The organism is Neomicrococcus lactis, assembly GCF_014200305.1.
In the GTDB taxonomy this organism is placed as follows: domain Bacteria; phylum Actinomycetota; class Actinomycetes; order Actinomycetales; family Micrococcaceae; genus Neomicrococcus; species Neomicrococcus lactis.
Genome location: NZ_JACHBL010000002.1, coordinates 1 through 47,125 on the forward strand (window position 1 = coordinate 1; position 47,125 = coordinate 47,125).

Consider the following 47,125-nt stretch of genomic DNA (forward strand, 5'->3'; position numbering starts at 1 on the left):
AGAATTTTCGTTCACGTCTTATCGGTCATCACGTATGCACGTAAGACTCGCACGATAATGTGCGCGATGAAGGTGCCATAACTGCAACAATGAGTGCATGACCGGACTTCTTATCGGGTACGCGCGGGTCTCTACCGCTGAACAAGACCTAGCAACACAACAAGCAGCCCTCACGCAGTTGGGCGTAGTGCCGGAAAACTTATATGTAGACCATGGTCTGACAGGAACGAATCGGGAACGGCCAGGGTTGGGCAAAGCCCTCGCCGCCGTCCGCTCCGGCGACACCCTCGTCGTCACCAAACTCGACCGACTGGCACGCTCACTGCCCGATGCCAGAGACATCGCGGACGAACTCAGTAAGAAGGGGGTAGCTCTCAGTCTCGGTGGCAGCGTTTACGATCCGAACGACCCAGTCGGCCGATTACTCTTCAACGTCCTCGGAATGGTCGCCGAATTCGAAGCTGATCTCATCCGAGCTCGCACTAAAGAAGGCATGGCCATCGCCAAAGCCAAGGGAAAACTCAAAGGTAAACAGCCCAAGCTCTCAGCGACGCAGCGGAAACATCTCCTATCCATCGCCTCCCAGGGTGAGCACACACAGAGTGAGCTGGCTGAGTTGTTCAGTGTCTCGAGGACAACGATTTATCGCGAGCTCAAAAGAAGCTCATCCAATCCTCGTACATGAAGGTTCTGAAGATCCTCTCTTCCCACTCGGGGAACTGCGTCTGCCGGATCTTGCCTTCGTTCTTAAGGACTGGGTCGGCTTTGGCGCTCAGGTGCTGGGTGTCCCGAGCCGTGCTGAAACGCGAGCCGCGGCATTGATCACGGACGTCACTAAGGTTTCTGCAGCTTTCTGTTTATGGACGCGTGATCGTGGTGCGCTCACGGTGATGCAGCCTACGATTGTTCCACGGAAATCTCGAACTGGAGCGGAAACGCCGAATTCTTCGTCTGTGGTGTAGCCGTCGTTAATGGCTACACCTGCTTCTCGGACCTCTCCCAGATGTTTTAAGGGCTCACCGGAAAAAAATGCGTGGTCGCTTTGAGTGATGACACCGTTCTCCAGCAATTCGGAGATCTTGTCTTCGGGGAGTTCGGATAGGAAAACGCGCACGGAGGAACTGTCGAGTTTCGAGTATCTGGTTCCGATGGGTGCTGAATGTTTGACTTGGTGCGTGCTGGGTACTTGCTCGACGACTATGGCGGAGGATCCGTTCCATACCGAGATGGCGGAGGTTTCTTGTGTTTGCTCGGAGAGTTCTTCTAGGTATGGCAGGGCCGCTCGGCGGACATCTAGGTCGGCAAGCAAAGGACCGGAGAGTGCAATCACGCCAAGTCCTAAGCGATAGCGTCCGGTCTCGAAGTCGCGTTGAACGTAGCCGGCTTCTGTTAGACCGGTGAGGATCCGGGAGACGGTGCTCTTGTGGAGGTTGATTTTGTTTGCGATCTCTGTAACTCCCAAGACAGGGGTTTCGATACTGAAGGCTTCCAAGGCGCGTAGCCCATTGAATAATGCCGCAGCGGCGCCCTGCGGCTGTTCCCCCTTGGGGCGAGGTTTCTCACTCATGGAATGTCCTCTCAAATGGGCTGATCAAGGCGTAGAAACCGAATCAACGAAGAGTAAAAATCAGTGCTCGTCATACATGAAGTCGGTTGGGCTACGAAGCTTTGCGTGTTCAGACGAAACGCTGCGATGGAATAGCCATCGTACGACGTCACACAAGTCAGCATCATTTTACGGTCACCTAATCCGACGACAGCCGGCACCCGAGAAGTGGGTACCGGCTGTCGTAACGGCGTAGGACGATGTTAGTGCTGTTCGGCGAAGACTGGGTCTGCTGGGGCTTCCACCTCAGGCTGAGGATCTGAGAGGGTCTTCGGGACAGTGTCCTCGAACATTGGAAGCGCGTTCAGGTACTCCACCACTGAGTCCGTGGACTCCACATCACCGAACTTGTTGTCAATGTCGTAGAGGTTCCACTGCACAACGCCTGGGACTCGGTCGCCAATGGTCTCGCGTGGGATGATCGGGCGGAAGCCCTTAGCGATCGCGTCCTCAACGGTATGGCGCACGCAACCGGCTGCGGTCGCACCGGTGACAATCAGTGTATCGATGCGGTTCGAGGTCAAGAAAAGCTCGAGGTTCGTGCCCGGGAATGCCGAAGCGCGGTTCTTCTCGATCACCACCTCGCCTTCCGCTGGAGCGATGCGATCATCGATCTCCGCCCAGTAGGAATCCGCTGGAAGAGTCTCCGTGGGGATCTTCGAGTACCACAGGCCCATGTCATTGGTGCCGGAAGAGGCGTCGCGGTTGCGGTACACGTTGGTGGTGTAGAAAACCGGCACGCCCTTGGCGCGAGCAGCCTCGTTAATCCGCTGCACATTCGGGATGATCGTCTCCATACCCGGGCAGCTGAACGGGTGTCCCGGACGGGTCCACGCGTTCGCAAGGTCAATATGGATAACGGCCGGGCGGTTGCCATAGCCGATCCGGCGCTTAAAACCGCGCTCGTTGTAAATGCTCGTTCCGGCTTCGAACGCTTCTTCCAGCACTGCTGCAAGGCGGGCTTCGATGTCGTTGAACTTCCCTGTCTCGTCAGTCATTTTGTTCTCCCCACTCTCATCCATTGATAGGTTGCTGACAGAGCAACAATGTTGCACTGGTAACTACTGTAACCCATGTCTCAGTCCAGCGCTAGACCCCAGATTTCGCATGTTGATTCGGCACGCCGCTCGATAGGACAAGTGTCGGTGAGTGCCCCACTGGAGCAGTCCGCCGATGGCGCAGTGCGCGGCCATACTGGCATCAACGTCCACGAGCAGATGCAGTCAACTGCGCCCACTTAGTACTGCCCGTCGGACAGCAATGCACTGAGTGGGCATGGAGTGGAGGGTCTTGTTTGTTGCTTAGTTAGCGTCTATATTGCTAAAGAAGCAACAATTTTGTGAGTCCAGTCACCTTTTTGCCTAGGGCTCTTGTGTCGCCCACGCTCCGTACCGACTGAAACGAGGAACCCATGCCCTCCACCGCGGACCACCCATCCACGTCCATTAGCCCACCGATTGACCACGATCAGGTGCCAGATCTCCATAAGGTAAGTCCCGAGCATCTCAGGAAGGTGGTGGGAGCGTCTTTCGCTGGCACTGTTGTTGAGTGGTTCGACTTCGCGATCTATGGCTTCATGGCCACCCACATTGCGGCTACTTTCTTTGCCTCTAATGACCCGGTGACCGGGCTGTTGGAGACCTTCGCCATCTTCGCTGTCGCCTTCGCCATGCGTCCGCTAGGTGGGATCATCTTCGGCAGACTGGGTGACCGGCTCGGCCGCAAGAAGATCCTGATCCTCACTGTCCTTCTCATGTCCGGCTCGACTGCGGCGATCGGCCTCATCCCGAGCCAAGAGTCCATCGGAGTCTGGGCCGCAGTGCTGTTGGCCATCGCCCGGTGTGTCCAGGGCCTGTCTGCCGGCGGCGAGTATGCCGGTGCCACCATATATACCGTTGAGCACAGCCCGGATCACCAGCGCAACCGCTACTCCAGCGCGATGTCCATGGCAACGTTCGCTTCCTTCGCTTTGGCCGCCGGCCTCGGAGCCCTGTTCAGCCTCACCCTCCCAGCAGAAGCCATGAGCGAGTGGGGGTGGCGCATACTGTTCCTACTATCCGTCCCCATGGGCTTAGTTGCGTTCTACATCCGTTCCAAGCTGCATGAATCACCTGAGTTTGAGGCCATGGTTAACGACTCGGCGAACCGCCCGAAACTGAGCCTTGGCGATGTCATTAAGAGCCAGTGGTCTCAAATGCTCAAGCTCGGCGGCTTCGTCATGCTCACAGCCCTGTCCTTCTACATCTTCTCCACCTACATGTCCACGTTCCTCACCCGGGTCGTCGGACTCGACTCTGGCCAAGCGCTGCTCTCCAGCTTGGTCGCACTGCTATTCGCCACGGGACTCGCCCCAGTCATGGGCAGGCTTTCCGACCGGATCGGCCGACGCCGGATGATGCAGATGTCCGCCGTGCTACTCACGGTGCTCACCATCCCCGCGTACATGATGGCCGAGCTTGGCACCCTGGGCAGCGCCATTGCCAGCCAGCTGCTGATAGCCCTCGGCGCAGTCTCCGCCAACGTCGTGACCTCGGTACTTATCTCCGAAATGTTCTCAACGGACGTGCGCTACACCGCCTCCGGCCTGAGCTACAACATCACCTACGCGATCTTCGGCGGCACCGCCCCTTACCTGGCAACCTGGCTGGTAATGACCACCGGCAACTCGCTGGCTCCGGCCATCTACGTGACGATCGTGGCCGTCATCGCCCTCGTGGTCGCCTCCGTCTTCATCCACGAGACCGCAGGTACGCCCCTGCGCCGCTTCCACGACGACCCCATGGAGCTCTAGCCTGATCCCGGTCCACCGGGACGGCAACACCAATGCATGACGATGCCCCCGCAACACCCGCGGGGGCATCGTCATGCGATGACAGATTGGAATGAACTACCACGCCCCCCTGAGAATCACTGCGAAGCTACATAGCAACTTATGAATTTCAGAAGTCGCCTGCGCAGTCGGGCGCGGGTTTCCAAGGTTGCGCAGGCGAGTAGTGAAAATTGTGTAGACGACTCGTGAAAACAACAAAGGTTCTATCTGTTGGATAGAACCATACAATTCAAGATACGTACGTGTGTGATCAATAAGAGCTGCACGGCAACGGGGATGCCGCCCGCGGCAACCGGATTTCCGGCTCTCCCTTGTTGCTTGTGGCGAGGGAAGTAGGAATGAGTGGCCGCGAATAACAACGCGAACCTGGTGTGGAGCATTGCGAATATTCTGCGAGGCACCTTCAAACCAGCACAATACGGATCAGTGATCCTCCCATTCACCATCCTCCGCCGTCTCGACTGCGTGCTCGCAGAAACAAAAGATGCCGTTCTCAAAGAAGCAGAAGCCAAGAAAAACCTGAACATCCCTCTTGATGCTTTCCTCCAGAAGGCATCAGGGCACAACTTCTTCAACACCTCACTGTTCAACTTCGCCAAGCTTCTGGATGACCCCACGAATATCAAGGCGAACATCCTCAACTATGTTCAAGGGTTCTCAGAGAACACCCGTGACATCTTCGAACGCTTCGATTTCTATAAGACGCTCGAGAAGCTGGATAACTCGGACCTGCTCTACCACGTCACTAAAGACTTCGCCGGAATAGATCTGCACCCGAACACCATTAGCAACATTGAGATGGGTCTGATGTTCGAGGAGTTGATCCGCCGCTTCGCTGAAGCCTCCAACGAGACCGCCGGTGAGCACTTCACCCCGCGCGAAGTCATCCAGCTCATGGTGCAGCTGCTGCTGAATTACGACGACGATGTACTCACCAAAGAGGGCATCGTCCGGTCTATCTACGACCCGACTGCCGGAACGGGCGGCATGCTCACTGTCGCTCAGGAACACCTGCACGCTCTGAACCCCAGCGCATCTCTCGTCGCATATGGTCAGGAGATCAATGACGAGTCCTACGCCATCTGTAAGTCGGACTTACTGATCAAGGGCCAGGACATCTCCAAGATCTCTGTCGGCGATACACTCGCTAATGATCAGAACATCGGCCAGCAGTTCGACTTCATGCTCTCCAACCCGCCCTTCGGTGTGGAGTGGAAGAAAATCCAGCCGCAAATCCAAAAGGAACACGAGCTCCACGGTTTCGAGGGCCGCTTCGGCCCCGGACTGCCCCGCGTTAGCGATGGTTCCCTGCTATTCCTGCTGCATTTGATCCGTAAGATGCGTCCCGCGCACGAGGGCGGCTCCCGCATCGGCATCGTCCTCAACGGCTCACCACTGTTCACCGGTAGCGCCGGCTCTGGTGAATCCGAGATCCGCAAATACCTGATCGAGAACGACTTCGTCGAAGCGATCATCGCGCTACCCACGGACATGTTCTACAACACCGGGATCGCCACCTACATTTGGATCCTCTCCAACAGCAAGAAGCAAAAACACCCCGACCGTGTCGGCAAGATCCAGCTCATCAACGGGGTGGACTTCTTCCAGAAAATGCGGAAAAGCCTCGGCTCCAAACGCAAAGAACTCGGCCCCAACGACATTGCAAACATCGTCCAGCTGTACGGTGCCTTCGAAGACAACGGCGAGACCTCGAAGATCTTCAACAACCAAGACTTCGGCTACTCCACCATCACAGTCGAGCGTCCACTCAAACTCAACTTCGCCTGCACCCCAGAACGCATCAAGGCCGTCCTCGCCCAGAAACCCGTCGAGAAACTCTCCGACCACGATAAGCAGCTGCTCGAGAAGACGCTCACTAAGCTCGGTGACCACGCCACAAAACTCTGGAAAAACCGAGACGCCTTCTCAAAAGTACTCAAACCAGCCCTCACCGGTGCCGGCTTGAAGCTCGGCGTACCAGTTATGAAAGCAGTCCTCGCAGGCCTATCTGAACGAGACGAAACCGCCGACACCTGCAAAGGGCCAAAAGGAACACCCGAGCCCGACACTGACCTGCGCGACACCGAAAACGTGCCGCTCGGCGAAAACATCCAAGAGTACTTCGCCCGCGAAGTCCTCCCCCACGTCCCCGACGCCTGGATTGACGAAACCAAAACCAAAACCGGCTACGAAATCCCCTTCACCCGACACTTCTACACATACGTCGCACCCAGAGCACTAGAGGAAATCGACGCAGACCTCAACAAGCTCATTTCCGAAATCACGGAACTGCTATCCGAGGTCGAGAAATGACCATTATTGCTTCACCAAATACTGAATGGCTGGGGCCTCTCCCCACCAGCTGGAGCGTGACCACGGTTCGTGCGCTAGTGGAAGACATCAATATTCGCAATTTCGGAGGGAAGAACGAAAACTATCTTTCCTTGATGGCCAATATCGGGGTCATTCTTTATGCAGACAAGGGTGATGTTGGAAACAAGAAACCCGAAGATCTTAGTAAATGTAAGATCGTAAAAATCGGTGATCTAGTGATTAACAGCATGAACTATGGAATCGGCTCCTACGGTATCTCCCGATACGAAGGAATTTGCAGTCCCGTCTACCTCGTTTTGCGGACCAAATCTGACGTTGGTGATCAGAACTTTGTGAGACGCATATTTGAAATACCACAGTTCCAACGGTTAGCCCAATCGTTTGGCAATGGAATCCTCGAGCATCGGCGAGCGATTGGTTGGGACTCAATCAAAAACTTACCGGTTCCCATGCCACCATTGGACACTCAGCAGAAGATTGCCGCTTTTCTCGACCGCGAGACCGCCCAGATTGACGAGTTGATCGGTAAGCAGGAGCGGCTCATTGAGCTCCTGGCCGAGAAGCGCCAAGCCATCATCACCCACGCAGTCACCAAAGGCCTCGACCCCAACGCCCCCACCAAACCCTCCGGCATCCCGTGGCTTGGCGACATTCCGTCGATTTGGGAGACCAAACGGCTGAAACACATCGTTGCAATGAGGAGCGGCGAGTCAATAACAGCAGAGGACATTGAGTCGATAGGAGACTACCCTGTGTACGGTGGTAACGGTCTCCGCGGCTACACCAGCGCCTATACGCACGAGGGCGAGTACGCCCTGATTGGCAGACAGGGAGCGCTCTGTGGGAACGTTAATTTGGCCCGTGGCCAATTTTGGGCGTCGGAACATGCGATCGTGCCTACGCCGCGAATCCAAATTTCCGTGCATTGGCTGTTCCACGTACTCAAATGGATGAACCTAGGTCAATACTCTATGACAGCCGCACAGCCCGGCATATCAGCTGATGCCATCGGCGGCTTACCCGTACCGTTTCCAAGCTTTGACGAGCAACAAAAAATTGCTGATTACGTAGAGCGTCAGACCCGCACTCTTGACAGACTGACAGTCGCGGCATCCTCGGCAATTCAGCTACTACGGGAACGCCGCTCCGCTCTCATATCAGCAGCCGTGACCGGCAAGATTGACGTTCGAGAAGGAGTTGCCTAGGTATGGCTTTGCCTCAGTGGCATGGGTTTGTTGATCCGGTTCTGCGGGTGATGTCTGATGGTCTTGTTCGTCGGAATGCGGAGATCAGGGCGGTTGTTGCTGAGCGTACACAGCTGACGGATGAGGATATGGCTGAGATTATGTCTTCTGGTGAGGCGCGTTGGGCTAACCGGATTAATTGGGCTGTTTTCGATTCCATGAAGGCTGGTCTGCTTGTTCGTGAGGCGCGTGGGCAGTACAAGATCAGTGATGAGGGTCTTCGCCGAGTTTCTTCGACTTCGGAGATTACGTATCAGACGTTGTTGGAGTACGAGTCTTATCGTGAATACCAGAACTCATCGAAGGCACCCAAAAAGCCGGCTTTGCCTGGCGTAGTCCCGGCTGCTGCTCTCCCTGGTGCTGTTGCTGACGCGGATCCTTCTGAGGCTCTTGAGCAGTCCGCGGATCAACTCAACCGGGTCGTCATCGACGAGATTTACCGCAATCTGCATGAGCTCTCAGACATCGCCTTCGAGCGACTCGTACCATTCGTGGTGAAGGCCCTCGGCTACGGTACAGATCGTGAAGACAACCTGAAGCCAACACAGCGCTCCGGCGACAAGGGAATCGACGGAATTGTTTGGCAAGACGCGCTCGGGTTTGATCGGGTTTATCTGCAGGCTAAACGCTATGCGGAGGGCAACAATGTTGGTTCACCGGAGGTTCAAGCGTTCAGTGGTGCGTTGGGTCAGTTTCGTGCCACGAAGGGTATTTTCATCACTACCTCGACGTTTACGTCGGGTGCCCGAGCTGTCGCCCGCGATACTGCGCACTACACGTTGATTCTCATTGATGGGCAGCGGTTAGCGTCGCTCATGTTTGAGTATGGCGTCGGTGTACAGGTCGACCGCACGGTGGTCGTGAAAAAGTTGGATCAGGACTTTTTCGACAGTTTCTAGGGGAGGAACCGTATGGCACAGCACAATGAAGTGATCTTCGAGGACGAGATCTGCCAGGCCTTGGCAGCGCAGGGTTGGATTTACGAGCCGGAGCGCAAGGCCAGCGATCTGTACGATGCGAGTCGTGCACTGGTGCCAGAGGACATCTTCGCGTGGCTAGCTGACACACAGCCGGAGGAGCTGGCTAAGGTTCTCAAGCCCACGGATTCACCGGTTGAGCTTGAGCTCGCTAAAGGGCGTCTGCTTGATCGGTTGTGCAAGGTGTTGGATAAGCCGGCAACCAAGGAATCCGGCATGCTGTCAGTGTTGCGCACGGGGTTTAAGGATGTGGGCGCGAAGTTTGAGATGTGCCAGTTCAAACCCGCCACGGGGCTCAACCCGGAGACGCTTGAGCGATATAACAAGGTGCGGTTGCGGGTGCTCCGTCAGGTGCACTATTCCACGGTCGATACCAAGAAGAGCATCGACCTGGTCCTGTTCGTAAACGGTCTGCCGGTAGCAACGATCGAGCTGAAGACTGATTTCACCCAGAACATTAACGACGCCCTCGAGCAGTATCGTCATGACCGGAACCCCCGTAATAGTAGGAACAAGGACGAGCCGCTGCTGTCTTTCGGGCGTCGCGCGTTGGTGCATTTCGCAGTCAGTAACGACGAAATCAAAATGACCACCGAACTCAAGGGCAAAGACACCTCCTTCCTGCCCTTCAATCTCGGTAATGACGGCCATGCCGGCAACCCGGTAAACCCCCACGGCTCGGCTACCAGTTATCTCTGGGAGCGGGTATTACAGCCAGATTCTTGGTTAAACATCATCGGCAAATTCCTGCACTTACAGGTCAGCGACAAAACCAACCCTGTGACTGGGGAGCGCGAAGTGCGCAAGTCGCTCCTGTTTCCGCGGTATCACCAGTGGGACGTGGTCAACCAACTCATTCAGACTGCCCGCGTTGAGGGGCCCGGTCACCGGTACCTGATTCAGCACTCCGCTGGCTCCGGTAAAACTAATTCCATTGCCTGGACCGCACACCAACTCTCCTCCCTCCACGATGCCGAGAATGAGAAGATTTTTGATTCCGTGATCGTGGTGACAGACCGGACCGTGTTGGATGCCCAGCTGCAGGATGCGATCTATCAGATCGAGCACAAGTCCGGTGTCGTTGTCCCTATCCGAGGCAACGCCGGATCCAAATCCGCGGAACTGACCACCGCACTAGCGGCGCGGACCCCGATCATCATCGTGACGATCCAGACCTTCCCTTTCGCGTTGAAGGCTATTGCCGAGTCCCATGCGTTGAAGGGCCGGAACTTCGCGATCATCGCGGACGAAGCGCACTCATCACAGACCGGATCGACTGCGAACCAGCTCAAGAAAGTCCTCTCCGCCGAAGAAATCGCGGACGTCAATGACGGTGGCGAGTTCGATGTCGAAGCCTACCTCGCAGCAGAGATGACCGAACGGGCTGACGCGAAGAACATTAGCTACTTCGCGTTCACCGCCACACCCAAAGCCAAAACACTAGAGTTGTTTGGCCGGAAGGGCCCTGACGGGTTGCCGCAACCATTCCACCTGTACTCCATGCAGCAAGCCATCGAGGAAAACTTCATCCTCGACGTGCTGCAAAACTACACCAGCTACAAGGTCGCCTTCCAGCTCACCCATAACGGCCAGGACTACGACTCAGACGATACGCAGGTTGAAAAGTCCACGGCTCTGAAAGCGCTCATGGGTTGGGTGAAACTGCACCCGCACAACATCAGCCAGAAAGTCCACGTCATCGTGGAACACTTCCGCGAAAACATCGCCTGGCGCCTGAACGGCAAAGCTAAAGCCATGGTCGTCACCGGATCCCGCAAAGAAGCCGTACGATACAAACTCGCCATCGATAAATACATCCAAGAAGCCGGCTACACCGACCTCGCCACCATGGTCGCGTTCTCCGGTGAAGTTAACGACGCGGACTCCGGTCCCGAACCGTTCACCGAGATCAACATGAACCCCGGCCTCAAAGGCCGCACCCTGCCAGAAGCCTTTTCCACCGACGAATACAAAATCATGCTGGTGGCCAATAAGTACCAGACCGGCTTCGATCAGCCCTTGCTCGTGGCCATGTACGTGGACAAGAAACTCTCCGGCGTTTCCGCCGTGCAAACCCTGTCCCGCCTCAACCGCAAAGCCGTCGGCAAAGACAAAACCTTCGTCCTGGACTTCGTGAACGACCCACAAGAGATCCTAGCTGCCTTCCAGCCTTACTTCCGTGACGCCACCTTGGAGAGTGTTTCGGACCCTAACGTAGTCCACGACCTCCAAGCCAAACTCGACGCAGCCCAGATCTATCTTGAATCCGAAGTAGACGGACTCGTCAAAGCCTACGTACTTGAAGAAGGCAACAATGCCCTCTCCAGTTGGGTGTCACCGGCTAAATCACGCTTCAACACCCGATACAACGCTGCCGTCGCAGCCGAAGACAAAACCACCCAAGACGAACTGGACCTCTTCCGCAAAGACCTCGGATCCTTCGTGCGCGCCTACGACTTCCTGTCCCAAATCTTCGACTTCGCCGACACCGACCTCGAAAAACGCTCCATCTACTACAAGCACCTCCTGCCCGTACTCCGGGTCAACGACGCCAGAATCGCACTAGACCTTTCAGACGTCGTGCTCGCGAAATACGCCCTCAAAGACAAAGGCAAAGCGCAACTCACGCTCACCGGGGAAGACGCCCCAATGAATCCATCAACACACGTCGGTACGGGACAGACCAAAGATCCTGAGATGGCAACGTGGGAAGAAATCATCCGGCAGGCCAACCTGCCTTTCGAAGGCGAAGACATGGACGCTGTCGCCCACTTCGTCGAAGGAGTTCGCAGGGAACTCGTCAAAAACGAGACACTACAGAAACAAGCACGTAACAACTCTCGCAACCACTTCGGAAGTAGCCCAGATCTAGCCAGGGCCCTCACGGACGCCGTCTCCAACGCCATGGACAGCCACTACAACCTGAGCCTGCAAGCACTCGGCGACAAAACAAAAATGAGCGCCCTCCTCAAAGCGCTTATCGGTCCTGTCTACGAAAAACTTCGACAACAAGATGAACCTCAAAACTAAAGACCACCAAACGCACCGAAGTCAGTGCTTACCGTGCCCGTAGCAAGCACTGACGGACGCTTCGGGAAGGTGTAGGTTTCCGGGCTTCTTAAGATGCAGACTTAGTAGCCAAGTTCCGGTGTCTTGGCCTGGACTGTGTTTGTCCTAGTTATTGCAGATTGGTTCCCGCTGACCGGCGATCGTTCTGACGTTGCCGTGGGGAAGCTTTCTAGAACTTTGTGCCGGCCTTGGCTTTCTGAGGATGCCTCGAGCGGGATTGTTCCTTGGTATCCCCATTCTTCGAGTAGGCCTTCTGACCAGAGATCCCCCGCACGCGCCGCAGCGTAGATGACATGTCCGCCTTCTGCGTAGGACTCAGCTGTTGCATATTCTTTAGACAGCGCTACCCAGTCCCCTGGGTTAATCGTGGTTACTCCTTCAGGGACAGCCCGCCAAATACGAACCATTGCATCCGGGTTACCTTGGGTCTCACGGGCAGTTTTTAGTGTGTCCTCATTCTGTAAACCGTAGTTTTGAGGTCGTTTAAACACGTCGGCTGGAAAGACTTCATTGTTGTTGACGATTCGATCGAGACTAGTTGTAGTCCCATCCTCTTCGGGACCCGGCGCCTGATGAGAAAGCCTGTAATGCATTGCGTCCCTTCGGAGAACCATAATCCGTCAATATCAGAATAACCTCGCATATGTGGGTCTAAAAGAACCCAAAGTGGTCATCCTTTTCTATTTGTCTGCAACGCAACCTATCTTGGTTCTACACGCAAACAGGGGGTTTATCTTGGAATACAGCATGGCGGCATTGAAAGTCATACATTGGCTTGTCTCATCGAATAGCGACACTTCTCAGGGTGTGCCTGAGGATATTTGCGACAGAAGCCATCTGGCATCAGTGCGTACAGAACTCATTGATGGAGATTTGATTTGGGCTGAGGACTCCATGAGTCAAGACTCGTCTCTTGTACTTAAAGATGATTCCCGTCTGCAAGCTTCATCGTTGTCACAAAAATATCTCAGCGCAGCACCTCTTGTCTGGATCCTATCGACTCTCCGGGACGAGGGGTCGCTAAGTAGCCTTCATCAAAGCCTCCCCACACAAGTCCCTGCAACCGGCCAACAGATTGACGAGTCTGAGTTCAACGAGATTGTCGAGTTCCTCGAAAACGAAGGACTTCTAAGGGGTACAGTTCGGAGAGCTGATGGAACGCTGATGAACCCCGAAATAACGATTCAGGGAAAATCAGCGCTGGGTTCTGGGAAAGATCCGGCCGACCATAGCAGGGCTACTTCCTCCTCTTTCGTTAGCAACACAAACTACGGAGACAGTTATAGCTCCACAATTAATGGAAACCAAAACGGCGCCGTGCAGCTTGGTCGCAATAACACCATGACATATACCGCCGGATCAGGGGGTGATGAAATTGAATTGCTTCGGCAGACGGTTTCTGATTTTAGGCAGCGACTCAATCAGGTAGAGCTGGACGATCAACTACTCTCTGAGCAGCACCAAGTTCTTGACTTTGCTCAAGATTGCGTGGATCAGGGTAAGGCAAATCTAGCGATACGAATGCTCAGATCGTTTACAGAGCAAATTCCTGCTGCGCTTGTTTCTACATTCATGACTGCTGCCGCAACGAGCCTCGGTATCCTCGGAGGGTGATCGTCTCATAAGGGCGTCCCTAGCCCGTTCGAGATTCCGATGTCAGATAGCCTGCAAATCGGCAATAGGGTTTGATTCCTGCAGTCTCTGCAAGAATCAAAGAACTAAAGTGGTCAGTTAGGTAACCCACTCGCAACGGAGACACAACAGGACAAGATGCGAAACCCTGTCTGGACTCGTGAGGAAATGATCCTCGCTGCTGGCCTCGCACACAGAAACAATTGGAAAGGTGTGCGTGAAACAACCCCTGGGGTGCGGGAGCTTTCTACTCTTCTTCAAAGTGCGTCTTTTCATCCGATGGAACGACGCACTGGCTCTTTCCGGTCGCCCGGTTCAGTTGGAATGAAAGTCAATAACCTCATTGCCAACCATCCTTCATACCTAGGGGTTGGGCTGCGAGTGACAAAGGCCGAACAGGACATTGTCCAAGAGTTCATTGCATACCCTGAACTAATGTCGACACTCGCGTCTTCGATCCAAGATCAAATCCTTGGCGTAGTTTCTGATGGATTCGATTTGCATTTGGACGATGAGCTTGTTGCTGCCGGCATTGAGGGGGACGCGAAGTCGATACTTACCGTGAAACGAGAGCGGGATCCTCGGCTACGTCGAGCCAAGATTGATTCGGTTGTCCTTGCTGGATTGCCAATTGATTGTGAAGTTTGCGGTTTCGATTACGGGAAGAGTTACGGGGCCCGCGGGCAAGGTTATATCGAGGTGCATCACAGATCGCCTTTGCATATCACTGGTGTTGTTGAAACCACTCTTGACGATCTTGCTCTTTTGTGCGCGAACTGTCATCGCATGGTCCACCGCGTGAGCCCTTGGCTGTCGGTTGAAAAGTTGAAAGAAACTATTGTTAGATGACTTGTCTTCCCACTTTGGCCCGAAAAGAGTTGCCTCGTAAACGTCGACCTGAACCGTCCCGGGACGGTTCACTCACCATGGAGTGCGACGAAGACGAGGAACTGGGGTAGGTGGTTCCGAGATTTTCGAGCCCATCCCGGTTGCACCGCTGAGTTGGCGAGATGCCGCGGAAAGCGCGAAGCATAGAAGGCTATCTAAGTGGAGCGTGGTTGGGGAAAGGTGACTGGTGTTTTCTTTGTCACCCGGTGTGTTTTGCGCGGTTCTCTTGCTCGCCGAGTCGTTTATTGAGTCGGCTCTAAGACTTACGGGTTGAAGCTAATGCCCACCATATGAGCACAGGCTGAAAAAATAGGCGTGTTGCCCGTTTGCGGTCGGTGTCTAAACCGAAAGCATTGATGCGCTCTCGATATTGGTGAATGTTTCCTGGAAATACGGCCGCGAAGAAGGATGCTACGACGTTGCCAACCACCTGCTGGTGTTTTGGCAGCACTATGAGCGCTGCGCCTTGAGCGATTTCTGCAACACCTGATGCAAGGACCACGGTGTCTTTGGACCCTGGAACCCATGAAGGAACCTGGGCTTGGAATTCTTGACGTTCTGTAGTCAGGTGTCCGATGCCAGCGCGTAGAAGCGCGACGCCCAGGGTTACACGTGCCAGCGATCTCAATGTGCTCATCGGGTTCTCCGTTAGAAAGTGGTTGACCTCAAAATAGGGCCGCACCCATATTGGTTGGTGCACAAAGTATTTTATGTGGGGGCTGACTTTGTGATGGTTTGACGGGGGGGTGTCCCTATGTTTTTCGTCAAGGCTTTGGAGGGATTTTCTTCAAAGTTTTTTGGGCCACTGTTTTTGGGCAGAGGTAGGTGGCTGGCGGTGCGTGTCCGCCAGCTGACAGCTCGGAACGGTCAGGCGGTTTTCGGGGTTGGGGCTTCGTAGAAGGTGCCGTCCCGGAGCATCGCGAAGAGAACGTCGCAACGCCTGCGCGCTAGGGCGATGAGGGCTTGATTGTGTCGTTTGCCTTCGGCGCGTTTCCGGTCGTAGTAGGCCCGTGAGAGAGGGTCTTTCAGAGCCGCGAACGCGGAGAGAAAGAAAGCCCGCTTGAGGGACTTGTTCCCTTTCTTGGAGGGGTGATCGCCTCGGATCGAGGTTCCGGAGCGCCACGTCACCGGGGCCAGCCCAGCGTAGGAGGCGAGGTGGCCGGAGGTCTGGAATTCCTTACCCGCAACTTCGGTGATGATGCGGGCTTCCGTCCTGACCCCGACCGCCGGCATAGAGGTCAGGACGGCATGAAGAGGGTGATCCTCCACGAGGGTTTCAACCTGAACGAGGAGCTCGTCACGGGCCGTGCGTAGCTGCTTGAGCATGGCAGCGAGCTGCGGCAATACGATGCTCGCGGCACCAGTTCCAGCGACTACCACGGTCTGCTCATCTAGGGCGGTGAAGATCTCGGTAGCCCAGCGTTTCCCAGCCCGCGGCGCATACTTCAAAAGCAAGGCCGTGACTCGGTTCTGGCCGGCCTTGCGGAGCTTATCCGGAGACGGATATTTGATCAGCAATTCGGCCATGGCGGGGTGATCGAGGTGCTTTCCCACCACCCGCTCCAGTGCCGGGTGGATCTGGGTCAACAACCCCCGAATCCGGTTCGAGGTTGCCGTTGCCTGCTTCGCTAGATCGTCATCGAAACCGCAGAGCATCGATAGTTCGGCGGCTTGCTCATCGGCGACGACGATGGAACGCAGGGTGTGTGGCAGGCTTCGGGCGGCTTCAGCAATGATGGCAGCGTCTCGAGCATCTGTCTTGGCTTCTCCGGGATGTAAATCCGCGATGCGGCGCATCGCCAGCCCGGGAATGTAGCCGACCAGTATTCCCTCGGCCTGGGCCACAGCAACGGGCAGGGCGCCGATGGTCGAGGGCTGATCAACGACCAACAACACGGTGCCTTTGCCGGCCACGGCCTTGATGATGGCACGGAGTTTGGCCTCGTCTTGGGGCAGTGCACGGTCGAGGATTTTCTTGCCCGTACGGTCGATCGCGACCGCATGGTGATTGCTCTTACCGACATCGACGCCGATGAAGATATCGACGTCCTCGTGGTTCTTGATCAACGCAAACCTCCCAGAAATAGTGTCATTCATTTCGGTGTTGGCTTGTCCTACGGCGGCAAGGCTCGGCATCCACGTTACGGCTGACCTGCACGGCGGTTCATTGTGCTGGTCCGGTCCCCATTAGCGATCCCCTGGCGCCTATCGAATCCCGGTGACAACACCCCCCGGATCATTGATGACTGGGGGACTTAATCATGCCGGGACCGACAGGCCAACCACCCCAAATCCTACTTATTTATGGGGCTACTAAAAAGGTAACGGGTGGGTGCGTTATGGGGTAACGGTGAGAGGGAATATGCCAACCATGGTGAGTGTCCATGTTGCGTGAACGATGATCGGGGCATAGACGTTTCGGGAGTGTTCTCGTGCGGTTGTTGCGACGAGGCCGAGTATTGGTGCGACGGCGGTCAGGGCTAGGTTGCCGGTTGCGAGCGTGACCAGGGTGTAGAGAAGGTTTGGGATGATCCACACTGATTTACCACTCCACAGCGAGGCGAAACCGACTCGGAAGAAGAGCTCTTCGGCCGCTCCAGTGATAAGAGCTATGAGCAAAGTGATGTGTAGAGGGACTGAACTGGCGACGTTGAGAGCGTGGCTGATCCATGTTGATGTCAGAGGCAGCATGGTTAGGACTAGTCCACCAATGTAGCTTGAGATGGCTAGTCCGAGGCTAAGCATGATGGTGAGGGCCCATTGCGGCTGATTCAGCGGTGGTTTTTGTTGGTTGTGGTTGGATGTGCGCAGCAGTGCAATGCCACCTGTTGCCCATACTGTGGCTAGGGCAATGCTCCAGAGTGGGAGGCTTCCTGGCTCTGCTGAAGCACTGGAAAATGCTCTGTATAGGATGAAGGCAGCTGCCACGACAGTGCCCGTGGCAATGGCAGGAGCGAACCACCGGACCGGATTTTTGGCGGTTTTTTGCATGCTTACAGCTTAGAGAGAGAGTCCATGATGCGTGTTCTAGTTTTAGGTGCCAGCGGGTATGTAGGCAATCGTGTGGTTGCCGCCATTCTTGAGCATGGTGGTGAGGTGGTTGCTGGGGCTCGTGATCCTTTGAGCCTGGACCAGGTGTGGTGGTCTGATCGTGTTGAGCGTGTCAAGGTCGACATGTCGGACGAGAGCTCTGTACGTGCCGCGGTGACTTCGGATGTGGATGCGGTGGTCTATCTGGTCCATGGCATGGGTGATTCAGATTTCTCCCAGAAGGACGCTGATGCTGCTAGATACCTGCGGGATGCTGTAAATAGTGCCGGTGTGAAGCGGGTTGTTTATCTTTCAGGCATCATTCCGCAGGTGCCTGAGGAAGAGTTGTCAGAGCACTTACGATCGCGTTTACAGGTTGAGCGGATTCTTTCTGAAAGCACTGCCCGGGTGATTACCTTGCGTGCTGCGATGATTATTGGTTCCGGTTCGACAAGTTTTGAGTTGATGCGGCAACTTGGTTCTCGGCTTCCTGTGACGATTGTCCCGGAATGGATGGTCAACGATGTTGAACCTATTGCCATTGTTGACGTAGTCAGAGCTATTCTTGGGGCGCTTGAAGCTCAGGTGGAATCAGGTCATTACGACATTGGTGGTGGAGAGGTTATTTCTTATCCCGATTTGATCTCTTTGGTTGGTCAGCTATCGGGTGAAGAGCGTCCGAGTATTTCGGTGCCGTTATTGCCTACTGCTTTAGTCTCTCAGGTGGCGACGTTCATAGCTGATATACCTGCCCCCACGATCAAAGCACTCATGGAGAGTTTGCATGAGCCCATGGTCTCTGGAGAGCATCGTTGGATCTCTGATCTTTGCGCCTCGCAGAAGGATGCTCAAGTGAATTTGCGGCAGTCTATCGAGCGCTCTCTGACTGTGGTGGACCCGTTAGTTCCACCTTCAAAGCGAGATCCGATGGGACCAATGCCGGGAGACCCTGAATGGGCGGAAACACCCCAAAGCTAGAACTTACTGCCCAGTAGAAAACTGTCACTATGGTCACGTCTGCGACCTTCGAACGCCGGGTGAGGCGTTGGAGGGCAATTTCAAACCATCAGGACAGAAGGTATTGATTTCGTTGCGAGGAAAATGCCACGGTGTGCCGTATTCGGTCTTTGAAGGTGGTGGATAGTTCGAGTTGGGGGTTACGAACTATCCACCATGGCGTACGGCTAAGCCGGGCGCTGTGTGTTCTTCAACCGTATCAATCTTACACCGTACGCGTTTACTCGTGCACTAGTCAGTAGTGGTTTTGTGTCGATAAGAGAGACCGAGGCTTCGTGCGAGCTCTTCCTCGGTTGCACCGCTGAGTTCCTGTTTGCGTTCCAGCAGAAGATCGATGGCCAAACGAACGAGGGTGTTATCGGTGATTCTCTCCCCCGCCGTGGTGCCGTCAGATTTCTTTCTCTGGTCATTGAGTCGTCGGGTCAAGGCCGTGAGTTCGTCTGCCTGGTTATCGTAGATTCGGGCTTCACGTCGCTTTAATTGCAGGTACTTAGGGACTCTGTTACTTACAGACTCTGTTAGTTTGTTAGTAACAGAGTCTGTAAGTCTGTTAGTTGCAGACTCTGTTACTTGATCTGCCTTTTCGGGTTCATCGACCATGTGAAGAGACACGGGCGATGCTTGTTCGGCTGCTTCGGTTGGCTCTTGGGGTGATTCCGTGCGGTTCTTTTTCATGAGCATTCCGACACCGGACTTTGACGCTGTGCGGTTGAGTCCTGCGAGGGTACGTGCTGGTTTGGTGTCTTCGCTCATTGCTGCTCCCCTGCCGTTGCGGATGTGCTGGATGTTTGGTTCTCGTGTTCAACGATGCGCTGGATGATTTCTTCGCCGAGTGCTTGGAAGTCCCCGGCTACACCGACGGCGCTCTTGGAGCGTGGGCCGGTGCTTTTCGCGGTTCCGCGGACCACTTCGTACCATTTGGGTGCCGCGAGCACGGCTTCTTCTAGTTCGAAGGCGAGCAGGCCTCGCTCTCGGCTTTCTTGGGCCGCTGCTTCGGCATGGCGGATAGTAGCTTCGAAGACCGGTGCATCGTCTCCTAGGTCCGCTTTGATTCCTTCACGCGCGTTTTCGGAAACGCGTTTCGCGGATCTGTTGACGCCGAATAGAACGATTCCGAGAAGATCGATGTCCGGGTTGATGGGTACGACTGCTTCCAAGCGGCGTGCTACGTCGCGTAGGCCTTTTCGTGAGGATGAGTCGGTTTTGACGGGGATCAGCGCCCATCGTGCTGCCGCGAGGGCTGCTTGTTGGAGCGTTTCTTGGCCGGGTGGGCAGTCAATAATGATCATGTCGTATTCGACTGCGATGCCTTGCAACGGCGTCGAGAGTGCCTTTTTGGCCCCGTCTGGGTCTTTACCGTGCTTCATGGTCAGCCCCGCGGCCGCCATGTCGAGTTGGGAACCGCCGATGAGGACGTCGAGGTTCTCGCGGACGCCGAAAGCTCTTTGAAGTTCCGATCCGAATGCGAGTGTTTGCGCGAGGGCTTTTCCGTCGTCGTTGAATTCTTTAAAGGTGTATCCGAGTTCTTCGGCGAGGTTGCCCTGGGGGTCCATGTCGATCAGGAGCACCTTGTAACCGCTTGCCGCAAGCATTCCTCCGAGGTTGGCGGTGATGGTCGTTTTCCCGACGCCGCCTTTACCGTTGACGACCGCGATGACGCGTTCAAGTCCTTGTGGCATGTTTGTTCCTCTCGTTTGATTCCATTCTCTCGCCGGCCGTGCCATTACCGGTTAAGGCACGCCGGTACTCTGTTAGTTTGTTAGTAACAGACTCTGTTAGTGACAGGCTTTGTGACTAACAGAGTTATATTTCCCTAGCTCACGCGTTTTATAACCAGGAAGAGCCAGCATTAAATCAAGACCTCTGTTACTAACAGACTGACGTACTAACAGACTCTGTGAGTAACAGAGGGACAGAGTCTGTTAGTGCTCAGATCGTCTGAGGGACTGGATGCGCTTACTTCTGTTTGTGTTGTCGACTGGTTTAGGCCGCGGTTGGTATGAGGTGTTCTAGGGCGCCGGCTTTGACGGCTGCTCGTGCTGCACGGTGGTCACCGCGTTGACTCTTTCGTGGGTATGCCGGGTAGCTAGCGAGTCCAGGACCCAGGGGGAGTGCTGCTTGGTTGACGTGTGTGCGGCGTTGTTTGCGTCCGGTCGTGGTCATCCATTGGTGTTCTTGTTGCCACCATCCCCAGAGGATTCTTTCGGCAAGGTAAGTGACGGCGCGTGTGTGGAGGCGTCCTGTGGTCCCTCGTGCGATTGCGGCGGCGTCGAGGTAGTTGCGAGGCGTTTGTTGCCATCCAGAGAGGGTTGGTTGGATCAGTTGCAAGGAGTGCAGTTCGCGGAGGTCTTGCAGGGTTTCAGCCAGGGTTTGTCCGGTGAGCTGTGTGAGCTGGGGGAGGGTCTTTTCTGTTGTGAGGTTCCCGTAGATGTTGCCGAGGTGGAAGCTGAGTGCGCCGTTACCGGTGAAGGCATCGTGCGCACTGGCGTAGAGACGGTGGGTGAGCTCAGTCAGGAGGTAACTACGGTGGGCGGCCCCAGCCCCTTCGGGGCGTGTGTCCGCTTGTGACCGGGTCTGTACTGGATCCTTGTGGATTACATGGTGGGGGTCGATGGTCCAGTGGGCGCCGTGGGGTCCCTCGGCTTCGGCCGTGCGGGTGATCCAGCCGTCGTTCTGGAGGCGGATCAGGCTGGTGCGGGCTGTTTCTCGGCCGATGCCGGCCATGAGTGCTAGGCGTCGGATGTCGGCTTCGATCGCTGGCTGGACGGCTTGGAGCGCGAGGATGCAGAGTGCGTCGAGGACGCGGCGGTCTGCGGGGCCTCCGCCGGTGTTCCATCGTCCTGAGCTGGCGGTAGCACGATCTTGGATGGCTTCGACGTGGAGTGCGATTTGGTAGGCCCGGGGGTCGAAGGTGGGGTCTTCGCCTGTTTGCCGTGGTGTGGTGGCCACATGGGTAATGGCGCGGCGCCATTCGGCGGCGAGGATGTTTTCTGGTGCTTGTGGGCCTCGGGTGGGGCGTGGCCGGCGGGCGCTGGTGTTGGTGCGGCCGCGGAGGGTGCGTGCGTGTTCTAGCCCGCGTGCTGAGGTCAGGTGGGGAAGGAGGTCGTTGTAGTGCCAGCGGGAGGCGACGGCACCGATGAGGACTTTCCACAGGATGGTGGAGGCGTCTTGTGTGGTGTCGATCGGGGTGGTGAGGGCTTCTTGGCTGCCTGCGGGTAGTGCGCGGCGTGGTCCTGGAAGGTAGAGGTGTCCTTGTGGGTCAATGGGTAGTGGTCCGGCTTCTGGGCGGATTTGGGTGCTTCCAGGGGCTGGGAATTCACGGTGGAGCTCTTCAGTGAGCTGAACGAGTTGAGAGACGGTGACCCAGGGGGAGGCGAGGTCCCATTCGTGGCCGCGGATCACAGTGGAGGCTCCACCGTTACGGTGGGGTGCTCCGGGTGGGCGGCAGCAGCCTGTTGCTGGGTTGGTCAGTGGTGTGCGGTCAAGGCTGGGGTAGGCGCGTTTGACGGCGATGGAAAGGGCTTTGACGAGTTCTGGTGTGGCTGGTTCGGCGAGGCTGATCCAGATGTGGCGGCCGCCAGTAGGACCGGAGGCGCAGACGACGTGTTCAATCCCTAGGTGTTCGAGGCGTTCTGAGAGTCCGTCAGCGTCGTGTGCGGCGCGTGCGGGTTCTTGGCCAGCGTCGAAGTCGAAAGCGATCAGGCGGAAGCGTCCGTCCTCGTCTGCGAGGTTCACAGCCCACGAGGAAGTGGGGGGTTCTGCAGCGCACAGATAAGTGTTCGCGTACTCGTTAAGGACGGCCCCGTTATGGTCCGTGGAAGCCACGCGAACGCGATCGCGTGGGCTGATGTGCTGGGTAAGTTGCCACGCCACACCGAATGTGGGTGTTCCATCTACAGCGCTTTTGGGTATACTCAAAAGCACAGACCTCCTTTCGAGGTATGTGAAGGGACCGGCCGTAAGGTCGGTATCTATAAACTGATCTGCTTGCAGTCGCCAAACTTTTCGGCAGATCAGGGACTATATTGAGCTTCGGGCCCCACTGAAATGTGGGGCCTTACTCGTTAAGCGGCGTCCAGGGGGAGCCTCCCATCTTCGTCCAAGTCGATGAAGACGGGACGGCCGTTGTCGTCGAGCGGCATGTGCTCGACGAGGTAGTCGAAGAAGCCACTCGCGGTCATGCCACAGTTACGAGCGATCTCAGCAAATTTCTCTTTGTTTGAGCGCTCGACCAGTAATCCCATGGACATGGAATCTCTACGAGTGCCTCGCGGGAGTTTCTGTGCCGTTGTCATACCGTGAATGTATCTAAATACAAAAGGGTATAGGGGGAGTTCGTGGGGCGTGTCGGAACCTTTAACCGATTGTCTAAGGTTCCGTGGTTTTTAACGCTGACTTGGCTATTCATAGCTGTAGTCCGAAATCTTGTGTGGATTGTTGTCGGTGAGTTGAAAGTAGTAGGTACGTTGCTCGGCGGGTAGATCGAGAATTTTTCCGGCGTGGGTTTTCCATACCCAGGTCACGGTGACCGAGATGATGTCTTTCTCGGTTGCTCGGTTCAGCGTGGCTGTGGGCACGGACGTGGCGTTAGCGGCTGCGGCGGTGAGCCATTGTTCACCGGTGGCAGGTCGCACAGGGGCGAGGACTTTTTTGGCCCGGGATGGGGTCATGAGGTCTCGGGCTCGTAGCTCTGATGCGGTGCGGTTGAAGTCCTTGGCCGGGGTCCAGGTACTCATCACTGTTGCAGCGTGTAGGGCTGCTTTGTCTTTGCTCGACGGGGCTGTTTCTTGGGCTGCTTCACTGGTGGCTGCGGGTGTGGGAGTGCTGGCGGTGCTGATGCTGGGCAGTGTGGTGGTTTCACTGGCTGGTTGTGGGGCAACTATTTTGATGCCGGCGAAGACGAGTAGTGCGATGATCGCGAGGCCGAGCACGCTGATGATGAGGGTGCGACGCATTACTGGAGGACTCCTTTCTGGCGAAGGATCGGTAGTGGGTCGACCGCGTTGAGGCGGGTTGGTTCGGTGTCGCTGGATTTGGGGTCACCGATTTGGAAGTGCAGGTGCGCGCCGGCCGAGTTACCGGTGTTTCCTTCCACGCAGAGGGGTGTTCCCACGGCGACGGTGTCACCGGGGGCGACTTTGAGGGAGCCGTGCACGCAGTGGTGGAACTCGAAGATCAGTCCCGGTTGCTCGGTTTCTCGGGCGATGATGTAGGTGCCGTATCCGGTCTTCCATCCTTGACCTGCTTCGGCAACGGTGATGCGCATGTCTGCTGGGGCGACGACGGTGCCGCCGCCTCCGGTGGAGAAGTCGATGCCACGGTGGTTGGCGATGTCACCGAGGCAGGAGAGCCCTCCGATGCAGCCACGGAACCCGAACGTGCTTGTTAGCTGGCTTCCGGGCAGTGGGTGGGTCCATTGTCCTGAGCCAAGTTCTCCGATGGTCGAGCCACCCAGTGGCGTGCAGTTCGCGGAGTAGTCGAGTTGAGCGCTGGCGTTGATGCGCTTGACGTACGCGACGGTTTCGGGGAACGGTGGAATTCCGCCGGCTTGTTGGACGTTACCGATGCCGGCGTTATAAGCAGCTAGTGCGAGGTCGATGCGTTCTTTGTCGCTGGTCGCGATGGAGGAAACAGCCTCAAGGAGGTCTTTCATGTAGCGGCCTTGGGCGTCGATGGCAGCGTTGCCGTCGAGGATGTCTTTGCCGTTGCCGTATTGAGCCCAGGTATCGGGCATGAATTGGGCTAGGCCGCGTGCACCGACGGGGCTGGTCGCGGTTGGGTTCCAGTTGGATTCTGCTTTGATTTGAGCTGCGAGTAGCTCTGCTGGCAGTCCAGAGGTTTGGGCTGCTGCGGTAATGGCGTTCCGGTATTGCTCTGGAATGCCGGGGCGGGCTTGGCTGGCGGGGGAGCATCCGTTGAGGGGTTGCCCGTTCGCGTCCGTACCGGAGGTGAGGACGAGGATCGGCGTCAGCACCAGGAGCACTAGGGCAGCGAAGGACCCGATAGCGGTTTTGGTGAGCGTGTTGGATTCCATGCTCACTTGGTCCGTTCCGCCCGGTAGAGCACGGTCTGATCGAGCATGGGCGCGACAATGTAGGCCGCATCATCGGTGACCAGATCTGGTGCTGGATCATCAGCAGTGTAGGTGACCCAGCGGGTTGGTGCTTTAAGGGTCTGGAGGTTGATTGATGCCGGCCCTTCGGAGGTTTCTCCGTAGGCGACGCCGTTATGGATCGAAGTGGCCGTGAAACTCTCCAGCGTTTTGATCGCTGGGGATTTCCCGTAGGTGATCACGAAGTTATCGAGCACAGCTGTTTTGCTGTGTGGGTCGCTAAGAATCAGGGTGTTTTCGCGCGCCAGGTTTCTCGCACTGACACTGGCGGTTATTTTGCCGGTCGTGATCTCCACGATGGCCAGGACTGGTTTTGTGCCTGCCCATCCGATGATGACGTGGTTTTCGTCGAGGACCCAAGAGAGTGTCGGCTGCCCGCTGGTGCCTTTAGGCGGGGCGAAAGACAGAGTTTTCGCCACTGATCCATCCGTTGCAACAGTGTGGATCGCGTTTCTGCCGATGACCGTCACATCACCGTTCAAGCCGGCCATAACGGGCAGGGTTCCGGCGGGGATCACGATGTCGCGGACACTGAAATTATCCGCGGGCACGGAAACAACCCAGTCCCCACGGTTGATGAACGGAGTCGGACCGTCGGTCTCCACATGTTGATCATTTGTCACGGGAATGGAATGGGCTGTGGAAATGCCACCACCTGCTGGGGTGCGAAGATCCCAGATTTTAAAGTCTCCCTCGCTTTCGGCAGTGATCGCGGGAATTCCGGCCCATGTGGTTTGCTCGACCGCGGTCATGTTGTTTGGAGCGTTGTTTCCGGTCCACTTTGGTTGCCCATTCTGAGGGTCCCTGGCGACGAGATTTCCCGCTTGATCAGTAGAAATAATGTGCCCCGTGTCCAGCACTGAGGTGGAACTACCCTTCTTTACGGGCAGTGACCATGTAGCCGTGGTCGCGAATCCTGGAGGTAGTGCGACAGGGATTTGGGCGTTGACCCCTGGTGTCGTCCACGCAACAGGCTCTGCCGGTTTGGTTGCGTTGAGAGCAATAAAGGCTGTTCCTGCCGCAGTAAGTGTTAGCGCCGCAGCACCGGCGATGATGGCGAAATATTTCCGTCGTTTGAATGAACTCGTTTGATCGCTAACGTTTGGGGTAACGTCGTACGTGTTCCCCTGATCTGTCACCACCAGGTCCCAGAATTCGTCGTCGATGCCCGAGCGGGCTCGAACGCGAACCGCCTGCAAGCGGTGTGCCTTGATTTTTTGCACGACCGCTGCGATTCCGGCGTCTCTGGGCTGTTCACCAAGGGCCGGCTTGATGGCCAATCCATCGAGCTCGACTAAGTGTTCACCCTCGTTGATAACGAGAGTGAAGACCGGGAACCGGGGGACCGATGCAGGATCAAACTCGTCAGCCGTCACTTACCTCTCCAGTTGTGTTATCGGAGAGCTCATCGCTGTGCGCTAGAAACTCTCGAACGTTCTTCTTGGTGAACCGCTTCAAGCGAAATCCAATCGAAACTGACTTCAACCCAAAATCCCGGCTCCATCTCGCAACCGTTGCTGGTTTCACCTTCAATAGATCCGCTAGCTCCTCAGTGGTCATCACCTCGGGGGCATCTTCCAGCAATGCTTCGATTGCATCGGGATCGTTCATGCTCACAACTCCTAGTATGTAGTTGCACGCAAAGCATCGTCAAGCCATGTTTACAAAGGCTTGCATATGTGTATATTTGTTTATGTAGCTTTATGTGCGTTTATAGATGTTTCTAATTTTCTAACGTTGTAAAACTCATCCAGGAGGGGGTCCTAATGAGCCGCCACGTCAATCCGTTCGTGCATAACGCGCATAACGCGCATAACGTGCATAACGTGCATAACGACGTTAGTGGACATAACGAAGTTAGCCGACTTAACGAACTTTGCGACATCAATCATGAGTTTTCGTACGTCGATGTGCTTGAGCGTGGTCCAGAATCGCCTAAGGTCGTCAACGCAAGAGTTCCGGAGAGCATCTACTGGCCTCGTTCCTCTATTTCCGGCTCCGATCGGATAGCGCTCTTCGGGCTTCATGGTGGCGCGGGAGCCACTACTCTCGCGACGATTTTTGGAGACCATGCCATTGACACCGGCCAGGGATGGCCTGTCTCCGACGCTGGCAATGAAGCTCGGGTCATCGCAGTTGCGCGGACTCATTATCGAGGGCTTAGCGTCGCGGATGATTTCACGCAGCTTTGGGGTTCAGGACAACTAAATGAGTCGCGTCTGTTGGGCTTGATTCTGGTTGATGATGCTCCGCGGCTTGTCGATTCTCAGAAAAAGGCCGTGAAGCGGCTCTTGAAGAAGACTCCCCTTGGCGCCCATGTGCCATGGGTTGAGAACTGGCGGTTTGGTCCACCAGATCCCCAGCAGATTCCGCTTCGTATTCGGCGGATTGTCAACGCTTTTAAGAATGCATAACAACGGAGGAAGACATGATTCTCGAAACCATTAACACCCTCATGGCGCTTCCGGGCGTCATTCCAAATCCAACGCCTGTTCAGCCTCCAGGCATGGAACCGGTGAGCATCCTCGTGAACTGGGTTGCCTGGGCTGCCATCGTGATTGGCGTTATCGGGTTCTTGGCGTCAGCCGGCTACTTGGCGATCGCTTCGTTTCAGGGCCGAGAGATCCAGGGCGTGAAAGGCCTTGCAGTGTCGATCATTGCCTGCGTGCTTGTAGCCGCTGCGGGAACGATCATTCAGGTCTTTATTTAAGGGACTGGTTACGAAGGGGGTAGTCGTGTCCGAAGAGAAAGATCCGTTAGGGTCGAGCTGGAAGATCGCCGGCGGTGCGCTGGCACTAATCATCGTGGCCATCGTCGCGGTGTTGTTTCTTAGTCCTCCCTCGCAAAACAAGAGCAATGGAACGGCAGCATCTCCCAGTCCGCCACAAATAGGTCAGGCCGCGCCGCCGAATGTCTTGGCGGGCGGCTGTCCTTCACTTAGTACAGATAAGTCGTTTCCCATCAAAGCGCCGGCTACCCAGTGGCTCCGGCATCCAGTAGGGATGGTTCTTCCAACGTCCGAGGAATTTGGTCCCGCGATTCATGATGGAAATTTCTGGCACTGCTATTCCCGCACACCCAGCGGAGCCCTAATGGCCGGACTCGGTTTAGGTTTTAGCTTCACCCCTGGGCTGCAAAAGGAAGCTGCCGCCGATTCTGCCGTCCGGGATAAATACTTTGCCGAAGAAGTTGCTGCTAAAAAGCCCGAAAAATGGTCAACCATTGAGGGCTACAGGATCATCATGTCAACTGATGATGCCGCGGTCATCGAGTATTACGCCACCGTAGATCAAAACGAAGCCACTATTCGCGTCAACCTAACTTGGGATGACTCAGCAAATGATTGGCGTCTTGATTTGGTGGCGGGCCCACCGGAAATTTCTAAAACCATAGATCGCACAGTGTTTACAAGGTGGCGCTAGAAATGACGACAGGTGAAGCATGTGGCCGCTTGGATGCCGGCTGCGCATTGAAAGAGGGTCTGGGCAATCTGCTTGGTGATCTTGGTCAGAGTGCGATGGCCCCGTTTATTGAGGGCTTGTACAACGGTTCTTTGAATCAGATGAAGATCATTCAGGGCATGTGGATTAACACTCCGAATCCTGATGTCGGTTCGGATGCTCTTTCTCTTCTTCGTGGTGACCTGCAGTATTTCGTTTTCATTTTTGGGGTGATCGGTTTCCTGATCGGGATGATCCGACTCATTCTGAGCCAGGACGTGCGCTCCAGTGCGATTAGTTTGGGCACGCAGGTGTTGAACATGCTCTTGGCCACGGGTGCTTACATGGTGGCGATCCCGCTGCTTTTAAAGGCCGGGGATTCAACAGCGTTGTGGCTTCTCGAACGCTCCGGGCAAGGTGAGCCGGATTTCGGAAAGCTCCTTGCTGGTGGTGCCACGTTGGCCACGAATCTTGGCGCGATGTTCATTATTTATTTGCTGATGTTCATCTCAGCTCTGGTGAACATTGTCTTCTTGTTGTTCAGGAATCTGATGTTCCTTGTGTTGATGGCGTTCCTGCCAGTTGTTGCTGCAGCGTCCACGACGGAGTCGGGCAAGCAGGCGTGGCGGAAAGCTAATGGTTGGCTCTTGGCGCTGGTGCTTTATAAGCCTGTGGCTGCGGGTATTTACGCTTTGGGTTTCCGTCTTATTGGTGAGGGCGTCGATAAGGCCAGTGCTGATGAGGGATTGGCGTCTATGTCCACGTCCTTGATGGGTTTGCTGATCATCACCTTGGCTGGGCTTGCGTTGCCAGCGTTGGTGAAATTCGTTGTTCCTGCTGCTGGTGTTGGTGCTGGCGCATTTAGTGGTGGCGCAGCGCTGGGCGCTGGTATTGGTGCTGGTGTGAGCGTTGCTGCTGGCGCGGCGGTGTTGGCTCCTGCGATGGCTGGTGCTGTCGCCGCGGGTGGTGCAGCTCGAGGAGCGGCGGCCGCTGGTAGCGCTGTTTCCTCAGCTGGTAGCGCAGCCGGTGGTGGAAGTACTGCTGGCGGCGCTAGTTCCACTGGTGGTTCGGGTGGCGGAGCCGGTCCGTCCGGCACGGGCGGCAGCGGCACTGCTGGCGGTTCGTCCCAGGGCGGCGAGAATGCTCATGCGGCTGATGGTGCTCCGGCTCCGGCTTCTGAGTCTAGTAACGCATTGGGTGGAAGTACCTCTTCGAATGAGAGTTCCGTAGCGGGTGGTTCCCCTGCGGGCGGCGGCACGGCTGGGGGAGCATCTGGCTCTGGCGGCTTAGCGGCGACTGACGCTACTGGTGCACAGTCTGGTGGGTCTTCTGGTTCGGCTGGAAATGGGGCCACTACGGCCTCGGGTGCTGGTTCGTCTCGTGGTTCTGGAACTGCTGCATCTGGTGCGGGCTCCACCTCAGGCTCTGTCGGCCAAAGCGGTGGCTCGTCGGCGGCGTCTGGTGCCCGGTCGGTTGCTAACGGTGTTGGTAAGGCTGCGGCGATTCGCCAGTCCATTCAAGGCCTGAATCCCGGTTCGGGTGTGGCGGAGGGTGCAGCCCAGATTGAGAACATGGTCGATCCTGACGAGGAGGGGTCGAAGTGAGCCAGGTAGAGGCGAAGGTCGCCCCAAACACGTATGGGAATCTGACGGTTCTGCGTCATTCCGGCCTTTTCGGCCTGAAAGCCGGTCCGACGATCATCGCGCTGATATTGATTCTGCTCATGATCATTTTGATCGCGCAACAGAAATTGCTTGAGGCCGGCCTGTTGTTCCTGGTTGGGGGATCGGTTGCGGCTGTTGGTTTGATCCCGGGCCGTCAAGGCCGAAATCTATATGGGAGGTTGCAGTTGCGTCTGGGCCAGTTCATGAAAGAAAAGAAGAAACAACACCTCTACATTGCCGGCCCTACCGGCGCGGGAACCCCTGATGGTGCGTTCCGGCTGCCGGGTTTGATGGCCCGCTCAGAGCTGACAGAGCAGCAAGACTCGTACGGTCGTCCCTTCGGGTTAATTCGGGTGAGTGGCCGCGGGGTGCATCACTACAGTGTGGTGATCGAGGCTCACCCTGATGGTGAATCACTGGTAGATCATGATGAAGTGGAGAACCGGGTTGCGAAGTGGGCTGCCTGGCTCTCTGAGTGCAGCATGGATGATTCCATCCGCGGTGCATCGGTGACGATTGAGAGCGCACCTGATAGCGGCCTCCGTCTTGAGCGCCTCTTGGATAGCCACGGGCGAGACGACGCACCGGCGTTTGCCAAAGAAGTCGTTAACGAGATCCGCGACAACTACCGCACCGGCGCACCGGAGCTCACGGGCCGAATCACGATCACTTTTGATGGCCGCCGTCTTGATGGAAAGGCCGGCGACCGTGGAACCGTGGAGATGGCCGAAGAAATAGGCAACAAACTCCCCGGCATCCTTGCCGGCCTGGGTGGTACTGGGGCTGGGGGAGTGATGCTGTGTACCGCGCAGCAGATCACTGACAACACCCGGGTCGCGTACGATCCAACCACCGCTGCAACGGTTGAAGAGTTGCAGGAGAGCGGGGGAACTGGCCTCCTGTGGGAAGAAGCTGGCCCGTCGTTCTCGGTCGACGAGTTCGACCTGTACCGTCATGACCGGGCGGTGTCACGGTCCTGGACGATGTACGAGGGTCCGAGGGGTATGTTCACCTCGAACTGTCTGCGCAGGTTGATGGAGCCGTCCACGGAAGCGTTGCGCAAACGCGTCACGCTCTTGTATCGTCCGATCCCGGTTGATCGAGCCACGGCCGTGGTGGATCGTGAACAACGCGACTCCACGTTTGCTGGTTCTCAGACACGGGTCTCACAGCGCGCGCAGATCCGTCGGGCGGCCGCCCAGAAATCGGCTCAGGAAGAGGCCCTCGGGGCGGGACTGACTCGGTTCGGATTGATTGTCACGATCACCGTCCGCGATCAGGACGAGCTCGCCCGCTGGGACAAAACCATTCCCGGTCTTGTCAGTGGTGCTCGTTTACGGATGCGCCCCGCCCTTGGGAATCAGGCCGTGACCTTTCAGGCGGGCCTTCCTTTGGGCGTTGTGCTGCCAGATCACATGGTCGTTCGTACCGGATTGCAAGGATTCTTCTAATGAGCACCACGAAGCATCACGAGCTCACGCTCACCAAACGAGAAGCAGCACGCCTTGAACGGGCTGCGAAAAAGAACCAGCAAGCCCGCAAGGGTCGATTCTCGCGGTGGTCGCAGGAAAGCCGGAAGAACCGTGAAGCCCTCGCATCCCGGCCCGGCCCGCGAGGGTGGGCACGTCCAGCCGGTGGTGCGATGAGCCCCTCGGAGTCGTTGTTCGAGGTACGCGGAACGACCGTTCAGGTGTGTGGCTTGTACCCGTTCGTGGCCGGTTCTGGATTACCGGTGATCGGAGCGCCCCTCGGGTATCACCTTCGTCGCCGGTCTTTGGTTTGTGCTGATCCGATCAGCTGGTTTCTGGCCGGCATCATTTCCAACCCGTCTGCGTTCATCCTTGGCCAGCCGGGATTGGGTAAAACCTCGCTGGTGCACCGATTCATTTCGGTCTCGGCCGCTTGGGGATATATTCCCATGATCTTGGCGGATTCACGTCCGGACTATGTGCTGATGGCGGAGGCCCTGAACGGGCAGGTGATTTCGTTCTCCCCGGGTAAGGGCCATATCAATCCCATGGATTTGGGGCCGCTGGCCGCATCGTTGTGGGAGATCGAAGATCCCACCCACCGGGAGCAGGCCATCGGGGAAATGATCGGTCGCCGCCGCTCATTGATCACCGGCCTGACGGCGATGATGCTCGGCCGCGCACTGCGCCCACATGAATCATCAGTGATCGCTCAATCGTTGGTGAGCTTAGATCCTGACCTCCGGAAACCCCCGTTGATGCACGAGCTGATCTCGTTCATCAAAACTCGTCCTGATGACTTACGTACGGTCATGATGGCTACCGATGACCGTGACTACGATGAGCGCGTCCGAGACCTCCTCGACGCCCTGATCTCTCTCGGTCCAGACGGGGTGTACGGGGATATGTTCTCTAAACCCACCACGGCTCATATTCGCCCTGGCGTCCCCGTCGTCTTCGATATTTCCGGCGTGAATGAGAATGACGCGATCCTCACCGCTGCAGTGCAATCGTTGTGCTGGAACCTTGGCTCAGCCACGGTATCGGCCGAACAGCATCTTGCGGTGGCTGCTGGCCGGCCACGGCGTACCTATCTTTTGGTGATGGACGAGCTCTGGCGCGTACTGCGCGCTTCTGAAGAAATGGTCCACTTCATTGACACCATCACTCGTTTGAATCGCGGCCGTGGCATAGCCCAAGTCATGGTCACTCACACGATGAACGACCTCAAACTCTCCAGTGCGCACCTGACAGCGACCGCATGGGGGTTCGTTGAACGATCCTCCATGGTGTTCCTTGGCGGTCTGGCAAAGGGTGAGATGGGAAACCTGCGCGAAGTGTTCAGTTTGTCCCATGAGGAGATGGAACTGCTGTCGGATTGGACTGCTGAAGCTGCCGTGGATTACCGCACCGGTAAAGCCGGCCTTCGTCCAGGCGCGGGAAACTTCATCCTTAAAACGGGCAAACAGGCCGGGACGCCGTTTCATACAGAACTCACCTCGTATGAGTTCCTGGTATCGGATACGAACCGTGACTGGGAAATGATCAAATGACGTTCTTCGGAGATCCACGTGCCGGCCGACGCAGCCAACCTGGCACTCACGAAGGGCCGTGGATCGTCCTGCTGATTGTCATCACGATCGGACTCGTCTGCGGCTTGTTGTGGGGTCTTGCAGGCGCTCTCGATCCAGCCACCGTGCAGGCAGCCGGGACGAAGAACCCGGTCGGGATCATCGTTGCCCAGTCCCGCGGCCATGCACCCGTATCCGGCTGGCAGGTGGGACTGACCTTGGCAGGATTCCTCATCCTTGCCGGGGTCGGGGTCTTGCTTGTTAACGCTCTGCGCAAGCGGGGCAAGAACCGATCACGGGTCGATCACCTAGCCTCGAAGATGTCCCGGCCCAAAGACTTCACCTCGCTCATGGAAAAGGCAGCCCAAGAAGATGCCGCCCGGTTACGGGCCGAGAAGGCCGGCCCCGGCGTTCCCCTAGCGAAACTCGTTGGCAACGGGCAACGGCTCTACGCTTCATGGGAATGGGTACAGATCTGGCTCATGGGACCCCGCGCAGGTAAAACCTCCTGCGTCTGTGTCCCCCAGATCATTGAGACCAACGGCCCGGTCCTTGCCACCTCGAACAAGCGAGACATCGTGGACCTCACCCGCGGACCACGCTCTTTGAATGGTGTCGTGTGGGTGCACGACGTCCAAGACATCATCGGCGAGGAGCCCTCCTGGTGGTGGAATCCGCTCAGTTTCGTCGAGAACATGGAAACCGCGGAAACCCTTACCGACGTTTTCATCTCCTCAGCCACCGACGCTGGCGCGAAACAAGACGCCTACTTCGAATCCGACGGTAAACGCCTGCTCTCGCACATGCTCTTCGCTGCCTCTGTGGGTGAGCGGCCGATCACGGACGTCTTCACCTGGGCGCAAGACCCCGAAGACAAAACACCTCGTAACCTGCTCATCGAAGCCGGCTACGAGGACCTCGGCTCAGCGCTGGGAAAGATCCAGACACTGACCGAAAAGCAACGAGACGGCGTCTACGGCACGATGCGGCCCTGGGTGAACGTGCTCTCCTACGAAAACGTCGTCCCCTGGATCACCCACGATCCAGGTAAGAACCGTCCAGAGTTCAATCACGTGAAATTCGCGAGCTCCACCGACACCCTGTACCTGATCTCTAAAGAAGGTGCCGGCACTGCTCGCGCCGTCACCGCAGCACTAGCCGTCGCAGTCCTCACCGCAGCCGAGAAAACAGCAGCCCGGCAAGCCGGCGGACGACTCTCACCACCAATGACAGGTGTCCTTGATGAGGTCGCCAACGTTGTGCGCTGGCGGCAACTACCCGACGTGTACAGCCATTACGGCTCTCGGGGCATCGTCCTTTCATCCTTCTTTCAAGGATGGGACCAAGGCCTCGAAGCCTTCGGAGAAAAAGGAATGAAAAAACTCTGGTCCGCAGCGAACATTCGCGTCGCCGGATCAGGCCTCAGCGACAACACGTTCCTGCCGTTTCTGTCTCAGCTTGTAGGTGACTACGACGTTGTCAAGAGATCATCTTCCGCCCAGAAGGGGGGACGTTCTGTCTCGACCTCGATCCAACGGGAGAAGATCATGGACGTCGCAGACCTCGCCGCACTCCCACGAGGCCGAGGCATCCTCACCAGCTCAGGAATGCCATCAGCCCTCATTGAGCTAGAACACTTCAGCACCAAAGACTATGGCGAACTATGCAGAATATCTGAGAAATCGTTCCTAGCCGCGGCTCCTAGGCAGCCTGAGGCTGGTTAACTTCAGGGTCAAATAATTTGAGCGGATGTCGTTGATCCGCGATCAGTCGTTACTGCTTGGCGACGGCTTTTGCGAGGTGTGCGAGAGTGACGAGGTCTATGCCTAGGCCGATCTCTGTTATAGATACGCTGAACAATCTGCTCTTGCTATCAGCTGATGACGGCGTAGCCTACAGTTTCGTGGGGATCGCCATTTGTGTTCACGATCCCCACGAAACTATTGCAGCTAATTAGTGGACATGACTCTAGTGAGGAATCTCTTCGTCCGCTCATGCTTTGGGTTGTCAAAGACCTGCGTCGCAGGACCTTCCTCGACAACCACGCCTTTATCCATGAATACAACCCAGTCTGCAACCTCACGGGCAAATCGCATCTCGTGGGTTACCACAACCATCGTCAACCCTTCGGCCGCAAGCTCGCTCATAACTTGCAGCACCTCATCAACAAGCTCGGGATCGAGCGCTGATGTCGGCTCGTCGAAAAGCATGACATCTGGAGACACAGCTAACGCCCGTGCAATAGCAACTCGCTGCTGCTGTCCACCGGAGAGTTGGTGCGGATACTTGTCTTTGTGCGACTCCATTCCAACTTTGCGGAGCTGATCCAGAGCATTCTTCTTCATCGCATCCGAAGTCTGCTTGCCCTGGTATTTTGGCGCAAAGGTGATGTTCTCTAGAACTGTCATGTGAGGGAATAGGTTAAATTGTTGGAACACCATTCCTATCCGCTCGCGCGTGCGCGCTAGTTCTTTGTCAGAAACCGTCTTGTACTCCCCGGAGCTGGTGGTTTTGTATCCCACAGGTTGCCCACGGTAGAGCACTTGTCCAGAATCAATGGACTCCATCGCATTCAGAGTCCGGATCATTGTGGTTTTTCCTGATCCGGATGGGCCGATTACGGCTACTACCTCTCCCTTGTGGACCTTTAGATCGACACCTTTAAGGACCTCTGTAGTTCCGAACGACTTACGCTCATCGTTGACCTGAAGAACCACTTCACCGGTGTGAGGGGTCGCAGAGCGACGGGATGGAACAGGTATCACATCCGTGTTCAAAGCTGCCGTCTCTGTTACACGGGCTTTGAGACCGCGACGGCGGAAGTCAAGATGCCGCTCGAGGTATTTGAGCGCCTGGTCAAAAACGGTAACGAGTAGAACATAGTAAATAGCAACAGCGGCGAGCGTTTCTAGAACTTTGAAATTCTGTGTATATAGACGCTGACCTACGAGAAGAATCTCAGTTAATGAAATGGCAGAGACGAGCGAAGTGAGCTTAATGATGGTGACCAGCTCATTTCCAAGCGACGGCAGTGCCACACGAAATGCTTGTGGGATGACAATGTGTCGCTGAACTCCACCCCAAGGGATTCCTAGTGCTCTGGCCGCCTCGCCTTGCCCGCCGGCAACTGCGGAGAGACCTCCGCGATGGATCTCGGAAATGTAAGCAGTCTCTGAGAGAACCAGTGCAATAAGTCCGGCCATAAACGGGGAACCCACGAGTGGGCGAAGTTCTGGAATAACCTGCGGCACGTTGTATACAAAAATCAACAGAACTAGAAGCGGCAGGGACCGGAAGAACCATACATAAACATCCAGTATCTTGCGTAGCCAGCCCTGGCGAGACTGCCGCCCCAGAGCGACTGCCATCCCCAAAATTACCGAGATGCCCCAGGCTAGACCCGAAAGCAAGATAACCGTAAGAGTGGCGGTCCAGAAATCCTTTTGGGCAAAAAGGCTAAAGAAATATTGCCAGTCAAAACCAAACCCGGATTGGTTTTCCTCAGTGGCAGCTTCAGTTGTTGTCCCCAATGCTGTAGCAATCTCATCGGCATTCGGTTCGCTGAGGTTGTACTGAGTCAACAATGCTTGATAGGTGCCGTTGGCCTTCATCGACTCCAGAGCGTCTTTAAGCCGACTCTCCAGCTCAGTGTTTTCCTTAGCAACTGCGAGTCCGACCGGTACCGGAAAGAGAAGGTCTTGGCTTGTAATCGTTAGCTTTCCTGCAGCACTATCAACTGCCACCTTGGCGACAGCTGCATCAGTTACCTGAGCGTCGACTTGTCCGGAGACCAGGGCTTGGGTCCCTTCAGCATCCGCAGTGAAGTCGCGGACGTCAATGGCTTCTTTTCCTGCCGTTTTACATTCTGCGCTGGCCTCGCTACGAAGCTGTGTCGCGACTTCTCCGCCCTTGATGACTGCTACAGATAGTCCGCAAAGCCCCGTGGAATCTCGCGCGGGGGCCGCGTCTGTCGGCATGACTATTGAATTGCCGGTTGTGAAATAGGGGATGTAATTTACTTGCTCAGCTCGCTCAGGAGTGATGTAAAGCGCAGAAGCGATGACATCGAAATGCCCCGATTTCAAGCTTGTTACTAGCTGCTCGAAGCGAGTATCGATGAATTCAGGCTGGGTATTCAGTTCACTAGCGATCGCTTTCATAAAATCCGGATCAAATCCCGAGGGAGCGCCGTTTTTCAAATACGCATAAGGAGGATAGGTCAGGTCTGAGCCGATACGAAGGTTTTCATCATTTGAGGAGGAGGCATAGGCGGCACTTGCAGGAAGAGTAGCAAATAGCAATACGGTCGCTATTAGCGCCAGTCCTCGAAGCGCGCGGCCCCAAATTGTGGTCCACGTCATTTTCACAAACTACAGATTGTTCAACACTTAAGTCAACACTTAAATGAAAGAGTGCGTAAAAGTCCCTGATAATCCGGGCATACTGCAAGACACTTGCACTCAATACACCCCAACAACGAACCATTGACAAATAATTGTTCAACACTGATATTCTCGTTGAGTGAATTCCAACTCCAACAATTCGAGCACCGTGGCTCTACCGGCTGCGGAGACAATGAGGGCTGCACTACGACAGAAAATTACCGAGGGCCGCCTCTCGCCTGGTTCCAGGCTCTTCGATAAAGTGCTTGCCGAAGAGTTCGGAGTTTCCAGAAATACTGCGAGAGATGCACTAAGGCTCCTCACTACAGATGGACTGGTGGTTTCCATCCCGAATAGCGGTAGCTCTGTACGCATACTCACGCCTGCAGATATCCGCGATATTTATTCGGCGCGACGGCTTATCGAGACTGGAGCCATCGCGCAAAGCTCAACTGCCTCGGACGAGCTTTTACAAAAGATCGAAGTTGCCGCCACACAGAGTGAGCAGTATGTGGAGGCGGGCGACTGGAACAAAGTGGGAACGTCAAGCCTCAGTTTTCACAGAAGTATCGTGCAATTGACTCGTTCACAGTTGGTCGATGAATTTTTCACGACCTTAGCCGCGCAACTTCGTTTGGCATTTGCATTGATGCCAGACGAAAGCGTGTTCCAAGTTTCTTGGGTGGGACGAGACAGGAACATTGCAAACCTAATCCTGTCAGGACGCCGCGAAGAAGCGACCTCTCAATTAATTGATTATCTTAACGAATCGGAAGCTCAAATCATCGACGGCGTTCGCAACACTATGCATAGCCGTTCAGTGATGGACGGAGCGGAAAAGGCATCATGAACAATCAACCAACGGCCAACCTAACCGACGCAGCGTACAAGGGCCCAGCCCTCGAAGTGGATAAAGCCTTCTACAGCAGGATTGCGAAGACGTTTGACTCTCGCACCCTCGTGGATTCCTTTGAAATTCCGATCCGCTCCGGTAAAGCATGGAAAGTGCCTGCCGGACATGTGTGCCGTCTAATCACGGTAGACGGACCGCAAGTTGGGGACCTCAATATATGGAACTTCAACAATCCACGAGAGCGCTTCTGGGCTGCGCGTACGCGCCAGTTGCAGGCTGCTCATGTCACTACATTTGACCGACTATGGTCAAATTTGCCTTTCCTTCGACCCCTGGCAACTATCACTGCCGACACCTTAGAGAACTACGGCGTGGACAGTGAAGGAGGCCGGGTGCACGATACATTGGGAACTCGATGCGACCCTTACGTCAACCGAATGCTCACCGGTGAGGATTTCGACTACCATTGTCACTCGAATTTGACACGCGCTGTGATGCCTTTCGGCCTCACAGAATTTGACGTTCACGATGTGCTCAACGTTTTCCAATGCACTGGTCTGAACGACAAAGACCAATACTTTATGAAGACTTGCCCTGCAAAGGTTGGAGACTTCTTTGAGCTTTTCGCCGAGCAAGATTTGCTCATGGCGCTTTCCACCTGCCCCGGTGGAGATCTCTCCGTACCTCTATGGGGAGAAGGAGCCCACGACCCTATTGAAGTCTGCCGCCCAATTGGTGTCGAAGTATATAAAGTTTCCGAGGACCTGCTAAAAGACTGGAAGTCCCCTGAGCTTCCAGAATATGCAGGTGCACATGGGTTGAAAGCGCAACGCTGGAGCTAGAACTCCGTGCTCCTACTCGTAGAAACCTTCCGGGGCTGGTTCGCTGGGTAGCGTTGGTGGGACGTCTTCTTTGAGGGGTGGATCGTACGCCCAGAACGGCCCGTCGGGTGCGGTAATGCGATCCATCAGTGGGTAAAGATAGTCGCGGAAGTAGACGGCGATGGCGCCGGCTCCGTCCCACCGCATTTTTTCCCAGGTTTCCCAGAGCGTCTCCATGAGAGTTCCGACTTCTTCATACCGCCACCATTGGGGGTCCCATCGTGTGGTGGCGGGGTTACGTCGGTAGTGCGGTAGCAACCAGTTGTTGACCCATTCTTCGGCGTTTGGAAAGCGAAGCTCGCGTCGCGGGGTTTCTTCGGCTTCGGGATCGGTGTCGGGTTCTTCGGTGAATGCGTTAGTGCTCATCGTCCTCGGCCTGCTTCCTTGCGTCGGCTTTGTCGTGATTGCAGTCCTGCTCGTCGTGCCGGCCGCCGCGTGGATCCTGTCCGCACTTGCGCCTCGGGATTCTGTGGGAAGTTCGTCGACTGCGTCTCACGGCTAGCAGCCGCGTCAGCGCCTGCTGTTTCACGCACACGCTCTAATGCCTGGGCCGTGGCCCGGGTGTACGCGCCGGCCGGGGTTAGCTGCGCGGCCTCGGTGGATGCGTGTTCCTGGTCTTGTCCGGCCTCGGCTTCATATTCGGCTGCTTGCTCAAGATGAGCCTCTTCTGATTCTTTGGCCTCATCTGCCGCTTCGCGCAGCTCGCCAACTTCAGCAACTATTTCTGGTTCATTCCGGCCAATAGCGGCGGCGAGGGTTTCGTCAGCCTCAGCATCCAAGTGCTTCTTCGCGAAGTGATCATCCAGGGCATCCCGGAGCTCATGATGCTGCTTAGAGATCGCATCCGGGTGATCACGATTCGCATCCTCAACGTTGATGCCAAAGTCGGTTCGCAGCACGTTCTTCATATGCGCATACGCGGTCTCAGCCTGTGGGTGCTGCCCACGAAGCTGAGCTAGGACCGTGAAGTTATCCGCGATGGATTCTGAGCCGGCGGTGCGCCAGTACTCGCGTGTGAATACCGTCTGTTGCAAAGCGGCCGCTAGGACTTGGTCGCGCCGAGCGTTCTGTTGATCTTCGCGCTGGCGCTCTGCCTCGCTCATCTGTCGGCGACGTTGGTTCATTTCCATCAATTGCATCTGCCCTCCGGTAGCCACGCGTAAGACACGGCCGAGGGATTCTGCGACTTCTGATTCTTCGTGCGCCTCCATGATGTCCTCCTAGAGTCCGTGGCCTCGTCCGGTATCCCGGTATCGTCCGAGACGATAATCAAACGGCCGATCAGTAATAGTAGATGTAGTGGCAGTTTCAAGGGTGCGGTTCGCGTGCTCGAGCAGTGCTGCTGTCGAGCGTGCCAACCGGGGTCGTTCAGTCATCAGTTGGGTAGCGGTCATGGCGCGGCCGAGCCGGTTCGCCTGTTGAATCACGGCCAGCCATCCGCGCGTGGAATCCTTGGACGCAAACCGTGCACCAATGCGTACAGCGTAGGCTGCGTTACCGCGTCCTTGGGCCGCCCTAGCGTAGTTCTCACTCAACCGTGCAAAAGCACCCGGCCGGTCTTTCTCGAGTTGCATCGACACCCTCGCGTAAATGTTCGCCAACGTATCCGGACCGGTCTTACCGCTCATCAAGCGCTCCGCCCGGATCGGGTCAAAACCATGCAACTTCATCCTCGGTGCCGGCACATCCTTAACGTTGTGCAGACTCACCAGAGCGGCGACCGCTTCATCATGCTCGCGGCCGCCAAAGCGTTGCTGGATCTGCGGCCACCCCAGGGTCCGGTCAAGCTTCGAGGGCGTGTACCAGATCGTGTGTCCGTCCTCGTTCTTGGCGCCAGCGATCGCGACTTTATACCCGCGCACCTGCGTCCGGGAGCCCTTCTCAAACGACGGAGCAACCCTCACACCTAGGTCCAGTAGCCGCTGCACGTACTGCGCTTCGGTGCTACTGGTTGCCAGTGCTGCGCGCATCCGACGCCGCAACTCAAACGGTGCCGACTGTGGTGCCGCCTCACGGGTGGCACGCGTGCGTTCTGCTGGCTTATCCCCGGCCAAGCCAAGACCTTTCTCTTGGCTCTCCAACTGTTGCAGTCCGAACTCTTTCTCCAACTCCCGACACACCTGCTGGGACCGGTAGAAGTCGTTGTGGACGTTGGCTTTCGTACCGTCCTCACGCACCATCTGCACCACCATATGAATGTGGTCATTACCGTTCTTCGAGGCACCATGATGCACCGCAGCCCAGCGGGATGACTTCGCACCATCGGGGTCAATGAACCCCATCCGGTTCACAAACTCGTTCGCGATCATCGACCACTTCGCGTCATCGATCTTGCCCTCCTCGGCCGCCAACGACAACGAACAATGCCACACTTCCGAACGCGTCGAACCGACCCGAACATTCTTGCCCAATTCCTCATCCCACACAGAAACTGGGGACTCCACTTTCGTCCCGTGAACGCGCTGCGGCTGAGACAACACCGACGCAATCTCAAACGCGTCATAGGAGGACAATTCACCCTCGTGCTCAACCGCCATCAGCACCCGATCATCACCTGCCACCAAGTGCGGATTCTCATGCTCATTAGAACGTCCAGGACCCACCAGATACGCCATCAAACCAGCCATCCGGTCACCACGAGTGATGTTCGGAATCACGACTGGCCACCATCCAAACTCAACGACTCCAACACCACATCCATACGCTTCAAAACACCACGCGCATACGCCAAACTGCCCTGCAACTCCTCCGAAATCTCACCCGTCGCATTCGCCGCCCTAGCGATCTGGTTAATGTTGTTTCCCACCGCCGCAATACCGCGCTGCACCAAGAACAACTCCTTGATCAGCTCGTGCCGCTCCGTGACCGTCTCACCACGAGACGCGCTCAGCGCGGACTCCTTCAGCAACCGCGGAACCGTCACACCCATCGACGCAGCAGCAACCCTAAGCGCAGCATCCTCAGCCACGCTCAACTTCACCTCACGACGAATCGGACGACCACCCGTCACGTTCGCCTGACGCTTCCGATCCATCCAACTCACCTCCAGCACAGTGCAACGCCACACACGAGCAAACCTGCCTCGAGTGTGTCACGAACCCCCGCCACCGGCAAGGGTTCCAAGCGAGTTAGCTCGGCTAAATCTATAGCTTGCTCCGCTCCGCCTCCGCGGGCGGTCCATGCTCAGTCTTACAGATTCTGAGGGTTATCCACATAGACGAATGGCTAATACCCACGCCATTGTTCCGTTCATAGGATGAGTACATGGCCACTCATCAATCCGTTGAAGAAATCCTCGCCAAAGCACGCGAGGAACAAACCAAAAAACTCGACGCCATCAGCGCTCTCGCCACCGCCCGCCAAGCCGTCATCACCGCAGAAGCCAACCACAAGAAGCGACTCGAAGACTTCAAAAGGCAGCTCGATACAGAGCTCAAAACCATCAAGGACAACCACGCCCGCTCATTCCACGCAGCCGTGACCGCCGGCAACACCCCAACCGAACTCCGCAAGCTCGGACTCACAGATCCACGCACCACCAAACGCGCCCCACGAACCCGCCCTCAAGCCAACTCACCAGCAGCCTTACCGGCCGAACACCACGAATCCGAAGACCACCACGAGCACCAGTGAACCCCCGGCCCCACGATCCACACCGACGCACAGCCAGGAGAAGAACATGAGCCAAAACCACACCACATGGAAACCACTCACCGACTCTGAACTTCACGAGATCCAAGCGCACCGGCCCTCGGTGCGCAGCACCGAAGCCTCCTACCTACTCCAATCCATCGCCAGCGGATCCATCGAAGAACCCACCAGCCTGTACCCACGGCTAGCGGCACTGATCACCAGCTCACCCCTCGTGCGCGACCAAGTCACCCTCGACGCCACCCAAACGCCCGCGAAATCTGGGGTCCTTCAAGACCTGCACAACACAGCGCCGGCCACACACCAGCAGAACCTCGCGCTGCCGGCGGCCGTCACGTACGCAGCCCAAGGCAACTACCGAGCAGCCATGCCACTGATCAACAACATCCCCACCCATGATGCCGACGGCCCTTGGCGAGAAACCATCACCCAAGCCCGCCTCACCATGGCATCCCCCGAAGCCTTTAAAACAACAGTCATCGATTCCTTCGCAGCCGACTTGCCGCCGCGCCTCGAAGTCGCCGACGCCGTGTACGACCGGAACAAGTACCGCCAAGCGTCCTTCCCCGCCGGCCGAGACACGGACGCCACTGGCATCACGCCAAAACATGAACCACCCACACCCGATACCGGCAACGAACTCGAAAAGTAAACGGCCACGAACCGGCTGGCCATCAGCGTCAACGAAAAACAGGAGAAAACATCATGGAACGAACCCCCATGAGCCCCGTCGAGAAGGCCTTCGGCGCCGCCATTAAAGAACACGAAGCAGCACAAACCAGGCCCGTGACCCCGATTCCTGATCTACGCATCGGACCACCACCAGCCCAAACCGCCACACCCGATAAAGGTCAGGAAGACAAGTGAGTTACCCCCTGGCAGAACCAGCAGAACTCGCTGCCCTCGTCCCACAACTCATCGAATTCCGACCCGACGACCGGCACGTCGTCATCTTCGGCTTCGGAGACCGTGAGGACGACCAGTTCGTCACCTTCGACATCTCCCCCACCAACACTGAAGAATCCCAACACTTCTCAGAACAAGCAGCCAATACACTCCAGATCATCGGCCGCTACGACTGCCACCCCAACATGATCACCATTGCTTCCTACGGCGAACACGGCAAAGCCCGCGCACATGCCGTCGAAGACGGACTACGCACACAACTCGACGCCGGGCAAAACCCGTCCATCATCCAGCTGCATATCGACCTCGCAGCTCAAACCGTGGAAACATACCTCCCCAACCTCGACGAATGGACCCTCCCGGAGCCGATCAAATCCGAAAGAGTCGACGCCGTTGGCGCGCTCCTCGGAAGCTCGCCAGCAGCCAGCCTCGATGACGCGAAAAATGCGTACGAACACACCGGCATCAGCGTCTGGCAACCACTGCCCGCCGCCGAAATCGACGCCATCAACAACCAAAAACACGTCGACCGCGGAACCGAAGCACTCAGCATCCTGGACCGCCTCGCCACACCCGGTGAACACCCCCGAGACACTGACTACCCGCGCCTAGCAGCCCTCATGGACAGTTCAACACTCATTCGTGACCTCGTCATCACCCACGACACCGCGTCACGACCACAAGCCGAAGTGCTCCGCCAGGCATTCCTCGCCTGCCCACCCGAATACGTCGGGCTCCTCGGAGCCGTCGGAGGCATCAAGCACTACACCGCCGGCGACGTCATCGGCGGCAAACAACTAGCCCTCCAAGTGCCACCCAACCACCCCGACGCGTCCATCGCGGGAATGGTCAGCACCGCTGTCGAAGCCGGCTTCCCGCCCCACAAACTGCAAGACCTTCTCAACAACGTGAACGCCGGCCTCGGCACAACCCTCCGCGAAGCCGACCTCCTCGCGGACCGCAACAAGACCAAACGAGCCAACTTCCCCGAAACCGGCCGCACCACCAACCAAGCCAGCCCCCAACAACCAGGCACCACCACCCAGCAATCATCCAAAGAAAAAGATGCCGGCAACGAAAAATAACCACACCCAACAAGAAAAGGGCAGTTCTCGCGCGCGAGAACTGCCCTTTTGAACACCAACTAGGGGTTACGAAACGCTGCCCCCTGCACACACGTGGACGGCCTGAGACTCCTCAAAGGTCTCCACCCGCCCACCCGTGCACAGCAGGACCCAGACCGACCGGCCGCACACACCCCGCACGACACCACAGGCTATCCTCTTCCGGACACGAGCGCGGGGCATGCACGGACCTCTGAACAGCCCAATACGATGTCCGAACAGCGGTAGTTCGTCATAAACAAAACCCCCTCTAGGAGCCACGAAGGAAGACCTATATAACAGGAGAAAATCACTGCAACCCGATTGAGGATGATGAGAAGAATTACCACGATCTTGAGCGACTGGAAGCAAAAGAATCAGATCTTAGCCACGATTCTCATTGCCCTAGTCAGCGTCGTCACCCTAACCACAATTGCGTTTCTCATCCTCAATTGCTTAGTAAGCCCTGAAACCCTGCTTGGAACTAGCTCAAGAACAGCGACAACAACTGATCCCAACGGTGCGAAAACCACAGTAGAAGAAACCCTTTCCTCAACGACACCACGGTTCGAAATACTCAAAACCGCCCTCACTATCGGAGCCGGAATCAGCGCCCTCGGAATACTCGCACTGAGCTACCGAAAACAGAAAGACCTCGAAGACAGTCATTTCGTAGAACGATTCGGAGCAGCCGCCGAACAACTCGGACACACCGACCCTGCCGTACGCCTAGCTGGCGTCTACGCCATGACCACCGTCGCGAACCAATACAGCAACTTCGACCAACGCCAACAATGCATCGACGTCCTCTGCGGCTACCTCCGCCTCCCCTACAACCCCCAGGATCAAGAACCCCACCAAGCGAAACTAAAGATCACCAATCCACCCAGCCCACCTCAAACCACCTCCATCTCCGAAACCGAATTTACATACCGACAAGACGACAGCGAAGTCCGCAACACCATCCTTAGAACCATAGCCAGCCACGTCCACCACGATGCGAAAACATCCTGGTCAAAACACGATTTCGACCTAACCGGCGCCTACTTGGATGGAGGAAACTTCGACCGCGCTCAGTTCAGCGGGAATAACACCACGTTCGCCGGAGCCCAATTCAACGGGAAAACCACCTCGTTCGTCGAAGCCCACTTCAACGGGAAAACCACCTCGTTCGACCGCGCTCAATTCAGCGGGAAAAACACCACGTTCGCCGGAGCCCACTTCAACGGGGAAAACACCTCGTTCGCCGGAGCCCAATTCAACGGAGAAAACACCGCGTTCATCAGCGCCCAATTCAACGGAGAAAACACCGCGTTCACCAGCGCACAATTCAACGCGAAAACCACCTGGTTCAACCGCGCTCAATTCAGCGCGAAAACCACCTCGTTCGGCGGAGCCCACTTCAACGGGAAAACCACCACGTTCGGCGGAGCCCACTTCAACGGGAAAACCACCTCGTTCGGCGGAGCCCACTTCAACGGGAAAACCACCACGTTCGTCGGAGCCCACTTCAACGGGAAAACCACCTCGTTCAACCGCGCTCAATTCAACAGGGGAAACGTCTCATTTCAGTCTGAGTTCCGGTCCACTAAAACAGACTTCTCCCTTGCAGATTTCACCGCTGATGTATCGTTTGAGGGCTCGACTATCGGTACTGGTGAAATAGTCACCGATTGGAACGCAAACAAAGGATCACAACCAGCAAACGTACGACCAACGCACTGGCCTCCAACCGCGGTTTCCCAAAACCAGTCTTGACACAAGTTGAGGCGCTCCAAGGCTTCAGGGAATATTTTTCGGGTTTCGGTAACAGAGATCGTGACAACCTAGGTTCGCAAGCACTCCACATGACACCCATATGGCAACTCTCCGCCGGGCGATTTGATTACTCAAAGTTTTCCGGCGACGAACGCGGGCAACGAAACAAATCGGCATTTGCGGCGAACTTGCGCACCACTGCCCTTCTGTTCCGAAAGGGCCGCATTCCGCTGAGTACAAACCACTGAACGTGCGGACGGGCTATCTGCAACTAACAGACTCTGTCACTCACAGAGTCTGTTAGTTGCAGAGTCAGTTTTTAGAATATATTGACTGAATAGAAATTATCTTCTATTGTGAAGGCGTTGGTTATACGAGTCGAAGGTGAGCAACGATCGGCGATTGGGAAGTTGCCAAAAAAGGGAAGCAGAAGGGCTGGCACATAAAACTGCCGGCCCTTCGCCATATACATGGGTGGATCAAATGAACAAAGTCGATGTCGAGAAAGCCCTCAAGCTATTGCAGCAAGACAGACACAAAACACACCCCTACCGACTAGCCCACAAACCAGGTAAAGAACCAGCCGCCTGGCGAACCTTCAAAATGAACCCACTCCCCGGCGAGGCATCCACGGAAACCCACCCTGACGACTGGGAACCTCAGGACGACTAAGCGCGTAAGGCGATCCCCCACCGTGCACACAGACAC

At 56.3% G+C, this 47,125-nt stretch carries 41 protein-coding genes; 23 read left to right on the forward strand and 18 right to left on the reverse strand.

The window, feature by feature from the left end:
• Positions 1-97: 97 nt before the first annotated feature.
• Positions 98-685, forward strand: coding sequence for a recombinase family protein (locus tag BKA12_RS12065; RefSeq protein WP_183645141.1), 588 nt, complete (start codon positions 98-100; stop codon positions 683-685).
• Between the two features lie 87 nt (positions 686-772).
• On the opposite strand, the gene BKA12_RS12070 is transcribed toward BKA12_RS12065, so the two are convergent.
• Together BKA12_RS12070 and BKA12_RS12075 are read right to left on the reverse strand one after the other, a co-directional pair.
• The gene (locus BKA12_RS12070) at positions 773-1,567 is read right to left on the reverse strand and encodes an IclR family transcriptional regulator (protein ID WP_183645143.1); all 795 of its coding nucleotides are present in this window, start codon (positions 1,565-1,567) and stop codon (positions 773-775) included.
• 242 nt (positions 1,568-1,809) lie between these two features.
• Positions 1,810-2,604 (reverse strand): N-carbamoylsarcosine amidohydrolase, encoded by a 795-nt coding sequence (locus BKA12_RS12075; RefSeq protein ID WP_183645145.1) that lies wholly within the window; start codon positions 2,602-2,604, stop codon positions 1,810-1,812.
• Between the two features lie 413 nt (positions 2,605-3,017).
• On the opposite strand from BKA12_RS12075, the gene BKA12_RS12080 reads away from it, so the two are divergent.
• The 7 genes from BKA12_RS12080 to BKA12_RS12110 all read left to right on the forward strand — a co-directional run bounded on the left by BKA12_RS12080 (position 3,018) and on the right by BKA12_RS12110 (position 14,541).
• The gene (locus tag BKA12_RS12080; protein WP_183645147.1) at positions 3,018-4,397 is read left to right on the forward strand and encodes an MFS transporter; all 1,380 of its coding nucleotides are present in this window, start codon (positions 3,018-3,020) and stop codon (positions 4,395-4,397) included.
• Positions 4,398-4,778: 381 nt separating this feature from the next.
• Entirely contained in the window at positions 4,779-6,749 is a 1,971-nt protein-coding gene (locus BKA12_RS12085; protein ID WP_183645149.1) for an N-6 DNA methylase, read from the forward strand.
• Complete coding sequence (locus BKA12_RS12090) at positions 6,746-7,975, forward strand: restriction endonuclease subunit S (RefSeq protein ID WP_183645151.1); 1,230 nt, start codon at positions 6,746-6,748, stop codon at positions 7,973-7,975. Before BKA12_RS12085 ends, BKA12_RS12090 begins: the two co-directional genes overlap by 4 nt.
• A 2-nt stretch (positions 7,976-7,977) precedes the next feature.
• Complete coding sequence (locus BKA12_RS12095; protein WP_183645153.1) at positions 7,978-8,913, forward strand: restriction endonuclease; 936 nt, start codon at positions 7,978-7,980, stop codon at positions 8,911-8,913.
• A gap of 12 nt (positions 8,914-8,925) precedes the next feature.
• Positions 8,926-12,021 carry a type I restriction endonuclease subunit R gene (locus tag BKA12_RS12100; RefSeq protein WP_183645155.1) on the forward strand — a complete coding sequence of 1,032 codons (3,096 nt, stop codon included), beginning with the start codon at positions 8,926-8,928 and terminating at the stop codon, positions 12,019-12,021.
• A 774-nt stretch (positions 12,022-12,795) separates the two neighbouring features.
• On the forward strand, positions 12,796-13,674 hold the full coding sequence (locus BKA12_RS12105; RefSeq protein ID WP_183645158.1) for a hypothetical protein: 879 nt from the start codon (positions 12,796-12,798) through the stop codon (positions 13,672-13,674).
• A gap of 231 nt (positions 13,675-13,905) precedes the next feature.
• Positions 13,906-14,541 carry an HNH endonuclease gene (locus BKA12_RS12110; protein ID WP_183645160.1) on the forward strand — a complete coding sequence of 212 codons (636 nt, stop codon included), beginning with the start codon at positions 13,906-13,908 and terminating at the stop codon, positions 14,539-14,541.
• A gap of 295 nt (positions 14,542-14,836) precedes the next feature.
• Here the strand turns inward: BKA12_RS12110 and BKA12_RS12115 are convergent, their stop codons facing one another.
• The 3 genes from BKA12_RS12115 to BKA12_RS12125 form a co-directional block, all read right to left on the reverse strand.
• Positions 14,837-15,217, reverse strand: coding sequence for a DoxX family protein (locus tag BKA12_RS12115; protein WP_183645162.1), 381 nt, complete (start codon positions 15,215-15,217; stop codon positions 14,837-14,839).
• A gap of 230 nt (positions 15,218-15,447) precedes the next feature.
• Positions 15,448-16,677: an IS110 family RNA-guided transposase gene (locus BKA12_RS12120; protein ID WP_183645216.1), complete on the reverse strand. Its 1,230-nt coding sequence runs from the start codon at positions 16,675-16,677 to the stop codon at positions 15,448-15,450.
• A gap of 240 nt (positions 16,678-16,917) precedes the next feature.
• Positions 16,918-17,571: a CPBP family intramembrane glutamic endopeptidase gene (locus tag BKA12_RS12125; protein ID WP_183645164.1), complete on the reverse strand. Its 654-nt coding sequence runs from the start codon at positions 17,569-17,571 to the stop codon at positions 16,918-16,920.
• A 24-nt stretch (positions 17,572-17,595) separates the two neighbouring features.
• Between BKA12_RS12125 and BKA12_RS12130 the strand changes: the two genes are divergently transcribed.
• Positions 17,596-18,588 (forward strand): NAD(P)H-binding protein, encoded by a 993-nt coding sequence (locus BKA12_RS12130; RefSeq protein WP_246362061.1) that lies wholly within the window; start codon positions 17,596-17,598, stop codon positions 18,586-18,588.
• A gap of 270 nt (positions 18,589-18,858) precedes the next feature.
• On the opposite strand, the gene BKA12_RS12305 is transcribed toward BKA12_RS12130, so the two are convergent.
• The 8 genes from BKA12_RS12305 to BKA12_RS12170 all read right to left on the reverse strand — a co-directional run bounded on the left by BKA12_RS12305 (position 18,859) and on the right by BKA12_RS12170 (position 26,350).
• Positions 18,859-19,380 carry a hypothetical protein gene (locus tag BKA12_RS12305; protein WP_221228328.1) on the reverse strand — a complete coding sequence of 174 codons (522 nt, stop codon included), beginning with the start codon at positions 19,378-19,380 and terminating at the stop codon, positions 18,859-18,861.
• Complete coding sequence (locus tag BKA12_RS12140) at positions 19,377-20,306, reverse strand: ParA family protein (RefSeq protein ID WP_183645166.1); 930 nt, start codon at positions 20,304-20,306, stop codon at positions 19,377-19,379. Before BKA12_RS12140 ends, BKA12_RS12305 begins: the two co-directional genes overlap by 4 nt.
• A gap of 304 nt (positions 20,307-20,610) precedes the next feature.
• On the reverse strand, positions 20,611-22,545 hold the full coding sequence (locus BKA12_RS12145; RefSeq protein WP_183645168.1) for a bifunctional DNA primase/polymerase: 1,935 nt from the start codon (positions 22,543-22,545) through the stop codon (positions 20,611-20,613).
• 146 nt (positions 22,546-22,691) lie between these two features.
• Positions 22,692-22,922, reverse strand: coding sequence for a hypothetical protein (locus tag BKA12_RS12150; protein ID WP_183645170.1), 231 nt, complete (start codon positions 22,920-22,922; stop codon positions 22,692-22,694).
• Between the two features lie 105 nt (positions 22,923-23,027).
• Complete coding sequence (locus BKA12_RS12155) at positions 23,028-23,582, reverse strand: hypothetical protein (RefSeq protein ID WP_183645172.1); 555 nt, start codon at positions 23,580-23,582, stop codon at positions 23,028-23,030.
• A complete protein-coding gene (locus BKA12_RS12160; protein WP_183645174.1) occupies positions 23,582-24,661 on the reverse strand; it encodes a transglycosylase SLT domain-containing protein in 1,080 nt (359 codons plus the stop codon). The genes BKA12_RS12155 and BKA12_RS12160 overlap by 1 nt, the downstream gene beginning before the upstream one ends.
• A 2-nt stretch (positions 24,662-24,663) precedes the next feature.
• Positions 24,664-26,115 carry a hypothetical protein gene (locus tag BKA12_RS12165; RefSeq protein ID WP_183645176.1) on the reverse strand — a complete coding sequence of 484 codons (1,452 nt, stop codon included), beginning with the start codon at positions 26,113-26,115 and terminating at the stop codon, positions 24,664-24,666.
• Positions 26,105-26,350: a helix-turn-helix domain-containing protein gene (locus BKA12_RS12170; protein WP_183645178.1), complete on the reverse strand. Its 246-nt coding sequence runs from the start codon at positions 26,348-26,350 to the stop codon at positions 26,105-26,107. The genes BKA12_RS12165 and BKA12_RS12170 overlap by 11 nt, the downstream gene beginning before the upstream one ends.
• 155 nt (positions 26,351-26,505) lie before the next feature.
• Here BKA12_RS12170 and BKA12_RS12175 point away from each other — a divergent pair, with 155 nt between their 5' ends.
• The 7 genes from BKA12_RS12175 to BKA12_RS12205 are packed head-to-tail and all read left to right on the forward strand — an operon-like array spanning position 26,506 to position 34,607.
• Positions 26,506-27,153, forward strand: coding sequence for a DUF6668 family protein (locus BKA12_RS12175; protein ID WP_183645180.1), 648 nt, complete (start codon positions 26,506-26,508; stop codon positions 27,151-27,153).
• Between the two features lie 14 nt (positions 27,154-27,167).
• Complete coding sequence (locus BKA12_RS12180) at positions 27,168-27,449, forward strand: hypothetical protein (protein ID WP_183645182.1); 282 nt, start codon at positions 27,168-27,170, stop codon at positions 27,447-27,449.
• Positions 27,450-27,474: 25 nt separating this feature from the next.
• Entirely contained in the window at positions 27,475-28,161 is a 687-nt protein-coding gene (locus tag BKA12_RS12185) for a DUF8175 domain-containg protein (protein WP_183645184.1), read from the forward strand.
• A 2-nt stretch (positions 28,162-28,163) separates the two neighbouring features.
• Positions 28,164-29,783 carry a hypothetical protein gene (locus tag BKA12_RS12190; RefSeq protein ID WP_183645186.1) on the forward strand — a complete coding sequence of 540 codons (1,620 nt, stop codon included), beginning with the start codon at positions 28,164-28,166 and terminating at the stop codon, positions 29,781-29,783.
• Complete coding sequence (locus BKA12_RS12195) at positions 29,780-31,294, forward strand: SCO6880 family protein (RefSeq protein WP_183645188.1); 1,515 nt, start codon at positions 29,780-29,782, stop codon at positions 31,292-31,294. Before BKA12_RS12190 ends, BKA12_RS12195 begins: the two co-directional genes overlap by 4 nt.
• On the forward strand, positions 31,294-32,865 hold the full coding sequence (locus BKA12_RS12200; protein ID WP_183645190.1) for a hypothetical protein: 1,572 nt from the start codon (positions 31,294-31,296) through the stop codon (positions 32,863-32,865). The genes BKA12_RS12195 and BKA12_RS12200 overlap by 1 nt, the downstream gene beginning before the upstream one ends.
• Positions 32,862-34,607 (forward strand): type IV secretory system conjugative DNA transfer family protein, encoded by a 1,746-nt coding sequence (locus tag BKA12_RS12205; RefSeq protein WP_183645192.1) that lies wholly within the window; start codon positions 32,862-32,864, stop codon positions 34,605-34,607. Before BKA12_RS12200 ends, BKA12_RS12205 begins: the two co-directional genes overlap by 4 nt.
• A 225-nt stretch (positions 34,608-34,832) precedes the next feature.
• On the opposite strand, the gene BKA12_RS12770 is transcribed toward BKA12_RS12205, so the two are convergent.
• A complete protein-coding gene (locus tag BKA12_RS12770) occupies positions 34,833-37,244 on the reverse strand; it encodes an ABC transporter permease subunit (protein WP_221228330.1) in 2,412 nt (803 codons plus the stop codon).
• Positions 37,245-37,404: 160 nt separating this feature from the next.
• Between BKA12_RS12770 and BKA12_RS12215 the strand changes: the two genes are divergently transcribed.
• Together BKA12_RS12215 and BKA12_RS12220 are read left to right on the forward strand one after the other, a co-directional pair.
• Positions 37,405-38,115, forward strand: a complete 711-nt coding sequence (locus BKA12_RS12215) for a GntR family transcriptional regulator (RefSeq protein WP_183645194.1) — start codon at positions 37,405-37,407, stop codon at positions 38,113-38,115.
• Positions 38,112-38,960 (forward strand): urea carboxylase-associated family protein, encoded by an 849-nt coding sequence (locus BKA12_RS12220; protein WP_183645196.1) that lies wholly within the window; start codon positions 38,112-38,114, stop codon positions 38,958-38,960. The genes BKA12_RS12215 and BKA12_RS12220 overlap by 4 nt, the downstream gene beginning before the upstream one ends.
• A 12-nt stretch (positions 38,961-38,972) precedes the next feature.
• Here BKA12_RS12220 and BKA12_RS12225 read toward each other — a convergent pair whose 3' ends face one another.
• Genes BKA12_RS12225 through mobC form a run of 4 tightly spaced genes read right to left on the reverse strand, consistent with a single transcriptional unit; the run spans position 38,973 to position 42,033 of the window.
• Positions 38,973-39,365, reverse strand: coding sequence for a DUF4913 domain-containing protein (locus BKA12_RS12225; protein ID WP_183645198.1), 393 nt, complete (start codon positions 39,363-39,365; stop codon positions 38,973-38,975).
• On the reverse strand, positions 39,362-40,210 hold the full coding sequence (locus tag BKA12_RS12230; protein ID WP_183645200.1) for a hypothetical protein: 849 nt from the start codon (positions 40,208-40,210) through the stop codon (positions 39,362-39,364). Before BKA12_RS12230 ends, BKA12_RS12225 begins: the two co-directional genes overlap by 4 nt.
• A gap of 9 nt (positions 40,211-40,219) precedes the next feature.
• Positions 40,220-41,656 carry a relaxase/mobilization nuclease domain-containing protein gene (locus tag BKA12_RS12235; protein ID WP_183645202.1) on the reverse strand — a complete coding sequence of 479 codons (1,437 nt, stop codon included), beginning with the start codon at positions 41,654-41,656 and terminating at the stop codon, positions 40,220-40,222.
• Positions 41,653-42,033 carry a plasmid mobilization relaxosome protein MobC gene (gene mobC / locus BKA12_RS12240; protein ID WP_183645204.1) on the reverse strand — a complete coding sequence of 127 codons (381 nt, stop codon included), beginning with the start codon at positions 42,031-42,033 and terminating at the stop codon, positions 41,653-41,655. Before mobC ends, BKA12_RS12235 begins: the two co-directional genes overlap by 4 nt.
• A gap of 230 nt (positions 42,034-42,263) precedes the next feature.
• On the opposite strand from mobC, the gene BKA12_RS12245 reads away from it, so the two are divergent.
• From BKA12_RS12245 to BKA12_RS12265, 5 genes are all read left to right on the forward strand, one after another.
• Positions 42,264-42,632: a PIN domain-containing protein gene (locus BKA12_RS12245; RefSeq protein WP_183645206.1), complete on the forward strand. Its 369-nt coding sequence runs from the start codon at positions 42,264-42,266 to the stop codon at positions 42,630-42,632.
• Between the two features lie 46 nt (positions 42,633-42,678).
• Positions 42,679-43,302: a hypothetical protein gene (locus BKA12_RS12250; protein WP_183645208.1), complete on the forward strand. Its 624-nt coding sequence runs from the start codon at positions 42,679-42,681 to the stop codon at positions 43,300-43,302.
• A 53-nt stretch (positions 43,303-43,355) separates the two neighbouring features.
• Positions 43,356-43,517 carry a hypothetical protein gene (locus BKA12_RS12255; protein ID WP_183645210.1) on the forward strand — a complete coding sequence of 54 codons (162 nt, stop codon included), beginning with the start codon at positions 43,356-43,358 and terminating at the stop codon, positions 43,515-43,517.
• Positions 43,514-44,641, forward strand: a complete 1,128-nt coding sequence (locus BKA12_RS12260; protein ID WP_183645212.1) for a DUF4192 family protein — start codon at positions 43,514-43,516, stop codon at positions 44,639-44,641. The genes BKA12_RS12255 and BKA12_RS12260 overlap by 4 nt, the downstream gene beginning before the upstream one ends.
• A 372-nt stretch (positions 44,642-45,013) precedes the next feature.
• Entirely contained in the window at positions 45,014-46,417 is a 1,404-nt protein-coding gene (locus BKA12_RS12265) for a pentapeptide repeat-containing protein (protein WP_183645214.1), read from the forward strand.
• Positions 46,418-47,125: the final 708 nt, after the last annotated feature.

Excerpts from the sequence above, each read along its gene's own strand:
- BKA12_RS12075 (WP_183645145.1), bottom strand. The coding sequence starts at position 2,604 with ATGACTGACGAGACAGGGAAGTTCAACGACATCGAAGCCCGCCTTGCA.
- BKA12_RS12150 (WP_183645170.1), bottom strand. The coding sequence starts at position 22,922 with ATGACAACGGCACAGAAACTCCCGCGAGGCACTCGTAGAGATTCCATG.
- BKA12_RS12170 (WP_183645178.1), bottom strand. The coding sequence starts at position 26,350 with ATGAACGATCCCGATGCAATCGAAGCATTGCTGGAAGATGCCCCCGAG.
- BKA12_RS12200 (WP_183645190.1), top strand. The coding sequence starts at position 31,294 with ATGAGCACCACGAAGCATCACGAGCTCACGCTCACCAAACGAGAAGCA.
- BKA12_RS12230 (WP_183645200.1), bottom strand. The coding sequence starts at position 40,210 with ATGGAGGCGCACGAAGAATCAGAAGTCGCAGAATCCCTCGGCCGTGTC.
- BKA12_RS12160 (WP_183645174.1), bottom strand. The coding sequence starts at position 24,661 with ATGGAATCCAACACGCTCACCAAAACCGCTATCGGGTCCTTCGCTGCC.
- BKA12_RS12140 (WP_183645166.1), bottom strand. The coding sequence starts at position 20,306 with ATGCCACAAGGACTTGAACGCGTCATCGCGGTCGTCAACGGTAAAGGC.
- BKA12_RS12100 (WP_183645155.1), top strand. The coding sequence starts at position 8,926 with ATGGCACAGCACAATGAAGTGATCTTCGAGGACGAGATCTGCCAGGCC.
- BKA12_RS12095 (WP_183645153.1), top strand. The coding sequence starts at position 7,978 with ATGGCTTTGCCTCAGTGGCATGGGTTTGTTGATCCGGTTCTGCGGGTG.
- BKA12_RS12305 (WP_221228328.1), bottom strand. The coding sequence starts at position 19,380 with ATGAGCGAAGACACCAAACCAGCACGTACCCTCGCAGGACTCAACCGC.
- BKA12_RS12090 (WP_183645151.1), top strand. The coding sequence starts at position 6,746 with ATGACCATTATTGCTTCACCAAATACTGAATGGCTGGGGCCTCTCCCC.
- BKA12_RS12120 (WP_183645216.1), bottom strand. The coding sequence starts at position 16,677 with ATGAATGACACTATTTCTGGGAGGTTTGCGTTGATCAAGAACCACGAG.
- BKA12_RS12180 (WP_183645182.1), top strand. The coding sequence starts at position 27,168 with ATGATTCTCGAAACCATTAACACCCTCATGGCGCTTCCGGGCGTCATT.
- BKA12_RS12175 (WP_183645180.1), top strand. The coding sequence starts at position 26,506 with ATGAGCCGCCACGTCAATCCGTTCGTGCATAACGCGCATAACGCGCAT.
- BKA12_RS12065 (WP_183645141.1), top strand. The coding sequence starts at position 98 with ATGACCGGACTTCTTATCGGGTACGCGCGGGTCTCTACCGCTGAACAA.
- mobC (WP_183645204.1), bottom strand. The coding sequence starts at position 42,033 with ATGGATCGGAAGCGTCAGGCGAACGTGACGGGTGGTCGTCCGATTCGT.
- BKA12_RS12125 (WP_183645164.1), bottom strand. The coding sequence starts at position 17,571 with ATGCAAAAAACCGCCAAAAATCCGGTCCGGTGGTTCGCTCCTGCCATT.
- BKA12_RS12770 (WP_221228330.1), bottom strand. The coding sequence starts at position 37,244 with ATGACGTGGACCACAATTTGGGGCCGCGCGCTTCGAGGACTGGCGCTA.
- BKA12_RS12205 (WP_183645192.1), top strand. The coding sequence starts at position 32,862 with ATGACGTTCTTCGGAGATCCACGTGCCGGCCGACGCAGCCAACCTGGC.
- BKA12_RS12250 (WP_183645208.1), top strand. The coding sequence starts at position 42,679 with ATGAGCCAAAACCACACCACATGGAAACCACTCACCGACTCTGAACTT.
- BKA12_RS12115 (WP_183645162.1), bottom strand. The coding sequence starts at position 15,217 with ATGAGCACATTGAGATCGCTGGCACGTGTAACCCTGGGCGTCGCGCTT.
- BKA12_RS12245 (WP_183645206.1), top strand. The coding sequence starts at position 42,264 with ATGGCCACTCATCAATCCGTTGAAGAAATCCTCGCCAAAGCACGCGAG.
- BKA12_RS12190 (WP_183645186.1), top strand. The coding sequence starts at position 28,164 with ATGACGACAGGTGAAGCATGTGGCCGCTTGGATGCCGGCTGCGCATTG.
- BKA12_RS12080 (WP_183645147.1), top strand. The coding sequence starts at position 3,018 with ATGCCCTCCACCGCGGACCACCCATCCACGTCCATTAGCCCACCGATT.
- BKA12_RS12255 (WP_183645210.1), top strand. The coding sequence starts at position 43,356 with ATGGAACGAACCCCCATGAGCCCCGTCGAGAAGGCCTTCGGCGCCGCC.
- BKA12_RS12220 (WP_183645196.1), top strand. The coding sequence starts at position 38,112 with ATGAACAATCAACCAACGGCCAACCTAACCGACGCAGCGTACAAGGGC.
- BKA12_RS12155 (WP_183645172.1), bottom strand. The coding sequence starts at position 23,582 with ATGCGTCGCACCCTCATCATCAGCGTGCTCGGCCTCGCGATCATCGCA.
- BKA12_RS12070 (WP_183645143.1), bottom strand. The coding sequence starts at position 1,567 with ATGAGTGAGAAACCTCGCCCCAAGGGGGAACAGCCGCAGGGCGCCGCT.
- BKA12_RS12225 (WP_183645198.1), bottom strand. The coding sequence starts at position 39,365 with ATGAGCACTAACGCATTCACCGAAGAACCCGACACCGATCCCGAAGCC.
- BKA12_RS12130 (WP_246362061.1), top strand. The coding sequence starts at position 17,596 with ATGATGCGTGTTCTAGTTTTAGGTGCCAGCGGGTATGTAGGCAATCGT.